The following is a 56,769-nucleotide window of genomic DNA, read 5'->3' as shown; positions in this document are numbered from 1 at the left end:
GCTCGATCTCAGTCACGATGATGTTCGTGCTCGCGCTCGGCGAGGTGGACCTGTCGGTCGCGTCGATCGTCGCGTTTTCCGGCGTGGTGGCTTCCGTGCTGATCACCGCGACACATAGCGTATTCATCGGGGTCGCGGCCGGCGTGCTCGCGGGCGGCGCGGTCGGGCTCGTCAACGGCACGCTGGTCGCGCGCTACAAGATCAACTCGCTGATCGTCACGCTCGCGATGATGGAGGTCGTTCGCGGCCTCGCCTACATCACGTCGAACGGCGACGCGGTGATGATCTCCGAGGAGCGCTTCTTCGATCTCGGCGGTGGCTCGTTCCTCGGCATTTCTTATCCGATCTGGAGCAACATCATCGGCTTCGTGCTGTTCGGCTTCCTGCTGAAAAAAACCGTGTTCGGCAAGAACGTGCTGGCCGTCGGCGGCAATAGCGAAGCGGCCGTGCTCGCGGGGCTGCCCGTCACGCGGATCAAGATCACCGTATTCGTGCTGCAAGGGCTCGTGACCGGCTTCGCAGGCGTGATGCTCGCGTCGCGCATGAGTCTCGGCGATCCGAAGACGTCCGTCGGGCTCGAACTCGGCGTGATTTCCGCTTGCGTGCTCGGCGGCGTGTCGCTGACGGGCGGTGTCGCGACGATCTCTGGCGTGCTGGTCGGCGTGCTGATCATGGGTTCGGTACAGGACGCGATGAGCCTGCTTAACGTGCCGACGTTCTATCAGTACCTGATCCGCGGCGGCATCCTGCTGCTTGCGGTGCTGTTCGACCAGTTCCGCCGCAGCAAGCGCGTGCACTGACGCGCCGCTGCACCTGGCCGGTTTCCTGCGCTTTGCGAGAAGGCGTACTGCCGATGCGGGTCGATAAAACCCGCATCGGCTTTTTTATTGCGCGTGAAGCTTGGCCTGTATGAAAAGTAATAAAAAAAACGGCTTGGCATCTGAATGCCCAAGCCGTCCTTTTTTAGCTCACGCGTTCACGGCTGCGACTTTAAAGCCGCAGTGGAGACGCGTGCGACCGTGTTCCGGCTTTTGCCGGAATACCGGTGTTGTACTTATTGCTTGATAAATCGGTCGTTCGCCCAGAGCCCCTCGGTGTCGCTATTGGCTGCATTCACGAACTCGACGTCGTGGCCGACCACGCGCACCACCCGGAAACTCGAGTCGGTCGGTGTCGATACGCATTGATATCCGGAGAAGAATTCCTGCATCTGCTGCTGTTCACCGGCTTGCGCATGGTGATCGACGGCATCGAGCTTGTCCTTCGATACGCAGCCATACGCATTGGCCTTGAACTGGATCGTTTGCTGCGGCTTGATCACGACGTCTTGCGCCTGAACGCTAGCGGCAGCCAAACCCGCGATGGCGAAAACAACGGCAATTCGAGTTTTCATTTATTCCTCCGGGGCGGCCCGAAAAAATACTCGGTTAGCTATGTATTTAACTTTAACGATGGACGCACAACTTGTACTTTAGGAGAACCGAGAAGAACGACAAGCACATCTTGTGTGCGGTCGCAACAGTGGCTAATTGTCGCACCCGCTGTCAGGGCTGATTAAAGCTTGAGCAGACGCCTGATCGAATGGCAATGAAAAGAATTACTAAAGGTCCAACTCGCTCATCGCTTTAGCTGGTAAAGCTTTGCGCCCGCATTCGCGTAAACGCGAAGCGCCAATTAAGTGATTTAGTACAATTTAATCAACTAGTTTGTGCATCGCACACAAAGTCATTCGGCGGGCGAAAGCCGCTAGGTGCAATAACGCGGCAGGTGCAGAAAACAAATGGTGCCAGTCGTCTCTCTCAGCTTTCGTGAAGGGCCTGCAACGGCTTACGGGTACAGGCGCTGCTCTACAATTGGAACAAATCTCCCGCACCTGGAGGCTATCGTGAACGAGCACGTAATACTCGGGATTTTTCTGGTCGTTCCGCTGCTCATCGTGATGTTTCTTTTTTCCGACGAACTGTGGCAAGAACATCGCGACCTGCACGACGGTCGGCCGTTGTCACCGCGTCCGCGGCGCATCGACTGGCGCCATCCGCTACGCCGTTCTCGCGATCGGCTCTGAGGCTGCGAGCGGACCCCTGAAGAAAAAAGCCTGCCACAAGGGCAGGCTAAAAAAGAGATCCACACTCAATGCCTTGAACACAAGGCAATAGCAGTCTAGTCGCGACGCGCCAATCGGTGGGTTTCAACGGCTTTTACAGTTGTTACCGCACGTGACCGTTATGCCTGGCGCGGCAATGTGTCGGCAGGCCCACACGTCGCGCTTCAATGGGCGCGCCAGTGTGCGCGAATCCGTTTGGCGAGCGCTTCAAGCGTGTCGGCGTCGGCGACCTCGCGCGCATGCAGCTTCAACGGCTGGCCTTCCCAGCGCGGAATCACATGGAAATGGACGTGCGGCACCGTCTGTCCCGCCGCCGCGCCGTTGAACTGGCCGATGAACACGCCGTCCGGACGCAGCGCCGCGCGCACCGCGATCGCGAGCTTTTGCGCCATGCGTGCGGACGCGACGAGCGCCACATCCGACAGATCGAAAATCTCCGCGACCGCTTCCTTCGGCACGACGAGCAGATGACCGTCGGCTTGCGGCATCAAGTCCATGAAAGCCAGCGCCTGGTCGTTTTCGGCCACCTTGATACACGGTAGTTCGCCGCGCAAGATTTTGGCGAACGGGTTGCTGTCGTTGTAGCTCATCGCGTTTCCTTTCGTTTGGTCTGGTTTCGATTCATGGGTCGAGCGGGACGCCGCTGTTTCGCGCAGCTTCGCATCGCGGGCTTCCTATTTTCTACCCGAATGCTTACGCCACGCGTGCGGCGCGCCGGATCGCTTGAGGCGGGTGGCCGAACGCGCGCAAAAACGCGCGCCGCATCCGCTCGGGGTCGATGAAGCCAGTGTCGGCTGCGACCGTTTCGATCGAATGACGGCCGGTTTCGAGCATCGTGCGGGCCGCTTCGACGCGCAGCGCCTCGATTGCGCGAGCCGGCGATTGGCGCGTCTCGTCGCGAAACGCGCGGCTGAACTGGCGCGGGCTCAGATGCGCGACATCGGCGAGCTGTTCGACGCTCAGCGGCTCGCGCAGATGACTCTTCGCATACGACAGCGCGTTCTGGATCCGATCGGACTTCGGTTCGAGATCGAGCATCGCCGAGTATTGCGACTGCCCGCCGGTGCGGCGGTGATAGACGACGAGCTTTTTCGCGATCGCGCGCGACGCCGCGACGCCGAGGTCGTTCTCGACCAGCGCGAGGCACAGATCGATGCACGCGGTCATGCCGGCCGACGTCCACACCGAGCCGTCGACGATGAAGATGCGGTCCTCGTCGACCCGCGCGCGCGGAAAGCGCCGCTGCAGATCGCGCGCATGCGCCCAATGAGTGGTCGCGTGGCGGCCGTCCAGGATGCCCGCTTCGGCGAGGACGAACGCGCCGGTGCAAATGCTCGCGGTGCGGCGCGAGGCGGCGAGGGCGTCGTTCAGAAACGCGAGCAGTCCCGGCGACGACGGCGCGATTTCCATCGCGCCGGTGACGATCACCGTGTCATAGGCGGGATCGCCGAACGGCCGCGTCGCGACCTCGACGCCCGCCGAACTGCGCACCATGCCGCCGTGCTCGGAGATCACCGTGACGTCGTACGCGGGTTCGTCGGTGTCCTGATTGGCGAGTTCGAAAATCGATACCGCGACCATGTCGAGGATCTGGAAGCCCGGAAACACCACTACGCCGATGCGTTTCATTTGCGATGTCCTGAAACGAGGGAAATACGACATTTGAGACAAGACGGTACGCGCCTAGACTCAGCTCGTCAACACCGCCGCACCAGCGCGAAAGCCGCGAGACGGCGAGTTCACGGATGTTCCCATTCACCAGTCAGGGCGGTCGCATCGTGCGCAGCCCGCAAGGAGAGCTTCAATGGCAACGCAGGCAGAGAAGGGCGTACAAGGCGATTCGAACGGAGGTAAGGGCACGGCGGTGGTCACTGGCGCATCGTCGGGGATCGGTGCGGTCTACGCGGATCGGCTCGCGCGACGCGGCTACGATTTGCTGCTGATCGCGCGCGACGGCGCGCGCCTCAGCAGCCTAGCCGAGCGGCTGACGAAGGAGACCGGCCGGCGCGTGAGCACCGTCAGCGCCGATCTGACCAACAAGGCCGACGTGCGCCGCATCGAGAACCAGTTGCGCGCCGAGCGCGGCATCACGATGCTGGTCAACAACGCGGGCGTCGGCGCGACCGCGACGCTGCTCGACTCCGACATCGATGAACTGGAGAAGATGATCGACCTGAACGTCACGTCGCTCACGCGCCTGACGGCGGCCGTGTTGCCGGGTTTCATCGCGCGTGGCGCGGGCACGGTGATCAATATCTCGTCGATCGTCGCGCTGTCGCCGGAATTGCTGAACGGCACCTATAGCGGCACCAAGGCGTACGTGCTGAACCTCACGCAGTCGCTGCATCACGAGGTGGGCGGCAAGGGTGTGCGGCTGCAGGCGGTGCTGCCGGGCGCGACGAGTACCGCGTTCTGGGATCGCGCGGGTCTCGCGGTCGAGAACCTGCCTGCGCAAATCGTGATGAGCGCCGAGGACATGGTCGACGCGGCGCTTGCCGGTCTCGACCAGGGTGAGCTGGTGACGATCCCGTCGTTGCCCGATGCCGCCGACTGGGAGCGTCTGAACAGCGCGCGTCTGCATCTGCAGCCGAATCTGTCGCGCAGCGCGCCGGCCGAGCGCTATACGCGCGCCGTGGCGGCGTGAAACAAAGGGGGTAGGGCAGCGCAAGACTCAGCCGCTCACAGCGACCTGATTCTTGCCGTCGTGTTTCGCGCGATACAGGCCGACGCTGGCGGCCTCGATCAGCGACGTGACCGGTTCGGCCGCCGACGGCAGCACCATCGCCGCGCCGATGCTGACCGTGACGACACCCTCTGCCGAGCCCGCATGCGTGATCGCGAGGTCTTCGACAGCGATGCGGATTTTCTCCGCGAGCAGGCGCAAGCCGCCCGCCGACGTGCCCGGCACGACCACCGCGAACTCGTCGCCGCCGAAGCGCGCGGCGAGATCCGGTGAATGGCCGAGGCACGCTTCGATCGTATGCGCGACGCTCTTCAGCACTTCGTCGCCGGCGACGTGCCCGTAGGTGTCGTTGTAGGCCTTGAGGTGATCGACGTCGATCATCAGGAGGCCGAGGCCGGTCTTGTCGCGCGTGCCGCGGCGCCATTCGTCGGCCAGATGCTGGTCCAGGTAGCGGCGGTTCGACAGGCCAGTCAGACCGTCCGAATGCGTGCGCCGCTGCAACTCCAGATTCGTCGCCAGCAGTTGCTGCTGTAACTGCCGCAGCGCGCGGTATGCCTCGTCGCGCTGCTGCAGGTTCAGATACGAGCGCGAGTGATAGCGGATGCGCGCGATCAGTTCGATGCGATCCGGCAGCTTGACGAGGTAATCGTTCGAGCCGGCCGCGAACGCCGCGCTTTTGACGAGCGGCTCTTCTTTGGTCGACAGCGCGATGATCGGGATGTCGCGCGTGGCCGGGTTCAGCCGATATTGCCGCACCAGCGTCAGACCGTCGGCGCCCGGCATCGCGAGATCTTGCAGAATCACCGTCGCGCGAGTTTCCTCGGCGCAGCGCACCGCGTCTTCCCAGGACGCGCGGTAGTGAAAGTCGACGCCCGGCTCGTCGGCGAGCGCCTCGCGCACCGCGTCGGCGATGACCGGCTGGTCATCGACCAGCAGCACCGTGATCGGGCACTCGCCCGCCGGCGCGTCGGCGAGGATGGGCGCGAACGAGTCGTCGATGGCGAGACGCGGTGGATCCTCCGCGACGAGCGCATGCGCCTGCGCCTGTGCTTCGTCTGCGGGATGCAGCGTTGCGACGTTCTGGGGCGGGTTAGAGGTGTCCATGTGGTTCAGCGCGAAGGAAGGTCAGGGAAGGCATGTCAGGTTGCAGAGAGGCGGGGCGCTCTTTGACCATCGCCATTGGTCAGATAATAGTCGGCGCCCGCGACGAGACCAGCCCGGCAATCGTCCTCGCTGAAGCCGCGCAATGCTCTGCGTGGGCTGACGCATCCGACGTTATGCGCCTGTTACAGAGTTAATGTACGGTTACCAACTGCAGCATCTATTTCCGCCAGCGCCAGCGACAATTCGTCCATGCCTGAACGGCGGGAGCTCAATATGAAAAAGATCGCAGTGGCGTTGGTAATGGCGGGTAGTTTGACGGTGGCGGGCCAGGCGTCCGCGCACGGACACGGCGGCGACGTGGTGGGTGCGCTGATCGGCGGCGCGGTGCTGGGCGCGGTGGTCAGCTCGGCGTTGACGCCGGCACCATTGGTCGCGTATCCGCAGCCGGTTTATGCCGAGCCCGCGTATCAGCCCGCGCCGGCCTACGTGGCACCGCCGCCCGGATATTGCTATGACCAGTATCAGCGCGCCTATGTCGCGTGCGGCGCACCGCCGCCCGGACGGTACGGCTATGCACAGCCGCAACCCGAGCCGCAGTGGTGAACGTGGCATGGCTCTGATGCGCGGATGATCCAGCCTGGCAGCGCGCAGACAAAAAGGCCGTCGCTCGATGCGACGGCCTTTTTTCATTGAGGCACGCCTTAATGCTTGTGATGCAGCCACTCCGCGTAATGCGTGTCGAGCCAGCGCTCGAGCTTGGGCGGTTTGGACGGGTCGCGGTGACGCGACATCATCCAGATGGCAAAGCCGACCACCAGCATGACGGCAGGCCCCATCAGATAGGCGAGCATTGATTCAGGCATCGAAACCTCCGTATCTGCTTGCATCCATCTCTCAGTGTAGGCGAAGGAAGCGGGGAAAGAACGATGATGTGAAACGGTCTTGAATACCGGAAAAAGGCGCATTTTCGCGCGGTTTAGAAACCTTATTTTTTAATGACTTTCCTTTGTTCGATTGGGTTTCGGACGAGGTCGCATCGGCCTGTGTACCATCCTGATTCCGGCATGGCGGCAAGCGTCACATCTCGCCAAAACCCATGACGATGCCGTCAAGCCGTCCCGTTCGCGGTCTGCCGTGCGACTTCCATCTGGCTATCGACAAAGTCCGCCCAACTCTGAAGCATGCGACGGTCCCGCGCTGCTTCGTCGGTTGCTTCACGATTCGTGATGTCGCGTGTCGCGGCTGATTGCTGCTCCATGTCGCGCAGATGCGTCGACGCGGTGCGACGAAAGTCATGCAGCACGAAATGCTCCACGTCGAGCCCCAATGCCTTGACTGCCTGGTTCAGCGTACTTTTCGCGATCGGCCGATCGTCGCCCCTGACGCTCGGGAACACGTACGTCTCGCTGGTGCGCGCGCGCTGCAGCTCGCGCAGCAAAGCAACCGCCTGCCGCGGCAGACGTACGATGCGGTCCTCGCGCGCGTGCAGGCGGGCAGCGGGGATTGTCCATAGCGCGTTGTCGAGATCGAACTCGGCCCATCTGGATTCGATGAGGTCCGATTTGCGCGCCATCGTCAGCACCAGCAGGTGCAGCGCTAGCTTCAGCGGGCGCCGGATATTCGACGTATCGATGGTGCGCAGCATGACGCCGATCTCGGCGCCGGACAGCACGCGGGTGCGGCTGTCGAAGGTCGCGATCGAGCGCGCCGGCACGACTTCCGCTGGGTTGCTGGTCGCAAGCTGACGTGCGATCAGGTATGCGTACAGGCGCTTCACGACGTTGCGCGTGTGCAGCGCCATCTTCGGCGCGCCGCGGCTTTTGATGCGCTCGCAGATCGCGACGATGTCGTCAGCGGTGACCGCGCCGATCGGCTTGTTGCCGATCGCGGGTAGCACGTCCTTGTCGAGCGCGCGCCGGGTGGTGCGGCGATATTCGTCCGACTTGCCGGCCAGCGCCGTCGCAACATAAAGCTCGGCCGCTTCGCGCAGCACGTCGGCCTTGCTTTCGGCGCCTCGATCGCGCCGCGCGGTCGCCACCGGCGAGATGCCCTGCGCGACGAGTGCCGCGTACCTCTGGGCCTTCGCGCGCGCGACGCGCAGCGAAATCATCCGGTAATCGCCGATCGTCGCGAGCGGCTGACGCTTGCCATTCAACGTATAGCGGAAGCGCCAGACCTTGGTGCCGGTCGTCATGACTTCGATCACGAGGCCGTTGCCGTCGGCGACACAGTAGCGGGTCGCGCGCGGTTCGAGCGCGCGGATCTCGGATTCGGTGAGCGGGGTGGCGAGGCGGGGCATGCTGTGGGACGCTGTACGTCGTTTAGGTTGGGACAGCGGGGATTTTAGACTTTTACCACGGTTGTGTACCAAAAATCTGAGTGATTTTTGGTTGACAGAATGCGATTTTCGATTGCGTGGCAGCAGCGGCTATTCGACCGCAGAGCGTTATGTCGCCGCGGAATCCTGCCGACTCACGAGTTCGGCGTTACTTGCCGATGCAGAATCGGCTGAAAATCACTCCGAGCAGATCGTCCGAGCTGAACTCACCCGTGATCGAATTCAACTGATCCTGCGCGAGCCGCAATTCCTCGGCGAACAGATCGAGTGCCTGCGCGTTCTGCTCCGCATGCGCGGCGGCGGTCGCCAGATGCTCGTCGGCCGCGCGCAATGCAATCAGGTGACGCTCGCGCGCGAGATAGACGCTCTCCGCGCCCGCCTGCCAGCCGGCAATCCGCAGCAGTTCGTCGCGCAACAACGAGACGCCGTCACCCTTCTTCGCCGACAGCCGCACCTCGCTGAGTTCGAGATCGGCGTCGAGCGCTTGCGTGGCGGGCGCGAGTCCGGTCAGGTCGGTCTTGTTCAGCACACGCACGACCGGCACGCCGCGCGGAAAACGTCCGGCGATCGTTTCGTCGTCGGTCGTCATGCCGGCGCGCGCGTCGAGCAGATGCAGCACCACGTCCGCGCGCTCGATCTCGCCCCATGTGCGCTCGATGCCGATCTTCTCGACCTCGTCCTCGGTGTCGCGCAGGCCCGCCGTGTCGATCACGTGGAGCGGGATGCCTTCGATCTGGATTGTCTGCGCGACCTTGTCGCGAGTCGTGCCGGCGATCGGTGTGACGATCGCGAGTTCGGCGCCAGCGAGCGCATTCAGCAGCGACGACTTGCCGACGTTCGGCTGCCCCGCCAGCACCACCGACAAGCCCTCGCGCAGCAGCGCTCCCTGGCGTGCCTCGCGCAGCACATGCGCGAGACGCTCGCGAATGCGCGCGAGCTTGCCGCGCGCGTCGGCGGCTTCGAGGAAGTCGATTTCCTCTTCCGGGAAGTCCAGCGTCGCTTCGACCAGCATCCGCAGCGTGATCACCTCTTCGACCAGCGCGTGGATGTCGCGCGAGAACGCGCCGTCGAGCGAGCGGCCGGCCGAACGCGCGGCGGCCTCGGTGCTCGCCTCGATCAGATCGGCGACGGCTTCGGCCTGCGCGAGGTCGAGCTTGTCGTTCAGAAACGCGCGACGCGTGAATTCGCCGGGCTCGGCGAGCCGCAGGCCGAACGCGCGGCCGGCGTCGATGCAGCGCTGCAGGACCAATTGCAGCACGACCGGCCCGCCATGGCCCTGCAGTTCGAGCACGTGCTCGCCGGTATACGAATGCGGCGCCGGAAAGTACAGCGCGATGCCGCGGTCGAGCGGATTGCCGCTCGCGTCGAGAAACGGCACGTAGCTCGCGTGACGCGCCGCGAGCATCTGGCCGGTGAGGGCCTGCATCAAAGGCTGGGCCGCCGCCGCGCCGGCACGGCCGAAAGAAATCCGCACGACGCCGATGCCTCCCCGGCCGGGCGCGGTAGCAATGGCGACGATGGGATCGGAGTCGGTCGTGAGCATGTGAAGTCTGCGAAACGGGAGGGGAAGGGCAGGGCCGCGTTGGTCGAGTCGGCGCGAGGCATTGTAACGCGCCCGCTTCGGACGAAAGGGCTCGCGGGAAGGACACGAAGCGGATGACGCGTCTGTTTTCGCTATCGCTTGAACATCTCAGATTTATCCCAAGTAAGCTAGGATTATTATCGCGCTACTTAAGAATAATTGAGACTCGGCAGCACCGGCTGTTCAGGCAAAGCCAAGCCAGGCAATAAAGAGATGAAAAAAATCGAATTCGCGCAACGCTTTATCGGGCGCACGCTGCAAGCTAAAACTATCTCGAATAAGAGAAAACAAAGCTTGGTCGGTTGTCAACTGGTTGAACTCTGAATTGCACAATCTGGCCCATGCCGACCGACAAAGAAAAAGCCGCCTTCGCCAAGAGGCTGAAAGATCTGCTCGAGCCGCTGAAAATCCGCGGCGGGACCAAACTCGCCGAGCAGTTCAATCTTCGCTATCACGGCGAGCGTCCCGTAACACCCCAGACCGCGCACAAATGGCTGACGGGTACGACGATTCCGAAGCCGGACAAGTTGCGCACGCTCGCCGAATGGTTGAACGTCAAGGAGCACTGGCTCCATTACGGACCGCCGCCCGGCGCCAGCGCACGGCCGATGGCCCGTGGCGAAAAATATCCGCCGACACCCGAAACGATCGAGCTCGCGTCGAAGATTGCATCGTTGACCCCGAAGGATCGGAATCTGGTCGAGGAAATGATCGTGCGCTTTTACGGCGAAGATTCCGACGAAGAGTGAACGTCGAAACCGTCGCATTTCCTTCGACCGCACCATGAAAAAAGCCGCCCGGTTCGCGCCGGGCGGCTTTTTTCGTTTTCAGCTTTGCGACACGGCGGCCATGGAGGCCGCCGTGCGACGCAATATCAGGCCGGCTTCGCCTTCGAAGTGCCCATCATCCGCGTGATGTAGTACTGCTGCGCGATCGACAGCACGTTGTTCACGACGTAGTACAGCACGAGACCCGCGGGGAAGAAGAAGAACATCACCGAGAACGCGATTGGCATGAACATCATCATCTTGGCTTGAATCGGGTCTGGCGGCGTCGGGTTCAGCTTGGTCTGCAGGAACATCGATACGGCCATCAGCACCGGCAGGATGAAATACGGGTCCTGCTGCGACAGATCCTGAATCCACCAAATCCACGGCGCGCCGCGCATTTCCACCGACGACAGCAGCACCCAGTACAGCGAGATAAACACCGGAATCTGGATCACGACCGGTAGACAGCCGCCGAACGGATTGACCTTCTCGGTCTTGTACAGCTCCATGAGCGCCGCGTTCATCTTCTGCGGATCGCCCTTGAAGCGCTCGCGCAGTGCCTGCATGCGCGGCGTGATCGCCTTCATGCGCGCCATCGACTTGTAGCTCGCGGCCGACAGCGGGAAGAACACCGCCTTGATCAGCAGCGTGAGCAGCACGATCGACCAGCCCCAGTTGCCGACGTAGCTGTGGATCTTCGACAGCAGCCAGAACAGCGGCTTCGCGATGATCGTGACCCAGCCGTAGTCCTTCACCAGATCGAGGCCCGGCGCGATGCCCGCGAGCATCTGCTCTTCTTCCGGACCGGCGAACAGACGCGCGGACACGCTGACGGTCTGGCCCGGCTGGATGGTCGGCATTGCCTGCTTCATACCGACGCGATACAGCGACGGATCAATCTTCTCGGCGTAGAAGTCACGCTTCACGCCTTCCTGCGGAATCCAGGCCGACGCGAAGTAGTGCTGGACCATCGCGACCCAGCCGTCGTTGGCCGACGCCACGAAGTTCTGCTTGTTCTTGTCGAGATCGCTGAACGTCATCTTCTGGAAGTGATGCTCGTCCGTGTAGACGGCCGGTCCGATGAACGTGTGCGAGAAGCGCGGCGTTTCGACCGGCTGGTCGTCGCGCACGAGTTCCATATAGACCTGCGGCGTCACCGGCGAGGTGCCGACGTTCTGGACCTTCGTCTCGACGCCGATCACGTAGCTGCCGCGCGTGAACGTATACGTCTTGATGACCCGGAGGCCGCCCTTTTCCGGCGACTCGAAACTCATCTGGAACGAGTTCTGACCTTCTGCCAGCTGGGTCGGCTGATTCGGCATCAGCGTGAAGACGTCGTTGTGATTCGGGAAGTCACCGCCGAGCAGGCCGGTGCGTGCGAGATACGTGTGGCTGTTGGTCTTGTCGAACAGCGTGATCACGAGATCCGGCTGCTTGCCGTCGCCCTGCTTGATGAGCGACAGGCGCGACAGTGTGCCGCCGCGGGTGTCGATTTCGCCGGTGTAGACGTCTGTGCCGAATTTCACGAGATGCGATTGCTCGGCCGCCGGCGCGTTGCCGGGCGCGGCCGCGTTAGTGGCCGGCAGGTCGGCCGGCTGGGTGCCCGGCGTCGTGGTGCCCGGCGCGGCAGTGCCGGCGGTCTGGGTCGGCGTCGTGCTCGGGAAGAACATCGACGGGCGTCCGTGGTCGCGTTGCCAGTTGTCGAACAGCATGACAGCTGACATAAAAAAGATGACCCATAGGACGGTGCGTTTGATATCCATGCGTTGTCTCAGTGTCGATGGAACGGCGCGTCAGCGCTTTTCAGAAGTGGGTGGCGGGACGAGATCGATGCCGCCCGCGGAAAACGGGTGACAGCGGCAAACACGCCTCACGGCGAGATAAGTCCCGCGCGCGGCGCCATGATACTGGATTGCCTCGCGCGCGTAATCAGAGCAGGAAGGGTAAAAACGGCATCGGTTGCCGAGCATGGGGCTCACGGCAAGCTTGTAAAAACGCAATAAAGCGAGAAGTACCGTTTGCATGGCAGATGCGGCCGTACGGTGCCGCGCAACGTGAAGTACCGGGCGACGCCCGCGCCCTGTAGCTGCCGGCGCAACGCCCGTTGCGGCGACCGCTGTGCGGGCGGTCACTGCGTCATTCCGTCCTGGGCGCCTCCGCGGGCGGCGCCTGACGACGGGTAATTTCGCGCGCTGCCTTGTCGAGCAACGCCTCGATTTCGCTGCGGCACAGCGCCTTCAACGGCAACGATGACGCGCTCGGCAAAGCTTTTTTGTCGAAACGCGTGTGTAGACGCAGCAGCACATCCCAACCGCCGAATTCCGCGCGACGCAGCCGGAAGGCTTCACGCGCGATCCGACGCACCAGATTCCGCGTGGCCGCGCGCGGCGCATACTTCTTGCCGATCACGAGGCCAAGACGCGCCTCGTTGCCGGTGGGCCGGCCGTACACGACGAAGTGCGCGGTACGGCGCCACGGCCGCAAACGAAAAACGGATGAAAATTCATCCGTTTTTAGCAGCCTTGCGGCTTTGGGGAAGGCGGCTTGCGCTCGCAACGGAACCGAGCCCGGTTGCCGCGCCCCGGCCGCTCCCGCTTCGCCGCGGGCTTCGGTCACAGCGCGCAATCCGCTTGCCTTAGATCGCGAGGCGCTTGCGGCCCTTCGCGCGACGTGCGTTGATGACCTTGCGGCCGCCAGCGGTCTTCATGCGAACGCGGAAGCCATGGGTGCGCTTGCGACGGGTAACGGAAGGTTGGTAAGTACGTTTCATGTTGCTCTCACTTGATCGAAAAAAACCGCGCGATCATCGCTGAAAGCGCAATGGCCGGTGGTTTACTGGAATTGGTTTTCGCGGAACCCGCTATTTAAACTGGTTTTCCGTTGGCCGTCAATAGTTTAGCCTCCTTCTGACGCAACCGGGGTTTGCGGGCCGCGGTGATCGGACCCTGTGGATAACTCACTTTCGGGTCCGTTTTGGCGTTAGAATCTCGCCTTACTTCCCAAAAATGTTGCACGTCGCTCCGGCACGCTTGTTCCGCAGACCCTTGTGGCACAAGCGCCTGGGGCCGTTACGCCTGGCTGCTGAGGGCCTTGTTGCGGGCGCGCGACAGGGGCAGCGGCGACCGCCGTGCACACCATAACGATAGCAACTTGATGAACGAATTCTGGCAACACTGTTCCGCATTGCTGGAGCGTGAGCTTACGCCCCAGCAGTACGTGACGTGGATCAAACCCTTGGCCCCGGTCGCCTTCGACGCCGATGCGAACACGTTGAGCATTGCCGCGCCGAACCGCTTCAAGCTCGACTGGGTCAAGAGCCAGTTCTCCGGCCGCATCGCGGATATGGCCCGCGATTTCTGGCACGCGCCGGTGGACGTGCAATTCGTACTGGATCCGAAGGCCGGTATGCGCGGCCCGGCGGCCGCTGCGCCGACTCCGTCGTCGGCGCGCCCGGCTTCGACCGCGCCGCAAGGCGGTAATGCCGGCGGCGTCGCAGCCGTGGATGCCGCCGTCGGCGCCGTGCAGGCCGCGCATGCCGCGCGCGCGAATCCCGCAGCCGCGGCAGCGGCGCTCGCCGCGCAAAACGCGAATCCGCGCAGCGCCGCCGAAGACGCCGCCGACCTCGATCTGCCGAGCCTCGACGCGAACGAAGCCGCCGCTGGGCGCCGCACGTGGCGGCCGGGCCAAGGCGCGGGCGCGGCGGCAACCAGCGAAAGCGACTCGATGTACGAGCGCTCGAAGCTGAACCCCGTCCTGACCTTCGACAACTTCGTGACCGGTAAGGCGAACCAGCTCGCCCGCGCTGCGGCGATTCAGGTCGCCGACAATCCCGGCATCTCGTATAACCCGCTGTTTCTGTACGGTGGCGTGGGCCTCGGCAAGACCCACCTGATCCATGCGATCGGCAACCAGTTGCTGATGGACAAGCCCGGCGCGCGGATTCGCTACATCCACGCGGAACAGTACGTGTCCGATGTCGTGAAGGCGTACCAGCGCAAGGCGTTCGACGATTTCAAGCGCTACTACCACTCGCTCGACCTGCTGCTGATCGACGATATTCAGTTCTTTTCGGGCAAGTCGCGCACACAAGAGGAATTCTTCTACGCATTCGAGGCGCTGGTCGCAAACAAGGCGCAGGTGATCATCACGAGCGATACGTATCCGAAGGAAATCTCGGGTATCGACGACCGCCTGATTTCACGCTTCGACTCGGGCCTGACGGTGGCGATCGAGCCGCCCGAACTCGAAATGCGCGTCGCGATTCTGATGCGCAAGGCGCAATCGGAGTTCGTGAGCCTGAATGAGGACGTGGCGTTCTTCGTCGCGAAGCATCTGCGCTCGAACGTGCGTGAGCTCGAGGGCGCGCTGCGCAAGATCCTCGCGTATTCGAAGTTCCATGGCCGCGAAATCACGATCGAACTGACCAAGGAAGCGCTGAAAGATCTGCTGACGGTGCAGAACCGGCAGATCTCGGTGGAAAACATCCAGAAGACGGTCGCCGACTTTTACAGCATCAAGGTCGCGGACATGTATTCGAAGAAGCGTCCGGCGAACATCGCGCGGCCGCGGCAGATCGCGATGTACCTGGCGAAGGAACTGACGCAGAAGAGCCTGCCGGAAATCGGCGAGCTGTTCGGCGGGCGCGACCACACAACGGTGCTGCACGCTGTGCGCAAGATCGCCGACGAGCGCAGCAAGGACGCGCAGTTGAACCACGAACTGCACGTGCTGGAACAGACACTGAAGGGCTAAATGGGCTGGCCGCACGCGATTGCGAAACGGACGGCGGCACCAATCGCTGTGACATAGAGAAACGGGCAGGGGACCAACAACCCGGCGGCGCAGCCGGGTCCTGACGGGGAATGGCAAGGAACGCGACGGCAAGCGGGCAGAAGCGACGCAAAAACGCGGCGAACCCGCGATGAATTTGCGGTGAAACCGGCCCGAAGTGACGGAAAAACGCGCCTGCGAACCGGTAGCGCCGGGCCGCGGCGTGAAAAACCGTCGGCAACCCGGACTACGCCCCGCAAAATCGACCTGTTTATTCCCGAACTCGCCCCCATTTTAGTGAGGCGGTCCCGTTTTCAGGCACAATACAGGTTTAACCGCCCGGCGGCGACGGGCGGATTTCACGCCGTGTCGGGCGCTTTTCAGGGCGCCGGCGGGGAGCCGTGGCTGCACGCTGAAATGCTTGTCCCGTAAGGCGTGCAGGCCGTTATATCAACGAAGGAACCCTATGCAACTGGTCAAGACCGAACGCGACAACCTCCTCAGGCCGCTGCAAACCGTGAGCGGCATCGTCGAACGCCGCCATACGTTGCCGATCCTCGCCAATTTGCTGATCACCAAGAACGGTCCTGACGTATCGTTCCTGTCGACCGACCTCGAGTTGCAGATCACCACGCGCGCCGATTTCGGCGTGGGCGGCGATTCGGTCGCGACCACGGTGGCGGCGCGCAAGCTCCTCGACATTCTGCGCGCCATGCCCGACGGCCAGGTCACGCTCACGCTGAACGACAAGCGCCTGACCGTGCAATCCGGCAAGAGCCGCTTTGCGCTGCAAACGCTCGCCGCGGATGAATTCCCGACCGTCGCTCAGGCTAAAGACTACGGCGCGAGCCTCGTGGTTCCGCAAAAGACGTTCCGCCAGCTGCTCGGCATGGTCCATTTCTCGATGGCCCAGCAGGACATCCGCTACTACCTGAACGGCATGCTGCTGGTGGTGGACGGCGACCAGCTGATGGCAGTCGCGACGGACGGCCACCGCCTCGCGTTCTCGTCGATGAAGATCGAAGGCTCGTTTGCGCGCCAGGAAGTGATCATTCCGCGCAAGACGATTCTCGAACTGCAGCGCCTGCTCGAAGACATCGACGACACGGTCAAGATCGACATCGCGCAGACCCAGGTCAAGTTCACGTTCGGCCAGGTCGAACTCGTGTCGAAGCTCGTGGAAGGCAAGTTCCCCGACTTCCAGCGAGTGATTCCGAAGTCCCACAAGAACAAATTCCAGATCGGCCGTGAAGAACTGCAGCGCTCGCTGCAACGTGCGGCGATTCTGACGTCGGATAAGTTCAAGGGCGTGCGCTGCATCGTCGAGCCGGGCCAGTTGAAGATCATGTCAACCAACGCCGATCAGGAAGAGGCGCAGGAAGAACTGGAAATCGCATACGACGGCGACAGCGTCGACATCGGGTTCAACGTCACGTATCTGCTCGACGTGCTCGCGAACCTGAAGGTCGACATGTTGCAGGTGAGCCTGGGTGATGCCAGCTCCAGCGCGTTGATCACGATTCCCGAGAACGACGAATTCAAGTACGTGGTGATGCCGATGCGCATCTGACGCGTCCAACATCAAGAAGAACACCAAGGGGCGCAGCGCCCCTTTGGCGTTTTTATGGCGTTTTGAAAAGTCCAGAGCAGCAATCTCGCAGTAACGCAGAACCGGAAAAAATCCATGACTGACATGAACAATACGCAGCCCGATAACAGCTACGGCGCCTCGTCCATCCAGATCCTCGAAGGTCTGGAAGCCGTGCGCAAGCGGCCTGGAATGTACATCGGGGATACATCGGATGGCACCGGTCTGCACCACCTCGTGTTCGAAGTGCTCGACAACTCGATCGACGAAGCGCTCGCCGGGCATTGCAACGACATTCAGGTGATCATCCACGCGGACAACTCGATCTCGATCACCGACAACGGCCGCGGCGTGCCGACCGGCCTGAAGATGGACGACAAGCACGATCCGAAGCGCAGCGCCGCTGAAATCGTGATGACCGAGCTGCACGCCGGCGGCAAGTTCGACCAGAACAGCTACAAGGTGTCGGGCGGCCTCCACGGTGTCGGCGTGTCGTGCGTGAACGCGCTGTCGGCGTGGCTGCGCCTCACGGTGCGCCGCGATGGCAAGAAGCACTTCATGGAATTCCATCGTGGCGTGCCGCAGAACCGCGTGCTCGAAGAAATCGACGGCGTGACCACGTCGCCGATGCAGGTGATCGGCGACACCGAAAACCGCGGCACCGAAGTGCATTTCATGGCCGATGACACGATTTTCGGCAATGTCGAATATCACTACGACATTCTCGCGAAGCGGATTCGTGAGCTTTCGTTCCTCAATAACGGCGTGCGGATTCGCTTGCTCGATCAGCGCTCGGGCAAAGAGGAAGATTTCGCGTTCGTCGGCGGCGTGAAGGGCTTTGTCGAGTACATCAACAAGAACAAGTCCGTACTGCACCCGAACATCTTTCACATCATGGGTGAAAAGGATGGTGTGGGCGTCGAAGTGGCGATGCAGTGGAACGACAGCTACAACGAAAACGTGCTGTGCTTCACGAACAATATTCCCCAGCGCGACGGCGGCACGCACCTTACCGGTTTGCGTGCGGCGATGACGCGCGTGCTTAACAAGTACATCGCCGATCACGAAGTCGCGAAGAAGGCGAAGGTCGAAACGTCGGGCGACGACATGCGTGAAGGGCTGTCGTGCGTGCTCTCGGTGAAGGTGCCGGAGCCGAAGTTCAGCTCGCAGACGAAGGACAAGCTGGTGTCGTCGGAAGTCCGCGCGCCGGTGGAAGAAGTAGTCGCGAAGGCGCTCGAGGAATTCCTGCTCGAGACGCCGGGCGACGCGAAGATCATCTGCGGCAAGATCGTCGATGCGGCGCGTGCGCGCGATGCGGCGCGCAAGGCGCGTGAGATGACGCGTCGTAAGGGCGTGCTCGATGGCGTTGGTTTGCCTGGGAAGCTCGCGGATTGTCAGGAGAAGGATCCGGCGAAGTCGGAGATTTATATCGTCGAGGGTGACTCGGCGGGTGGGTCGGCGAAGCAGGGGCGTGATCGGAAGTTCCAGGCTATCTTGCCGCTGCGCGGCAAGGTGCTGAACGTCGAGAAGGCGCGTTACGACAAGCTGCTGTCTTCCGAGCAGATCGTTACGCTGATTACCGCGCTTGGATGCGGCATCGGCAAGGAAGACTACAACCTCGACAAGCTGCGCTATCACCGCATCATCATCATGACCGATGCGGACGTTGACGGTGCGCACATCCGGACGCTGTTGTTGACGTTCTTCTATCGGCAGATGCCGGAGATGATCGAGCGCGGGTATATCTATATCGCGCAGCCGCCGCTGTACAAGATCAAGGCGGGGAAGGATGAGCGGTATCTGAAGGATGAGTCGGAAGTTAATGCGCATATTCTTCGGCTCGCGTTGCAGGGGTCGGAGTTGGTGGCTTCTGAAGGGGCGACTCCGATCACTGGGGATGCACTCGGTGAGTTGGCGCGGTCGTATCTGTTGGCACAGGCGGTGGTTGATCGGTTGAGCCGACTGTACGACGCTGGCGCGCTCGAGGCGGTGATGGATGGCGTCGCTGTCGATCTCTCCAGCGAGCAGGCGGCTGAGGCTTCGGCTCGCGCGCTCGAAGCGAAGCTGCGGGATGACGCGCTGAAGCCTGATGTGACCGTGACCACGATGTATGACCCGGTGCGAGAGCTGCGCTCGCTGCGCGTCGCGCGCACGCATCATGGGAATCAGAAGATTTCCGTGATCGATGAAGAGTTTCAGCTGACTGCCGATTATCAGCAGCTTGTTAATACCGCTAATACGTTTAAGGGGTTGATTGGGGCTGGCGCTGTGATCAAGCGCGGGGAGCGGAGTATGGCTGTCACCGACTTCAAGAGTGCAATGAAGTGGTTGCTGGCTGACGCTGAGCGGAATATGTCCAAGCAGCGCTATAAAGGCCTCGGTGAGATGAATCCTGAGCAGCTTTGGGAGACGACCATGGATCCGCAAGTGCGGCGGCTGCTGCGGGTGCAGATTGAGGATGCTATTGCTGCTGATGGCATCTTTACTACGCTTATGGGGGATGATGTGGAGCCGCGTCGGGCTTTCATCGAGTCTAATGCGTTGAGGGCGGGGAATATTGATGTTTGAAGTGGATGATTGGCCGGGCCGATGATTTAACCGGCGATCGGTGGTTGTCCGGGCCTGCAAGTTGGAAGACTTGCAGGCCCTTTCTTTTTTGCCGCCATCGCATGCCTAAGGGAGAGGCGCTACGATATTCGTCGCTACAAAAAATGACGTTAGGTTAACCTCCAACTTATCCACATCGCCCACTGGACAACTCTTGTAAAAGCCGCCGAACACGTTGTGGGCGAAACCTTGATAAGGCCTCAGCGTTTACGGGTCGATAAAAAATTTTCCCTGGCTCCGTTAACCTGTCCGCGCGCGCTCCCAAGGGTTATCGATTCCGCAGCGTGTTGATCCGTAAACGAACTTCCAAGTTATCCACAGCCGAACGCATCACTTGTTAACTATTACTACGTATACATATACAAACTCTATAAAAACAGAGAATCCGCGCACCGTATGCGCACACAACGGCAGCAACATCCCAGCCACGCGCCCCTCACGCCAACGGCAAACAAATCTCCGTAACCAACTCCGCCGGCGCCGTCTCCTTGGGACTATTCAAATACTCCTCAAACACCGGTGCATCTGCTGCCTCTCGTCCAGACTGCACGAGCCAGGTCCCATATATCCACTCATAAGCCGCCCGCATATCGCTATACGGCCCAACATGCCGCAACACCGCATACTCCCCACCGCGTATACGCGTGACAGAAACCGCCCCACCCATCCCAACAGCCGGTGCCGCCTCAGCCATCACCGGCCCCGGCAACAACACCCCCGCCTTCGACCGCAAGGCAGCTTCCTCGACCACCCCCGGATCATCGAAGTAAACCCCGATCATCCGCATCTGCCCCGCAAGCAGATTATGTTTCCCAAGCCAGCCAAACAACGCATCAAAAGCCTTGCCGATCTGCATATAAGGCCCGACATGATCGACCGACAGAATCTCCATCGGCTCCACATAACGAATCACGACCTCACGAATCGTCGTCATCTGATCGTCTCCTGAGAGCGCCGGCCGAAACCGGCTATGAGTGCCTTTCCTTCGATACTCCGCCGGCGGCACACCAAACACCGCGCGAAACGTCCGCGAAAACGATTGCAAACTGCTATACCCCGCACGCTCGGCGATCTGAGCAATCGGCATCGAACTATTCGCAAGAAACCCCGCTGCGTGATGCAACCGTAAGCGCCGCACGGTGGTCGCGACCGTCTCGCCATACATCGCCTGATAGATCCGGTGCCAGTGATATGGCGACAAACAGGCAATCTCCGCCAGCCGTCCGATATCGAGCGGTTCGTCGAGGTGATCGTAGATATGGTCGAGTACGCGTGCGAGTCGCGTTTCGTATCGAGCCCGATGATCTGATTCGTGCATGACTGACTGGACCGCAGAAAATTGGCGCGAGAGGATGCGAACAAGGTACCACGCTGGCGCATGCCAGCCGTTTACCAAAACCTGCGGATTTAACGTAATCCGCGACAAGCGATTAAGCGCCTGTTGACCGCGCGATGCGCGCGCACAAACGGGAGTGCCCGCCGCAGACCCCGGTAGGCAGCCAACCCCGGCAACGTGACGCTGCCCCAATTTGGCGCTATCGTGTAGTGCGCACCACCAGCAGCAAGCAGCCCGCAGCATCAAACCGCCGTTCCCATTCCTACCCGCGCTCGCGCGAAGCAATGGAGCCGCAACCATGAGCTACACCGAATCGATCGGCAGTCGCACATACCGCTTCGCCGATCTGAAAACCGTGCTCGCAAAAGCGAGCCCGCAACGCTCCGGCGACCAGCTCGCGGGCATCGCGGCAGCGAGCGAAGAAGAGCGTGTCGCCGCCAAAATGGCGCTGGCACAAGTACCGCTGCGCACCTTCCTGATCGACCCGCTGATTCCCTACGAAACCGACGAAGTCACCCGCCTGATCATCGACGATCACTCGCCACAAGCCTTCGCCGAGATCTCCCATCTGACGGTAGGCGACTTCCGCAACTGGCTGCTCAGCACCGCCACCGACACCGCCGCACTAACCCGCGTCACGCAAGGCCTCACACCAGAAATGGTCGCTGCGGTCTCGAAGCTGATGCGCAACCAGGACCTGATCGCCGCCGCCCGTAAACGCCCGGTCGTCACCCGCTTTCGCAACACGGTCGGTCTACCGGGCCACATGTCCGTACGCCTGCAACCGAACCACCCAACCGACGACGTCAAAGGCATCGCCGCCTCGATGCTCGACGGCCTGATGTACGGCTGCGGCGACGCAATGATCGGCATCAATCCCGCCAGCGACAATCTCGCCGCGATCACCAAACTGCTGCTAATGATCGACGAATTCCGCCAGCGCTACCAGGTGCCGACACAATCGTGCGTGCTCACCCACGTCACGAGCACGATCGCCGCGATCGAAAAAGGCGCGCCGGTCGATCTCGTGTTCCAGTCGATCGCGGGCACGGAGAAAGCGAACGCGAGCTTCGGCATTTCGCTCGCGCTGTTGCAGGAAGCGTACGAGGCGGGGCTGTCGCTCAAACGCGGCACCGTCGGCAGCAATCTGATGTACTTCGAAACGGGGCAGGGCAGCGCGTTGTCGGCGGATGCGCATTTCGGCGTCGATCAGCAGACCTGCGAGGCGCGCGCATACGCGGTCGCGCGCAAGTTCAAACCGTTTCTGGTGAACACGGTGGTCGGTTTCATCGGCCCCGAGTATCTGTACGACGGCAAGCAGATCACGCGCGCGGGTCTCGAGGATCACTTCTGCGGCAAACTGCTCGGCGTGCCGATGGGTTGCGACATCTGCTACACGAATCACGCGGAGGCGGATCAGGACGACATGGACAATCTGCTGACACTGCTCGGCGTCGCGGGCATCAATTTCATCATGGGCGTGCCGGGTGCGGACGACGTGATGCTCAACTATCAGAGCACGTCGTTTCACGATGCGCTGTACGTGCGCGACGTGCTCGGTTTGCGGCGCGCGCCTGAATTCGAGGAATGGCTGGAGTCGATGCAGATCATCGACGAACGCGGCGCGTTGATCGGCGCATCGGCGCGCCAACCGCTGCTCGAAGGCGCGGGCGACTGGATGGGGATCGCATGAGCGAGAACGACGCACTCGACAAGGACCCGTGGAACGCGCTGCGTCGGTTTACGCAGGCACGCATCGCGTTGGGCCGCGCGGGCAACAGCCTGCCGACCGCGCCGCTGCTCGCGTTCAATCTCGCACATGCGCAGGCACGCGACGCTGTGCATCATCCGCTCGATGCGGACGCGCTTCACGCACAATTGCAAGAACAAGGTTTCAACACGCTCGACGTGCATAGCGCCGCGCCGGATCGCGAGCATTATTTGAGGCGACCTGATCTTGGGCGGCGTCTGTCGGATGAGAGTCGCACCACGCTTGCGCGTCTGCCAACGCAACCAAACGATGTGCTGTTCGTGATCGGTGATGGCCTATCGGCGTTTGCCGCATCGAAGCAGGCTGTACCGTTGCTGCAAGCGATGCATCCAAAGCTGGCGGATTGGACCATCGGTCCCGTAGTGGTCGCGCGTCAGGCACGCGTCGCGCTCGGCGACGAGATCGGAGAATTGCTCGACGCGAAAATCGTCGTGATGCTGATCGGCGAGCGGCCGGGTTTGAGTTCGCCCGATAGCCTCGGCATCTACATCACGTACGCGCCGAAAGTGGGTTGCAGCGATGCGCAGCGCAACTGCATTTCGAACGTGCGCCCCGAAGGGCTCGACTATCCGCAGGCCGCGCACAAGCTGCACTATCTGCTCACGCAGGCGAGGACGCTGAGACTCACGGGAGTGGGTTTGAAAGACGACAGCGATGATCTGCTGGCAAACGCGCCGACGCACCCAGCCGTGAGCGACGGTTCAACGTAGGACGCAATGAGCGTAGACCTCGGACCCACTCACTTCCGCAACAATCTCAACCCATTTCCCACCACCAGCAAGCTCGCACCGACATCGGCGAACACCGCCATCCACATCGTGCCGAAGCCCATCAACGTCAGCACGAGAAACACGCTCTTGATGCCGAGCGCAAGCGTGATGTTCTGCACGAGCACTGCATACGTCGCCTTCGACAAGCGGATAAACGCCGGAATCTTGCGCAGGTCGTCATCCATCAACGCGACATCGGCGGTTTCGATCGCAGTGTCGGTACCCATCGCCCCCATCGCGAAGCCGATGTCGGCACGCGCGAGCGCGGGCGCATCGTTGATGCCGTCGCCGACCATGCCGACGGTCGCGCCATCGGCCGACCATTGCGCGACCGTATCGAGCTTGTCCTCGGGCAACTGATCGCCGCGCGCTTCATCGACGCCGACCAGATGGGCGATCACCTCGGCTGTGTGGCGGTTGTCACCGGTCAGCATCGCGGTGCTGACACCGAGCCGTCGCAATTCGGCGACGGCGGCGCGGCTCGTCTCCTTCACCGTGTCGGCGACCGCGAACAGCGCGAGCACGCGCTGCGCGTCGGCGAGCATCACGACGGTTTTGCCTTGCTCTTCGAGCGGATCGAGGCGTGCTTCGAGTTGCGGCGAGCAGCGGCCCAGTTCTTCGATCAAGTGATGGTTGCCGAGCCAGTACGCGATGCCATCGATCTCGCCGCGCACGCCGCGTCCGGCGATCGCTTCGAACGCATCGACGTGCAGGTGTTCAACGCGATCATCATTTGCGGCAGCAGCAATCGCCATCGAAACAGGATGATCGGAGCGACCCGCGAGACTCGCCGCGAGGGTGCGGTAACGGAAGGCGTCGGCCTCATCACCAACCACCTGAAACTCCGTCTGCACCGGCTTGCCATGCGTAATCGTCCCGGTCTTATCGAGCGCCAGGCGGCTCAGCTTGCGCCCCTGTTCGAGGTAGACGCCGCCCTTGATCAGAATCCCCTTGCGCGCGGCAGCCGCGAGCCCGCTGACGATCGTCACAGGCGTCGAAATCACGAGCGCGCACGGACATGCGATCACGAGCAGCACCAGCGCTTTATAGACCCACCCGTGCCACGCTCCGCCGAACAGCAGCGGCGGGACCAGAGCGACAGCGAGCGCAATCGCGAACACGATCGGCGTATAGACGCGCGCAAATTCATCGACGAAGCGCTGCGTCGGCGCTTTCGTGGCCTGCGCCTCCTCGACCGCATGGATGATCCGCGCGAGCGTCGTGTTGCCAGCCGCAGCCGTCACACGGTAGTCGAACGAGCCCGCCTGGTTGATCGTGCCGGCGAACACATCGTCGCCGACGGCTTTGTCGACCGGCAGGCTCTCACCGGTGATCGGCGCCTGATCGACGCTCGAACGGCCTGCGACGATATCGCCATCGAGCGCGATCCGCTCGCCCGGCTTCACGCGCACCAGCGCGCCGGGCGCGATCGAGTCGACGCGCACGAGCTGCCACGCGCCGTCGGGCTGCTGCACGCTCGCCTCGGCGGGCGTGAGCCGCATGAGCCCTTCGATCGCGTTGCGCGCGCGGTCGAGCGAGCGCGCCTCGATCAGCTCGGCGATCTCGAACAGCATCATCACCATCGCGGCTTCGGGCCATTGGCCGAGCAGCGCCGCGCCGGTCACGGCGATGCTCATCAGCGCGTTGATGTTCATGTTGCCGTTGCGCAGCGCGAGCCAGCCCTTGCGATACGTCGTGAGGCCGCAGGACGCGATTGCGACGATCGCGAGTCCCGCCACTACCCAGACGGGCGCACCAAGCCAACTAGCGGCTTCTGAGGTCGCCGCTATCACGCCGGAGAGGATCAACGGCCACCACGTCTTCTGTACGGCGCCAGAAGCCGCAATAGACGCCGCGCTGGCATTGCCAGCGCCGGAATCGCTCGCCAGTTCGGGCGTGAAGTCGAGCGAGCGCAGCGCGGCGAGGACCGGTTCGAGCGCATCCGACGCGTGGACGACGGTCAGCACGCGCTGCATCAGGTTGAAGTCCATGCTGCGCACGTCCGGCATGCGAGCGAGTTTCTTGCGGATCAGCGCTTCTTCGGTCGGGCAGTCCATCTGCAGGATGCGGATCGCGGTGCGCAGGTCGTCGCCGACGGCCTCGGACGCCGGCAGGCGCAGCTGCGTCGGCGTGAACGCGGTGGAGGCGCAGCAGGCGCCGTGAGAGTGACCGTGGTCATGGTCATGGCCATCGTCATGATCGTGTCCTTCATGCCGATGACCACTACCCGCGTCGGCACCATGAACGTGCTCATGCCCATGCGAATGCCCGCATTCCCCGTCCGTATCCCTGCCGTGAGCATGGTCGTGCCGTGCATCAACCTCCCCGCAAGCCCCGTGGCGACAGGCTTCGCCCACTTCTGGACGTTCGGTGGCATAACGGTTGACTTCAGGCATTGGTGGCTTCCTCGTGCGATTTGTGGTCTAGTAAACACCTTGAAGCCACTACAAGGTCAAGGCCGCGTGGAGGAAAGGTCCATGAAAATCGGCGAACTGGCGAAAATCGCTCATTGCACGACGGAAACCATCCGTTTTTACGAAAAAGAGCGCCTGCTGCCCGAGGCGGAGCGCACCGAAGCCAACTACCGCAGTTACACGGCGAAGCACGTCGAGCGCCTGCGTTTCATCCGCAATTGCCGCGCGCTCGACATGACCCACGACGAAATCCGCGCATTGCTGCGTCTGACCGACGCGCCGGCGAACGGCTGCGGCGGCATGCATACGCTGGTCGAGGAGCACATTGCGCATGTCGACACGCGTATCGAAGAACTGCATCAATTGAAGGCGCAACTGACGACACTGCGCGACCAATGCCACGGCGAGCATCCGGTCGAAGACTGCGGGATCGTGCACGGCCTGACCGACATGGATGTGGCCGTGCCGCGTCCGCGGCATACGCATCTCGGCTGACGCTATGCCGGCCGTCGTCGTGCGCTTCGAAGGCACGATGCGGCGCCGGCGCAACAACCCCATACACGGCAAGGCCGCGCGAGCGACTTTGCCGATCGATCATCGAATCCAGTTGGAGAATCAACGTGTTCACCTGTAGAAACCAGTCCTGCGGCGCGCAGTGGGAGCAATCCGACGTCGTCATCAAGAACGAAGGCCAGGGGCTCCTGTTCCGCTGTCCGCTGTGCGGCGCGCGCAACTACGTCGAGCGTTTCGACGGCGACGACGGCGAGGTGCTGTACGAGCAGCTGCCGGGCCGCCCCGATCATGGCCCGATGGCCGAGTAATCGCGATTTCTACAGACGACCCTATGAATAGTCCCACCCCCGCCGGCGCCGCATTCAGCGAACTGCCGCTCCCGCCCGCGACGCTCGCGAACCTGACGCAGCTCGGCTACCTCGAGATGACGCCGATCCAGGCCGCGAGCCTGCCGATCGCGCTCGCTGGCGATGATCTGATCGCTCAGGCGAAAACCGGTAGCGGCAAGACCGCGGCGTTTTCGCTGGCGCTGCTCGCGCGTCTCGACGCACGCAAGTTCGACACGCAGGCAATGGTGCTATGCCCGACGCGCGAACTCGCCGATCAGGTCACGCAGGAAATCCGCCGTCTCGCGCGCGCGGAAGAAAACATCAAGGTGCTGACCTTGTGCGGCGGCACGCCGATGCGTCCGCAGACGGCGAGCCTCGAACACGGCGCGCACGTCGTGGTCGGCACGCCGGGCCGTATCATGGATCACCTCGAACGCGGCACGCTCGTGCTGCAAGCGCTGAACACGCTCGTGCTCGACGAAGCCGACCGCATGCTCGACATGGGTTTCTTCGACGACATCGCGAAGGTCGCGCGGCAATGCCCGAAAGAGCGGCAAACGCTGCTGTTTTCGGCGACGTACCCGGAGGGCATCGCGAAGCTGAGCCAGCAATTCCTGCGCAACCCGAAGGAAGTGAAACTCGCCGAGCGGCACGACGACAGCAAGATCCGTCAGCGTTTCTACGAAGTGACCGAAGACGAGCGTCTGCACGCGGTCGGCCTGCTGTTGAATCACTACCGCCCGGTCAGCACGATCGCGTTCTGCAACACGAAGCAGCAGTGCCGCGATCTGCTCGACGTACTGCGCGCGCAAGGCTTTCATGCGCTCGCGCTGCACGGCGAACTCGATCAACGCGAGCGCGATCAGGTGCTGATCCAGTTCGCGAACCGCAGCTGCTCGGTGCTGGTCGCGACCGACGTCGCCGCGCGCGGCCTCGACATCGCGCAACTCGAAGCGGTGATCAACGTCGACGTGACGCCGGACCCGGAAGTGCACACGCACCGCATCGGCCGCACGGGCCGGGCCGACCAGGAAGGCTGGGCGCTGAGTCTCGCGAGCATGGACGAGATGGGGCGTGTCGGCGGGATCGAGCAGGCGCACAAGCGCGACGTCGAATGGCATAAGCTGGCCGAGTTGAAGGCGGCCAGCAACGACCCGCTGCTGCCGCCGATGGAAACGCTGCAGATTCTCGGCGGCCGCAAGGACAAGATCCGTCCCGGCGACGTGCTCGGTGCGCTGACCGGCGACGCCGGTTTCGCGGGCTCGCAGATCGGCAAGATCAACGTGACCGACATGTCGACTTATGTCGCGGTGGAGCGCAGCATCGCGCGCGAGGCGGTGCGCCGGCTCAGCGCGGGCAAGCTGAAGGGGCGCAAGGTCAAGGTCCGTTTGATGGACGAAGCGTGATACACGCGCAGCGCCAGCTTTCCTTGAAAGTCCGATAACTCGAAAACGGCCGCGTCTGCGGCCGTTTTCGTAGGCAAACCGCTCAGCATCACATTCCTTCATACCTACGCGGGTTCCCGCATTCGCCACCGCCTCCCCACAAACCATGATCCCGCAGGCTTGCCCCGGCGCGCAGCCGCCTATCGCGAGCCATGACGAAAACGCATGCCGCGCATGACAAAGTTTCGATTGTGAGCGTTCTTTGGCTGATGCCTAATCACCCCACTGGAAGGAACGCCCCGCCGCCGCCGTTTCGTGCGGCCGCCAGCGGCTGAAGAAAGGGAGAAAGTCTTATGCAGAGCGCCATGCAAGCCCGCTCGAAACTGCCGGACGTCGGCACCACCATTTTTACCGTGATCGGCCAGCTGGCCGCGCAACACGATGCATTGAACCTGTCGCAGGGCGCACCGAATTTCGCGCCGGACCCGAAGCTCGTCGACGGCGTCGCGCAGGCGATGCGCGCCGGTCACAACCAGTACGCGCCGATGGCCGGCATCGTCGCGCTGCGCGAAGCGCTCGCCGACAAGGTGGAAACGCTGTACGGCGTGCGCTACGACCCGGCCAGCGAAGTGACGGTGCTCGCGAGCGCAAGCGAAGGGCTCTACTCGACCATCAGCGCGCTCGTGCATCCGGGCGACGAAGTGATCTACTTCGAGCCGTCGTTCGACAGCTATGGCCCGATCGTGCGCCTGCAAGGCGCGAAGCCGGTTGCGATCAAGCTGTCGCTCGATCACTTCCGCGTGGACTGGGACGAAGTCGCCGCGGCGATCACGCCGAAGACGCGCATGATCATCGTCAACACGCCGCACAATCCGACCGCGACGATCTTTAGCGACGCCGATATCGAGCGGCTGAAGGCGCTCACGCGCAACACCGACATCGTGATTCTGTCCGACGAGGTCTACGAGCACGTCGTGTTCGACGGCGCGAAGCATCAGAGCATGGCGCGCCATCGTGAACTCGCGGAGCGCAGCGTGATCGTGTCGTCGTTCGGCAAGTCGTATCACGTGACCGGCTGGCGCGTCGGCTATTGCCTCGCACCCGCCGCGCTGATGGACGAAATCCGCAAGGTCCACCAGTTCATGGTGTTCTCCGCCGATACGCCTATGCAACACGCGTTCGTCGACGCGCTCGCCAATCGCGACAGCTATCTCGGCCTGTCCGACTTCTATCAGAAGAAGCGCGATCTGCTCGCGCATGCGCTGCGCGAATCGCGCTTCGAGTTGTTGCCGAGCGAAGGCAGTTTCTTTATGCTCGCCCGGTTCCGCGGCTTCTCCGATGAAAGCGACAGCGATTTCGTGCTGCGCCTGATCCGCGATGCGCGCGTCGCGACGATTCCGTTGTCGGCGTTCTACACCGACGGCACCGATTCGGGGCTGATTCGCCTGAGTTTCTCGAAGGACGACGCGACGCTGCTCGAAGGCGCCCGGCGCCTATGTGAAATCTGAGCGCGCGAGAGCACACTCCAGGTATCGAAGTGACCAAGGTATTCGAAGAAAGTAGGGAGACGTGATGAAGATTCTCAAGTGCTTGTTCGCGCTGGCTTGTGCCGGCGCATCGCTCGCAACATGGTCGGCCGCCAGCGCCGCCGATACCGCGACGCTGCGTTTCGGCCTCGAAGCGCAGTACCCGCCGTTCGAATCGAAAGGACCGAACGGCGAACTGCAAGGGCTCGATATCGACGTGGGCAACGCGGTCTGCGCGGCCGCGCATATGACGTGCAAGTGGGTCGAAACCTCGTTCGACGGCCTGATTCCGGCACTGCAGGGCCGCAAGTTCGACGCGATCAATTCGGCGATGAACGCGACCGAACAGCGCCGTCAGGCGATCGATTTCACGACCGTCGTCTATCGCGTGCCGTCGCAGCTGATCGCGCGCAGCGACAGCGGTCTGCAGCCGACGCCTGAGTCGCTGAAGGGCAAGCGCATCGGCGTACTGCAAGGCTCGATTCAGGAGACCTTCGCGAAGGTGCATTGGGAACCGGCCGGCGTGACCGTGCTGCCGTATCAGGACCAGAACCAGGTCTATACCGATCTGACCGCGGGCCGTCTCGACGGCACGCTGGTGCTCGCGCCGGCGGGACAAACGGGCTTTCTGTCGAAGCCCGAAGGCAAGGGCTATGCGTTCGTCGGTCAACCGGTGCGTGACGACAAGATTCTCGGCAGCGGCATCGCATACGGCATTCGCAAGGGCGATACCGCGCTGCGCGATCAGTTGAACGCTGCAATTGCGAAAGTGCAAGCCGATGGCACGGTAAAGACGCTCGCGGCGAAATATCTCGGCAATATCGACGTCAGCGCCAAGTAATCGCGTCGCGTTCGGCTGGCGGCGCCGTTTGCGGGCGGCGTCGCGCATTCGCTTGTTGGCCGGGCGTTTGACGGCTACGATACGGAGGCTTCGCGAAGTCGCAGACAACGGCGAAGTCGGCGGATCAACCGGAGAGCGCGCATGAGCGAGACGATCGAAGAGGCGAGCGCTGCAAACACCGCACGCTCAAAAGGCGCGGACGCGCCGCGCTTCTGGCGTAGCGACGCGCTACCGTTCATCGAAGCACGCTCGATCGACGATGGCCGCAAGGTCTGCTACGCCAGGCATTCGCACGAAACGTTCTCGATCGGCGCGGTGACGGGCGGCCGCAGCGTGTATCTGAACCGCCACGCGCGAGAATGGATCGGCGCGGGCGCCGTCGTGATGATGAACCCCGACGATGTGCACGCGTGCAACCCGGTTGCCGGCGAGCGCTGGTCGTACCGGATGCTGCACGTCGACGTTGCCTGGTTCACGAAACTTCAGCACGAGCTGGGCTTCAACGAGAGCCATGCGTTCCGCGCGTTTTCGCAGATCATGACGCTCGACGCCGCGTTGTTCGATGGCCTGAACCGGCTGTGCGCGATTCTCGCCAGCAACGATGGGGACATCGACACGCTGCGCAAGGAAAGCGCGGCCATCACTTTCTTTTCGAACGTGCAGCAAACGCTCAATCCGGCGAGCCTGCCCGAGCGTGCCGCGAGCGGCCAGCTCGCGCGTGCCGCGGAGTACATCGCCGAAAACTGCACGCGCGCGCTGAAACTCGACGACGTATGCGCAGCCGCCGGGCTGTCCGCTTCACATCTGATACGCGCGTTCAAGCTGCGCTACGGCATGACGCCGCACGCGTATCTGATCAACCGACGCATCCAGTACAGTCGTGCGCAACTGCGGCGCGGCGCGTTGATCGCCGATGTCGCGCTCGATGCAGGCTTCGCCGATCAGGCGCACTTGCAGCGCACCTTCAAGCGGCTGGTGGCGGCAACGCCGGGGCAATATCGCAGCTGAGCATGACGCGGCGTGGTGAAGCCGCATCGGCAAGCAGGCGCGACTCAGGTCACTCCACGAGCAAATACATCGCGCTGAGAGCGAGCAGCGCCGCCATCACGCGATTGAACACCCGGACTCGTTTCGCCTCACGCAGATGCCTGCGCAAAAACGTGCCGGCATAGGCCCAGCTCGCGATCGACAGATAGCAGAGCACGAAGTACAGCGCCGCGAATTGCCAGACGAGCCCGCCGTCGCCGCCTGCCGCATGTGCGCCCATGCCGGCCAGCGATGCGAGCCACGCCTTCGGATTGAGCCATTGCATCGCCGCGCCGTGCGCGAACGACGGCCTGCGCGCCGGCTTGCCCGCGCCGAGCTGGCCGTTATCGAGGGTGAGCTTGTAGGCCATATAGAGCAGAAAGCCAACGCCCGCCCATTTGACGATCTCGATCAGATTGGGAAAGCGCGCGAGCAATTCGTGCAAGCCAAGGCCGATCAACAGAAGCAGCAACGTGAAACCGACCGTCGCGCCAGTGACGTGCCGCAGACTCGCGGCGAGCCCGTGCTGCGCGCCGGCGCTCAGCGCGACGACGTTGACCGGGCCGGGAGAAATGGAACTGGCGAGCGCGAACGCGGCCATCGAAAGTAATGCGGTCATCGGATGCCTCGAAACGTGAGTGTGCGAATGAATTGCGACGCACAACGGTAACGAGACGGCGAGGGCATGTATTGAAGGAAATTGCCCAATCGAAACCAAAACATAATCCGACGACGCAGTGATTCGATAACAAACATGCGTTTGAATTTAGAGCTAATTACGCGCAAACCTTACCGAAAAATTAATTTCTGAATTATCAGGCAAATTGTACCGATCGATAGCTATGATATGTCCCTATGCAGCGCGCAAGTATTCGGCTCGATAAACAGGCCGAGACCTCGAAAAACTAGCGATACAGGGCTTAACGACTTACGCGCACGAAGTTAAATGCATCGAGCGCGCGGTGAATGCTTTGCATCAGTATCAATAGGCTGTTCCGTTTCTACTGGAAACGACCAGTCGAATGGATCAAAGGGAGTGCATGTGGGTCCCCATGTGAGCAGGCAGAAAAGTGCGGACGAATTGAACGAGCTGCGTCTCGCGTTATTCGATGGTTGGTGCGAGCGCAGGTGCGTGATTCCGCTCGCGTATCTGCTGCACGTTTGGCCGATCGTCGATGCGACGCAGCGCTCGTTCAAGCGACTACGCGACAACCTGCGGGATCTCGAATGCTGGCACCTGAACGACCTGTCCGACGAAGATAGCGGGAGGATTCGCTATCTGCTGAGTGTTCTGTCCCAACAAACCGGAAGCGTAGTGAGCACTTCGACAAACTGACTCCCGCCGTTGGAAACGCAGAGCACATGATCTATCGAAGAAAGGGCCGGTTTCGCCTGCTGATCGCACGGGCGCGCGGATGGCGGGTGCCGCGCGATGGCGTTATCTACGCCGGATGCGGCGTGGTGCTGGCAATGCTCGCGCTGTGCGGCTACACGCTGTATCAGAGCCGCGAAGATGCGATCGCGCGTGCACTGGATTCAACGCGCGATGTCGCGACGATCACCCAGCGCGACATCGCGCGCAATTTCGAGTTGTACTCGCTGTCGCTGCAGGCAGTCGCCGAGGGCCTCGGCCGTCCGGGCGTGCTCGATTCGCCGCGGTTGTGGCGCGAGATCCTGTTCGATCGCGCGGCGACCGGGCAATACGTCGGCGCGATGGTGGTGCTCGACGCAGTGGGCAACGTCGTGATCGATTCCGAAAACGACGTGCCGCGCCGGGGAAACCTCTCCGACCGCCAGTACTTCAGGATTCAACGCGAAGATCCGAATTTCGGGCTCTATGTCAGCGCGCCGTATAACTCGAGACTCAGACCCGGTTCGCGCAGCATCGCGCTGAGCCGGCGACTGTCGCGGCCGGATGGATCGTTTGCGGGAATCGTCGCGCTCGGTATCGATCAGGAGTATTTCGCCAGCCTGTTCGCGGATCTGAGGATAGGGCAGCACGGCTCGGTGTCGATCGTCAGAACGGACGGCACGATCATCGTGCGACGGCCCGACGATCGAAACGTAACCGGCACCGATATCAGCAAGACGGAGCTCTTCCAGCGGCTGCTTGCGAAAGACGAGCGCAGCTTTATCGCGTCTTCGCCGCTCGATGGCGTCGAGCGCCTCTACTCGTTCAGACGGATTCCACAATTGCCGCTGATCGTGCTGGTCGCCGATTCGACTGCCGATATCTACGCGGGCTGGTGGAAGCGCGCGCTGACGATCGGTTCGCTGATGCTAATCCTGGGGATCGGCGTGATCGTGCTGGCGGCGTGGCTCGGCGCCGAGTTGCGGCGACGACAGCAGGTGGAGCACGAACTCGAACGGCTTGCCGGCACGGACGGGCTCACCGGCTTGCCCAATCGCCGCGCACTGTGCGAAACGCTTGATCGCGAATGGCTGCGCGCGCGCCGCACCGACAGCGTGTTGTCGCTGCTATTCGTCGATATCGATCACTTCAAAGCGTACAACGATACGTATGGTCACCAGGCCGGCGACGTCGCACTGACCGCGGTCGCGCGCTGCATCCGCGGAGTGATCCAGCGGCCGGGCGATTGCGTCGGCCGATACGGGGGCGAGGAGTTCGTCGTGGTGCTGCCAGATACCGACGTGAGCGGCGCCGGGGTGGTCGGCGAGAAAATCCGCGCGGCGATCGGCGAGCTGGGCATCGCGCACGAGGGCTGCGAGTTCGGGCGAGTGACGGTCAGCATCGGCGCGACCACGTCTCGTCCGGATCGGGCGACGGATGTCGGAGCCGTCGTTCGGGCTGCCGATGAGGCGTTGTATACGGCAAAGGCCGGCGGCCGCAATATGGTCGCGCAGACGGGAGTTGGGTGACCGGTCGCTCGTGATGGTTCTGCGCCGGAAGTGAAAAAGGGTTGAGACGCTTTCGCGTGCAACCCTTTTTATATTTTCGCGTCGTGTTAACTGACGCTAGCGGTCGAGGCTTAGAACGGGCCAGCGATCACGCGCACCAGCCCACTACGCAGCGGCGGCGCGGCTTCGGCGAACTCGAGATTCACTTTGTTGGCGACGCTCAGGATACGAGTCTGATACGTTCTGCCGCACGCTGGCCAATCATTTGAATTTATTTCTTTGTTGATACTCGCCTCTCCATTCATGTGAGGAAAGGAAAGGCAATGTGAATGTCGGCTGCTGTTCGAGAAACTTGAGGGAAATTAGAGAAATTATGCGAAATGAGTAAGAGAATGGTGGATATAACCGCGCCCGGAACGCAAAAAGCCCGGTCGCAGTGACCGGGCTTTTTGCTTGAATCTGGTGGTGGGGCGTGAGTGACTCGAACACTCGACCTACGGATTAAGAGTCCGCTGCTCTACCAACTGAGCTAACGCCCCAACAGAAGCGAAATTATGCAGGATCTTTTCGAGATTGCCAAGCCCTATTCGCCGTTTTATTAAAAAATCGCATCGCCCGTACTTGAGCATTCCCTCGACAAAGCCGCCGTCCAGAAAACATCGTCGCGTCCAACGCGGCCGGTATCATGTCGCGGACACTACGCTGCGTGCAGCATCGCGGCTTTCGACCGGGATTGCCATGGATGACAAAGAGATTACCCAGTTGCTCGACCGAGTCCTCGCGCCATGGGTCCGGGCGCTCACGCTGACGCCGATCAAGGTCGACGAGGAAAGCGCCACACTGCGTTTGCCGTTCTCTGGCGAGTGGCGTCACTCGGGCGGCATGATCAGTGGCCAGGTGTTCATGGCGGCCGCGGATACGGCGATGGTCGTCGCCATCACCGCCGCGCTCGGCGGCTTCAAGCCGATGAGCACGGTGTCGCTGAACATTAACTTCATGCGCGCGGTCCGCAAGGGCGATGTGCTGATCAAGGCGCGTGTGCTGCGCATGGGCCGCAATCTCGTGTTCGGCGAAGTCGAACTGTTCGACGAAGGCGGCAACATGGCCGTTCATGCCACTACGACCTACGCGTTGCTCGACTGAACGTCCGCCGGACCGGAGCCGGCCGGCAACACAATCGGCCCGTAGCAAGAGCAAAGCAAAGCAAGGAAAAGCAGCATGTTCGATCAGGTCGTTTTCGCCGGTGGAGGCAACCGCTGCTGGTGGCAGGCGGGTTTCTGGGACGTCGTGCAGCCGCGGCTCGACATCCGTCCGCGCGTGATCACCGGCATTTCGGCCGGCGCCGCAACCGCCTGCATGATTTACACGCGCGGTGATTCCGACTGGGTCATGCGTTATTACGAGGACGCGCTGCGCCACAACACGCGCAACGCCTACTGGGGCAACCTGCTGCGCGGCGAGTCGGTGTTCCCACATTACCGGATCTACCGGCAAGCGCTGCTCGATATCTATGGCGACAAGTTTTCGAGGCTCGCACAGGCGCCGGAAATCCGCATCGGCGTGTCGCATCTGCCGCGCTGGCTCGGCGCGCGAAGCGCGGTCGCGGCGGGGCTGGTCGCGTACAACATCGAAAAATACCTGCGCAAGACGCTGCATCCGACGCTTGGTCGGACACTCGGCTTTCATCCTGAATTCGTGCGCGCGCAGGATTGCGCGAGCGTCGACGAGTTGGCAGACCTGATCCTGCAATCGTCGAGTACACCGCCGTTCACGCCGGTTCTGCGGCGCAACGGCCGGCCGGTGCTGGACGGCGGCATGGTCGATAACGTGCCGGTCGGCGCACTAGATGCCGACGCACCCGGCAACGTGCTCGTGATGGTCACGCGTCTTTATCCGCGGCCGCAGATGTTCGTCGTGCCGCACGGCGTGCAGCAACGGCTTTACGTGCAGCCGTCGCGCAAGGTGCCGATTTCGAGTTGGGATTACACGAGTCCATCGCAGATGGTGCACGCCTATAACCTTGGCCGTGCCGACGGCGAGGTCTTTCTTGAACGCATCCCCGCATTGATGGAGGCGGGAGCGCACGAAGCGCGGTAAGCAAATGCGGCAGGGCAGGGCTGGACACGCCTAACCCGCCGGCCACTTCGCCCACCCATCACCGCCGACGTCCGCCCTGCAGCGCCTCCGGATTCGCGACACTGGCGGTATCGCCGGCATCGAAAGCGAGGATGTTCTTGAACGCCGCCGAAAAATACAGCTCGTAGCTCTCGCGCTCCACGTAGCCGATGTGCGGCGTGCAGATCACGTTTTCCATGCGCAGCAGGCTATAGCCCTGCAGGATCGGCTCGCTTTCGTAGACGTCGATCGCGACCATCCCCGGACGGTTGTGCGCTAGCGCGTTGACCAGCGCGTTCTCTTCGAGCAACTCGGCGCGGCTCGTGTTCACGAGCAGCGCGGTCGGCTTCATGCGCATCAGATCGTCCTGCTTGACGATGCCACGCGTGTCGTCGTGCAGACGCAGATGCAGCGACAACACATCGCTGGTCTCGAACAGTTCCTCACGACTCGCCGCGACGCCGTAGCCATCGGCGCGAGCGGCTTCGCGCGAATGCTCGCGGCCCCAGATCAGCACGTTCATGCCGAACGCCTTGCCGTAGCCGGCGAGCAGCCGGCCGATCTTGCCGTAGCCCCAAATCCCCAGCGTCTGGCCGCGCAGCACTTGCCCCAAACCGAAGTTCGGCGGCAGCGCCGACGTCTTCAGCCCCGACTGCTGCCAGGCGCCCTGCTTAAGGTTTGCCACGTATTGCGGAATACGACGTTGGGCGGCCATGATGAGTGCCCACGTCAGTTCAGCCGGCGCGACCGGCGAACCGGTGCCTTCGAGCACGGCAATGCCGCGCTCGGTACAGGCAGCCAGATCGATGTGGCTCGCCACTTTGCCGGTCTGACTGATCATCCGCAAACGCGGCAGCTTATCGAGCAGTTGCGACGTGATGCGAGTACGTTCGCGGATCAGGACGAGGGCGTCGACTTCCGCAAGACGGCTCGCAAGTTGTCCGAGACCGCGCACGGTATTGTTGAATACTTTGACTTCCTGGTCGGCCAGCAATTGAAAGCAGTCGAGCTTGCGAACGGCGTCCTGGTAATCGTCGAGGATGGCAATCTTCATGGTATGTAATTTGCGGCGCACCCGCGTGGTGCGAACCGAATGTTATGCTGACTGTCCCAGCATGTGACTTAGGTCACACGCTGGTCTGGCTAGATGCCCTACCGTAGAAGGTGCCGCACCAAAAAAAGAACGGCAGCGCTACGTGAAGGCGAATTGAGAACGTTTTTAGCAGTTTGTTGCGTGTTGAGGCAAGCCGCTTTACACAAGGTTGCAGAAGCCTTGTAGACGCGGGCCTCCGCCTGGCAAGCTGTGTGGCCCAGGACGATTTGCGCAATCATGCGCCGGCAGTCGGAAATTGGCACGTCGGCGTGATGAATTCAATGCCTCTCGCATGCAGCGTCCCAGGGCTTGTACCGTTTTTTTTTTGCTTCAAACGGAGACAAGTCGATGAATCTTCCCTCGTTCGAAGGGCCGCCCACTATCGAGGCGCCCACATGGGTCAAACACCGAAAGCTGATCGACTGGGTCCAGCGCGTCGCAGCGCTGACCAAGCCCGCACAAGTGGTCTGGTGCGACGGCTCGCAGGAAGAATATGACCGCCTGTGCGCGCAGATGGTCGAAGCAGGAACCCTGAAGAAACTCAACCCCGCCAAGCGTCCCAATTCCTATCTCGCCTGGTCCGATCCGTCCGACGTCGCGCGCGTCGAAGATCGTACCTTCATCTGCTCGCAGCGCGCCGAGGACGCCGGCCCGACCAACAACTGGATCGCTCCGGCCGAAATGCGCGCGACGCTCGACGGCCTGTTCGACGGCGCGATGCGCGGCCGCACGATGTACGTGGTGCCGTTCTCGATGGGCCCGCTCGGCTCGCCGATCGCGCACATCGGCGTCGAGTTGAGCGACAGCCCGTATGTGGTGACCAACATGCGCATCATGACGCGCATGGGCCGCAAGGTGTACGACGTGCTCGGCGAGGACGGCCCGTTCGTGCCATGCGTGCATTCGGTCGGCGCACCGCTCGCGGCGGGCGAGCAGGACGTGTCGTGGCCTTGCAACAAGACCAAGTACATCGTGCATTTCCCCGAATCGCGCGAAATCTGGAGCTTTGGCTCGGGCTATGGCGGCAACGCGCTGCTGGGCAAGAAGTGCTTCGCGCTGCGCATTGCATCGACGATGGGCCGGGACGAGGGCTGGCTCGCCGAACACATGCTGATTCTCGGCGTCACCTCGCCGGAAGGGCGCAAGCATCACGTGGCTGCGGCGTTCCCGTCGGCGTGCGGCAAGACCAACTTTGCGATGCTGATTCCGCCGGCCGGCCTGAACGGCTGGAAAATTTCGACGATCGGCGACGATATCGCGTGGATCAAGCCGGGCAAGGACGGCCGCCTGTACGCGATCAATCCGGAAGCCGGCTACTTCGGCGTTGCGCCGGGCACGAGCGAAAAGACCAACTTCAACGCGCTCGCCACCTTGAAGGAAAACGTGATCTTCACGAACGTCGCGCTGACCGACGACGGCGACGTGTGGTGGGAAGGCATGACCGACGAGCCGCCGGCGCACCTGATCGACTGGCAGGGTAAGGACTGGACGCCGGCCGACGCAAAGGAAACCGGCCGCAAGGCCGCGCATCCGAACGCACGCTTCACGGCGCCGGCTTCGCAGTGCCCGTCGATCGACGCGGACTGGGAAAACCCGGCCGGCGTCGCCATCGACGCGTTCATCTTCGGCGGTCGTCGCTCGACCACCGTGCCGCTCGTGACCGAAGCGCGCAACTGGGTCGAGGGCGTCTACATGGCAGCGACGATGGGCTCCGAAACCACCGCCGCGGCCGCTGGTCAGCAGGGCGTGGTGCGCCGCGATCCGTTCGCGATGCTGCCGTTCTGCGGCTACAACATGAGCGACTATTTCAGCCATTGGCTGAAGACCGGCGAGCGTTTGCAGCAGCTGAGCGCGAAGCTGCCGAAAATCTTCTGCGTCAACTGGTTCCGCAAGGGTCCGGACGGCAAGTTCGTGTGGCCCGGCTTCGGCGAGAACATGCGCGTGCTGAGCTGGATGGTCGGTCGCATCGAAGGCACCGCGCAGGGCGAAGAGCATGCGTTCGGCATTTCGCCGCACTATGGGGACATCGACTGGAGCGGTCTGAACTTCACCCGCGAGCAGTTCGAGCAGGTGATTTCCGTCGACGCCGCTGCATGGCGCGACGAGCTCGTGTTGCACACGAAGCTGTTTGATACACTGCAACACGGTCTGCCGCAGGCGCTATCCGAAGCTAAGCGGGCGCTAGAGGAAAAGCTCACAGCTTGACTATGTGAGTGCTCACTGAGCCTGAAAAGCCGCCCTTGGGCGGCTTTTTCTTTGGGGTGAGGTTCGTGCCCATCCTTTCAATTTCCGCAACACCGCGGCGACCGTTGCATCTGTTCGAACAAAAAAGACAGTGCAAGCTGCAGCGCAGCACATTGTTTTCTATTCGGGAACAATCGCTGGTCGGGCCCGGTTTTATCGACATGCTCGTACCAAAATCGACAATATTTCCTGTTTTGCGGGCAACTTCTGCACGATATTGCGAGTCGTAGGAGAATTCCAAGTTCGCTTCACTGGTTTTCACCTATTGTCAGGAAGCAGTAACAAGGCAGGGAGTTGTCCTATGGATCATTTGCAGTCGATGCGAGTTTTCGTCAAGGTGGCGGATCTCGGCAGTTTTGCCCGCGCCGCGGGCGCGATGGATATTTCCAATGCGGTTGCCACCCGTCATGTTGCCGACCTCGAAGGCCGTCTTGGTACGCGGCTGCTCAATCGCACGACACGCAGCTTGTCGCTGACCGAATCCGGTCAGGTCTATCTCGAGCGCGCCCGTCAAATTCTCGACGAACTGGAAGACGTCGAACAGATGGTGGTCGCTCGCAATCACGAACCCGTCGGCACCCTGCGCATCGTCGCGCCCGTCGTGTTCGGGCTGCATAACCTCGCGCCCGTGCTGCAAACGTATGCGGAGCGCTATCCGAAAGTCATTCCCGACGTCACGCTGGTCGATCGTCAGGTCGATCTGGTCGAGGAAGGTTTCGACGTCGGCGTCGTGATCGCGCGGCAAATGCGCAGCGCGAGCATCGTCACGCGGCGTTTGACCACCGGCTGTATGACCGTCTGCGCGACGCCGGCTTATCTGGAAAAGCATGGCACGCCGACGCGTCCCGAGCATCTGCTCGAACACCCGTGCCTGAGCTTGCCGTCCGAATACTGGGGCGATGAACGCGTGTTCACGGGGCCGGAAGGCGAAGTGCGCGTGCGGCCGTCGAACGTGATCGTCGCCAACAACACTGAGATGCTGCGGCAGTTTGCGCTGCTGGGCATGGGCATCGCGATTCTGCCGAGCTATCTGATCGGTCGCGACATGACGCGTGGCCGGCTCGTGCGTTTGCTCGGCGATTACCGTTTGCCGCAGGTGGAGATCAACATCGCGTACCCGAGCCGCCGTCACCTGCCGGCCAAGGTGCGCACGTTCATCGATCATCTGGTCGAGCACTTCAGCCAGACGCCGAACAGCGTGCTCGGCGAACAGTGGATCAAGGACGGTTTGGAGCGCCCGGCGACGTCGGCCGCGTTCGAAACTGCCGAGTCCCGCGCCCCCGAAGCGTTCGATGGTGCGGAACCGCTGTCGCGGCTCCTCGATAGCGAGCTGTCGCCTGCCGTACCGAAGCCGATGACGAAGTCGTCCAACCGCAGCAGCCGTCCGACGGCGTTGTCGCCGCTCTAAATCCCTGAATGTCTAAGCCCGCAGCGATGCGGGCGGACAGTAAAAAGGCGCAGTCACCTGAAGTGACTGCGCCTTTTTCTATGGGCAGATGCGGATGCGGAGCAAAGCGCGAGCTATGCACGGATCGCCGATCGCGGCGGCGGAATGTAGCCATTCCTTCTACCCCCGCGAGCCGCCGATCCGAATCCCGCCCAATTAGCCGATTTTTCGCGCCGCGGTCTTTTTCGCCGGTGCCTTCTTGGCCGCCGCGGTCTTGGCGGCGGGCGCCTTCTTCGCCGCCACCTTCTTTTCCGCCGGCTCGGCCTTCACTGCCACCGCGGTATCGCCTTCGTCCGCTTCCGGCATCGCCTTCGCGGCCGAACGAGCACCTGAAGTCTTCGCTGCCGCGGTCTTCGCCGCCGCCGGCTCCTTCTTCTCGAATTCAAAGCCGATCTTGCCGTCGTTCTGCTTGACGAGGAACGCCTTGAAGTTTCGGCCGGTACGCGACGACTTGAAGTTCGTCAGCAGATCAGTGCGCCCTTCCTCGAGCAGCTTGGCCATCTGCTCACGGGTGATTTCCTGCTGCAGGATCACCTTGCCGGAGCGGAAGTCGCACGACTTCGGACTCGCCACCGAGTTTTCGCAGACGTAGCTCATGCCGTGCTCGAACACGCGGCCCTGACACTTCGGACACGCGCCGACCGGCTGCTGATCGGAGAAGTCGGGCGGTTCGCCGTCTTCGCCGGCAGCGTCCTGGCCGAAGTCGAACTCGAGCTTGTAATTCTTGATCTCGTCGTCGAGCGACAGTTTCAGGATCGCCGAGAACGGCCGACCCATCTTGCTGCGGAAGCCAGACAGCGGTCCGATCGTCTTGTTCTGCAGCAGTTCTTCGACTTCGGCGATCTCGAACTGACGGCCACCCGGGATCTTCGAGATCGAGAATTCGCACTTCGAGCACGCGAAGCGCCGGTAATTTTCCTTCACCTGGCCACCGCAATTCGGACAAGGTGTCTGCAACGTCGCGTAATCGCCCGGGATCGTATCCGAATCGTATTCCTTCGCGCGTTTGACGATGGTTTGCGTCATGCGCGCGATTTCCTGCATGAACGCGTCGCGCGGCAGGTTGCCACGCTCCATCTGCGACAGCTTGTATTCCCATTCGCCGGTCAGTTCGGGCGCGGTCAGCTCCTTCACGCCGAGGCCGCGCAGCAGCGTCATCAGCTGGAAGGCCTTGGCGGCCGGAATCAGATCGCGGCCTTCGCGGATCAGGTACTTTTCGGTCAGCAGACCTTCGATGATTGCCGCGCGCGTCGCCGGCGTGCCGAGCCCCTTGGCCGCCATCGCCTCGCGCAATTCGTCGTCTTCGACCAGCTTGCCCGCGCCTTCCATCGCCGACAGCAGCGTCGCTTCGTTGTAGCGTGCGGGCGGTTTGGTGACCAGTTGCTGCGCGGCGATCTTGTCGGTCTTGACCTTTTCGTCTTTCCGCACCGGCACGAGGTTCGCGTCTTCGCCGCTGGTTTCGCGGCCGTAGACCTGCAGCCAGCCCGGCTCGACGAGCACCTTGCCTTCGGTCTTGAAGTAATGGCCGACCACCTCGGTGATGCGCGTCGTCACACGGTATTCGGCGGCCGGGAAGAACACCGCGAGGAAGCGTTTGACGACGAGGTCGTAGAGCTTCTGTTCCGGCTCGGACAGATTCTTCGGCGCCTGCAGCGTGGGGATGATGGCGAAGTGGTCGCTGATCTTCGAATTGTCGAAGATGCGCTTGTTCGGCTTTACCCAGCCCTTGTCGAGCACCTGTTTCGCGAACGGCAGGTAGTTGTTGCTCTCCTTGAGCATGCCGAGCGTCTGCTTGACCGTGTCCAGATAGTCTTCCGGCAGCGCGCGCGCGTCGGTTCGCGGATAGGTCAGCACCTTGTGCTTTTCGTACAGCGCCTGAGCGAGGCCCAGCGTATTCTTCGCCGAAAAGCCGAAGCGGCCGTTGGCTTCACGCTGCAGGCTGGTCAGGTCGAAAAGGGCAGGCGACAGCTGGGTCGATGGTTTCGACTCCTCGGTCACCACGCCCATCTGGCCACGGCAGGCCGCGACGATCGTCTCTGCCGCGGGCAGCGACCAGAGGCGCGAATCGCGCTTTTCCGGATCGAACTCGTCGCGCTTGAATTTCGGGTCGAACCAGCGGCCTTCATAAAAGCCGGCCGCACAGACGAACTCCGCCTTTACTTCCCAGTAGTCGCGCGGCACGAAGCGACGAATCTTCTCTTCGCGTTCGACGACGATCGACAGCGTCGGCGTCTGCACGCGGCCGACCGTGGTCAGGAAAAAGCCGCCGCCCTTGCTGTTGAACGCGGTCATCGCGCGCGTGCCGTTGATGCCGACGAGCCAGTCCGCTTCCGAGCGGCAGCGCGCCGCGTCGGCGAGCGGCTGCATCTCTTCGTCGCTGCGCAGGCGTGCGAAACCCTCGCGGATCGAGCCGGCCGTCATCGACTGCAGCCACAGCCGTTGCACCGGCTGTTTGGCTTTCGCGTGCTGAGCGATCAGGCGGAAAATCAGCTCGCCCTCGCGCCCCGCGTCGCATGCGTTGATCAGACGGTCGATATCCTTGCGCTTCATCAGCTTGGTCAGCACCTTCAGGCGCGACTCGCTCTTCGCGATCGGATTCAGATCGAAATGCGGAGGAATGACGGGTAGGTTGGCAAAGCTCCACTTGCCGCGCTTGACTTCGTATTCGTCGGGTGCGGCGATTTCCAGCAGATGGCCCACTGCCGACGAAAGAACGTAGTCGTCGCTTTCGTAGTACTCGTCATGCTTGGTGAAGCCGCCCAAAGCGCGCGCGATGTCGTTCGCGACAGAAGGCTTTTCGGCGATGATCAGTGCTTTGGACATGACTCGATGTGAGGTTGGTAGATCCGGGTTGGTGGCCTTGAGCGCCAACATGGCGCGCGACGCTCGCTTGAGACCTCTTTCGACCCAATAACGACCGCTTTATAGCACAAGGCGCGAACCCAACGGGTCAAGTGCGATAAAAGCGCGCCATCATAATTGCGCGTCCGGCGGTTGATCAACTGCGCCAACGCCGCGTGCGGACAGCGATGCCAGCGGCGATGCTGTCCCAGAAATGGTCGGCGACGGCCCGTGCCGCAAGCCGCGCTTCGCGAGGCTTTCCGTTTGGCCGTGCGGCGCGCGAAGCCGCCTTCAGGCGACCGCCAGCGCAGGCCGCAGCTTCGGCGCACCGGTCACGCCGGGCAGTGCGGTCAGATCCGATAGCATCCGCTCGACGATCGACACCTGTGGCAAAACCGTACCGAAAAACCGTGTCGTCACCGAGTCTTCGATCAGGACGGTCGGGAAATTCTCGACGTCCAGATCGTCGAACCGATCCGCATGAGTTTCGATGTCGATCCATGCGAAACAGACTTCCGGGTGCCGCTCGGCCAGCTGGTTGAAGGCGTCCCGGTACTCGCGACACGTTCCGCACCACTCCGCGCACAGGCATGCAACGAACAGAGTGTCGGGGTCGTTGACGCGCTCGGCGATCCGGTCCTGGTCGGTGTCGAGGTTCAGCGCGGGCATGAAGTGATTTCCTTGTGTGCTTTGTCGGGTGCTTTGGCGCGAATGTAGCATGGCCGGTCGCGAAGAGTTGCCAATCTGCGTTGATGCCGGTCAGTCTCGGCTCAGTCATGATGGGCTCGCATGAAGCGGCCGCCCGGCAGCAGCGTGACCTCGCCGGCGAGTTCGAGCCGGAGCAGGGCGGCGTGCAGGGCCGCGTCCTGCATCTCGGTGCGGGCGGCCAGAATTTCAAGCGTGGTCGGTGAGTGGCCGAGCGCGGCGAGCAGACGTTGGGAGTCGGGGGCGAGCGCCGGCTGTGGGGCCGGGCCGATCGGCCGTGTATCGGCGAAGGCGGCGCTCGCAGCTCGCAAAGCGGTCCCGCCCGACGAAACGCGCAAACGCGCCTGATCCAGCGGAGCGGCCTGTTTCGCTGCGCGTCCCGCGTGGTTCGCCGTCCGTCGGACAAAGCCCAGCTCTTCCAGCACCTCGTCTGGTGTTTCCACGAGCCGCGCGCCCTGCTTGATCATCCGATGACAGCCGCGCGACAACGGCGCGTAAATCGATCCTGGCAACGCGAACACGTCGCGCCCCATCTCGTTGGCGAGCCGCGCGGTAATCAGCGAACCGGAGCGCATAGCCGCCTCGACGATCACGACTCCGCTAACCAGCCCGGCGATCAGGCGGTTGCGCTGTGGGAAATTGGCGGCGCGCGCGGGCGTGCCTAGCGGCCACTCCGACAGAATTGCGCCCTGCGCTCCGATCTGCCGCGCGAGCGCCTGATGCGCGGCCGGATATACGAGGTCCGCGCCAGTGCCGATCACCGCGACCGTCCCGCCGACACCTTCGAGCCCGCCCCGATGCGCGGCGCCGTCGACGCCGAGCGCGAGCCCCGAGACGACCGTCACGCCCGCCGCCGACAGCGCTCGCGCGAACCGCCGCGCATCCTCGATGCCCTGCGGCGTCGCGCTGCGGCTGCCCACCAGCGCGACCGCGCGCGTATGCAGCAGATCGAGCCGGCCCTTTATATATAGAAGCGGCGGCGGATCGGGCATCGTCAGCAGCGCGGGCGGGTAGGTGGGGTCGTCGAGCGTGACGATCTGGTTGCCCGGCTGCTCGCGCCATGCGAGCACCGCCTCGAGCTGGCCGTCGAACGCCGGACTCGGCGGCGCCAGCACCGCGCGCGCAGCGGTCTCACCGGCGACCTCGGCGAGCGCATCCGGCGACTGCGCAAACAGCGCTTCCGGCAGTCCGAATGCGGCTAGCAACAGGCGCAACGCCGCGGGTCTGAGGCCCGGTGCAAGCGACAACCGTAGCCAGGCGGCCAGTTCGATACGGGTTGCGGGCAAGGTGTGCATGTGGGTCGCTCCTCTGACGGGGCCTGCGGGCAGGCGGGCGCCATGCTAAAATTTTCATGATCCGAAATAAAGCCGTGCAATAGAACGGCAATGAGCCGCGAATACCGCGGCGCCGCGCGTGAGCGCGCGGGTTCGTCGTCGGGCGCGCGAGGCGCGTTGAATCGAACCGGTTCGACACCATCTATCCTCTGCGTATTACGACGGGCTCACAACCTGGCTGAATGGCCAACGCGAGCCTCCAATGGTTAGCGGCGTCTGAAATCACACTCGAAATCATGGCTTTACTGAATATCCTCAATTACCCCGACAAACGGCTGCACAAGGTGGCGAAGCCAGTCGAGGAGGTCAACGACCGTATCCGCCGCCTCGTCGCCGATATGGCCGAAACGATGTACGCGGCGCCCGGCGTCGGCCTCGCCGCCACGCAGGTGGACGTGCACGAACGCGTGATCGTGATCGACGTGTCGGAAACGCACGACGAATTGCTTGCGTTCATCAACCCGGAAATCATCTGGTCGAGCGATGAGAGGAAGTTGTCGGAAGAGGGCTGCCTGTCGGTGCCCGGGATCTACGACAACGTCGAGCGTGCCGAGAAAGTGCGCGTGCGTGCGCTCAACGAGAAGGGCGAAACGTTCGAGCTCGATTGCGAGGACCTCCTCGCCGTGTGCATCCAGCACGAGATGGATCACCTGATGGGCCGCGTGTTCGTCGAATATTTGTCGCCGCTGAAGCAAACGCGCATCAAGAGCAAGATGAAGAAGCTCGCCCACGCGATGTAACGCGCTTTCAACTTGCCCGCCGCTCGTTCATGACTCATTCGTTGCGCGTCATCTTTGCCGGTACGCCGGAATTCGCCGCGGCCGCGCTGGCCGCGATTCATCGCGCCGGGTTTGCCGTGCCGCTCGTCTTGACGCAGCCGGACCGGCCCGCGGGACGCGGCATGAAGCTGCAGGCGAGCCCCGTCAAGCGCTACGCACAGGAGCATGGCCTCGCGGTTGCGCAGCCCACGTCGCTGCGCCGCGCCGGCAAGTACCCCGAGGAAGCCGCCGCCGGCATCGAGCAACTGCGCGCGACGCCGCACGACGTGATGGTGGTCGCCGCCTACGGGCTGATCCTGCCGCAGGAAGTGCTCGACATTCCGCGCTTCGGCTGCATCAACATTCACGCGTCGCTGCTGCCGCGCTGGCGCGGCGCGGCGCCGATTCATCGCGCAATCGAAGCGGGCGACGCGCAAACCGGCATCACGCTGATGCAGATGGACGCCGGCCTCGACACCGGCGCGATGATCTCCGAAGTCCGCACCCCGATCTCCGACGACGACACCACCGCCACGCTTCACGACCGCCTCGCCGAGCACGGCGCGCAACTGATCGTCGATGCCCTGATCGAGCTCGAGCGCAGCGGCAAGCTGGCCTCGACCCCGCAACCGGCCGACGGCGTGACCTACGCCGAGAAAATCGCCAAGCACGAAGCGGCGCTCGACTGGTGCCGCCCGGCCGAGGCGCGCGCGCGCCAGGTGCGCGCGTTCGATCCATTCCCCGGCGGCGCCGGCACGCTCGCCGACGGCAGCACCGTCAAGATCTGGGCCGCCACCGCCGTGGCCTCGCCGACCTCCGGCAACGACAAGGCGCCAGGCACCATCACCGAGGTTTCTCCCGACGGCGTGCTGGTCGCTTGCGGCGAAGGCGCACTGCGTTTGACGCAATTGCAGAAGCCCGGTGGCAAGCGCCTGCCGGTGCGCGAATTCCTTGCCGGTTCGCCGCTCGCCGCAGGCCAGCGCTTCGAGCTTCCCGAGGCGCAATAGGCGCGGCGCGCACCCCGGAGCATCGTTGATTCCGCCGGCGTTCCCTGCGCCCGCCGCGAGCCCGCCGCGCGTTAGAATCCTCCATGCAGCAGACCATGGTTTTCGAGGGTTCATCACATGTTCGGCATCGTCCATTTCGAGTTTTTCATCGTCGCGGTTTTTCTCCTGAACATCACGCCGGGGCCGGATACCGCTTATATCGTCGGGCGCAGCGTCGCCCAGGGCCGCGGCGCGGGGCTGATGTCGGCGCTCGGCATTTCGGCGGGCTGCTGCATTCACTCGCTGGCCTGCGCGTTCGGGCTGACCGCGCTGCTGGCCGCGTCGGCCACCGCGTTCACCATCGTCAAATTCGTCGGCGCGATTTATCTGATCTATCTGGGTGGGCGCCTGATCTTCACGAAGACGGCCGCGGTTGCACCTGTCGGCGACGCGCGTGCGCCGTCCACGCCGAAGTCGCTGCGGCAGTTGTTCCTGCAAGGCTTCTGGACCAATGTGCTGAACCCGAAGGTCGTGCTGTTCTTCGTGTCGTTCTTCCCGCAGTTCGTGGCGACGGGCAGCGAACACAAGACCTTCGCGTTTCTGGCGCTCGGCGCGGTCTTCGTGCTGATGAGCATGGTCTGGAACAGCTTCGTCGCGTGGATCGCGGGCAGCGTCACGCAGCGTTTCTCGGGCAAGCCGACGGTCAAGCGTTGGCTCGATCGCGGCGTCGGCAGCGCGTTCGTGGGCCTCGGCATCAAACTCGCGACCGCCTCGCGATGATTGAATTTTCCCGCATCGCCCATATCTAACGTTTCGCTTACAATCTGGCGCCGCAATCGCGCGGCACGGAGATGAAGGCCACGCTCGGGGCAAGGAGTTGCAGACATGTTCAATTGGGTGAAAACCGCGATGTTGATGGCCGCGATTACGGCCCTTTTCATCGTGATCGGCGGGATGATCGGCGGGTCGCGCGGCATGATGCTCGCGCTCGTAATCGCCCTTGGGATGAATTTCTTTTCGTACTGGTTCTCCGACAAGATGGTCCTGCGCATGTACAACGCGCAGGAAGTCGACGAAAACAGCGCGCCGCAGTTCTATCGGATGGTGCGCGATCTCGCCACGCGCGCGAACCTGCCGATGCCGCGCGTCTACCTGATCAACGAAGACGCGCCGAACGCATTCGCCACCGGCCGCAATCCGGAGCACGCGGCGGTCGCGGCGACCACCGGCATTCTGCGCGTGCTGTCCGAGCGCGAAATGCGCGGCGTGATGGCGCACGAGCTTTCGCACGTGAAGCACCGCGACATTCTGATCTCGACGATTTCTGCGACCATGGCCGGCGCGATTTCCGCGTTGGCGAACTTCGCGATGTTCTTCGGCGGCCGCGACGAAAACGGGCGTCCCGCGAACCCGATCGCGAGCATCGCGGTTGCGCTGCTCGCGCCGATTGCGGGCGCGCTGATCCAGATGGCGATTTCGCGTGCGCGCGAATTCGAAGCCGACCGTGGCGGCGCGCAAATTTCGGGCGACCCGCAGGCCTTGGCGTCGGCGCTCGACAAGATCCATCGCTATGCGAGCGGCATTCCGTTCCCGACGGCCGAGGCGCATCCGGCCACCGCGCAGATGATGATCATGAATCCGCTCTCGGGCGGAGGTATCGCGAACCTGTTCTCGACACACCCTGCGACCGAAGAGCGCATCGCGCGTCTGATGGAAATGGCGCGCACCGGGCGCTTCGACTGAGCCGCCGCGTCGTTCGGCGCGTCGATCCTGAAGTACTGAAGAGCGGGCCCGCGAGGCTCGCTTTTTTTTCGCACTGTTCGTCGCCACCGCGCGACAGCGTCTGCCGCCGCCCCCGCACGGCGGCGCCCCACCGGCGCCACGCTACAATGTGCGCTGATTGCGCCGCGCGCACCGTGCGGCTGGCCCTTGCTCCCTTCATGACTTCAAAGCCTTCTTCGCGTTCTGCTTCCTCGTCGGCGCGCTCGCGCGAATCCCGTTTGTCGGTGCTGCATCTGTCACCCGAATCGCTCGGGTTCGCGCTCGACTGCGCGGCTCAGGCCGTCGGCGCCGTGCGTCTAGGCGCGGCCTTGCCCGCGGCGCTGCAAAGCGTGTTCGTGTCGATGCCCGAGGGCAACGCCGCAGCGGCGCGCGGCGCGGTGCAGGACATCGCCTATCGCACGATGCGGCGTCTCGCGACCGCCGAGTGGCTGATTGGGAAGCTCGTGAAGAAAGCGCCACCGCCGCACGTCGCGCATGTGCTTGCGTGCGCGCTCGCACTGCTCGTCGACGACGAAGCGAGCGCCGCTTACACGCCGTTTACGGTCGTCGACCAGGCGGTCAGGGCGATCGGCGCGCGCCGCGAGTTCGGGTTCGCGAAGGGGCTCGTCAACGCGGTGTTGCGTAACTTCTTGCGCGAGCGCGACACGTTGCTCGCCGCCGTGCAAGCCGACGAAGCCGCGCGCTGGAACTATCCGGCCTGGTGGATCGACGCGGTGAAGCGCGCATGGCCCGAGGCGTGGCAATCGGTGCTGGCCGTCGGCAACACGCAAGGTCCGCTGACGTTGCGCGTGAACGCGCGCCATTCGACGGTCGACGCCTATCTGCAAGAGTTGCAACGCCAGCAGATCGCCGCAAGCAAGGCCGGCGAGCACGCGGTCACGCTCGCCACGCCGATGCCGGTCGAGCGCATTCCGGGCTTCAGCGAAGGGGTCGTGTCTGTGCAGGACGCAGGCGCGCAACTCGCCGCGCAATTGCTCGGCGTGCGCGACGGCATGCGCGTGCTCGACGCATGCGCGGCCCCTGGCGGCAAGACCGGCCATCTGCTCGAACTCGCCAACATTCAACTCGTTGCGCTCGAAAGCGATGCGTCGCGCGCGCGCCGCATCGGCGAAAATCTGCGGCGTCTGAAGCTCGAAGCGGAAGTGCGCATCGGCGACGCGGGCAACCCCGCGCAGTGGCACGACGATCTTGACCAACCGTTCGACCGCATCCTCGCCGACGTGCCATGCTCTGCGTCGGGCATCGTGCGGCGTCATCCGGATATCCGCTGGCTGCGTCGCCAGTCGGATATCGCCGCGCTCGTCGCCGAACAGCGCCGCATTCTCGACGCGCTGTGGCCGCTCGTGAAACCCGGCGGCGAGTTGCTTTACGTTACCTGTTCGGTCTTCCCCGAAGAAGGCGAGTTGCAGGCTCAGTGGTTTGGAAACCAGCATCAGGATGCGGTACGATTGGACGCGCCGGGGCAGCTTTTACCCTCAGTTGCTCGCGCGCCCGCCGACTCATCGGCCGGTTCTCATGCTGGACGACCCGCTGAATTCAGCGCCGGCACGAACTCAGACCACGACGGATTTTTCTACGCGCGCTTTCAGAAACGGTGACCATAAAACGCTTCTTCCCGCTTCGGCTCGCTGCCGTGCTCTGGATCGCGCTGGCCGTCTGGCTTGCAGCGCCGGGCGCGGCGCATGCTGACTCGATCGCGGTGCAGCGGGCGTCGCTGCAGGCGGACAACGGCGGTTGGAGTCTCGATGCGCATTTCGAATTCGAGCTGAACAGCAATCTCGAAGACGCGGTCAACAAAGGCATTCCGCTTTATTTCACGACCGATTTCGAATTGAGCCGGCCGCGCTGGTACTGGTTCGACGAGCAGCCGGTCAGCGTGTCGCAAAGCTTGCGGCTGTCGTTCCAGCCGCTCACGCGCGAATATCGCGTGTCGAGCGTGCAGTCGGGCGGCTTGCAGCTCGGCTTTTCCACGCTGAAGGATGCGCTCGCCGTGATCAAGCACGTGACGTCGTGGCACGTGATCGACCGCAATGAGGTGCGTGTCGGCGAAACCTATAACGCGTCGGTGCGCATGCAACTCGACATCGGGCTGATGCCCAAGCCGTTCCAGATCGACGCGGTGAACAACCGCGACTGGAACCTCGCCTCCGATTGGAAGCGCTTCACTTTCACGGCGGCCGATCGTGCTAGATAAAGTGCGCTCATCTTCCACCAGTGTCAGCAGCATCGTCGTGCGCGTGCTGGTGTCGACGGTCGCGGTCACGGCCGTGCTGCTGCTCGTATTGCTGGCCGCCGCGAGCGCGAACACCGAATTCTTCGACCGCTATTACCAGTGGCTGTACGCGGCCAACGTCGCCGTCGCGATGATCTTTCTGCTGGTGGTGGCGACGCTCGTCGTCATCATCGTTGTGCGCTTACGCACGGGCAAATTCGGCACACGGCTGCTCGCGAAGCTCGCGTTCTTCATGGCGCTGGTCGGCGTGGTGCCGGGCGGCATCATCTACATCGTGTCGTATCAGTTCGTGTCGCGCAGCATCGAGTCGTGGTTCGACGTGAACGTCGAAACCGCGCTAGCGTCCGGCCTCAATCTCGGGCGCGGCATGCTCGACGCGTCGCTGTCCGATTTGCAGACGAAGGCGCGTCTGATGTCCGAGCAGATCGCGAGCGCGGATGCGGCCGGCACCACGCTGACGTTGCTGCGTCTGCGCGACCAGTTCGGCGTGCAGGACGCGACGATCGTGGAGCCGACCCGCAGCATGTCGGGCGCGACGCCGGACATGCACGTGGTCGCGCAGGCGTCCAGCAATTACGCGATGCTGCTGCCGAACGATCTGCCGACACCGTTGATGATCGAGCAGGCGCGAGGCCACGGCTATGCGGCGATCGAAGGCGAGGTGGACGGCGACGCGCACGCGCAGGGCGGCAAGGGCGCGCTGCGTCTGCGCGTGGTGCAGCGTATTCCCGATGCGAACGCATCGCTATTGCAGCCCGCCGAGCGCTTCCTGCAACTGACGCAGCCAGTTTCGACGACACTCGCGCGCAATGCCGACGCGGTGCAGCGCGCGTATCGCGAGTATCAGGAGAAGGCGCTCGGCCGCACCGGCCTGCGCAAGATGTACATCGGCACGCTGACGCTGTCGCTGTTTCTCGCGACCTTCATCGCGATGATGCTCGCGCTCGCGCTCGGCAATCAGCTCGCGCGGCCGCTGTTTCTGCTCGCGCAGGGCACGAAGGAAATCACCGAGGGCGACTACACGCCGAAGCGCGAGATCAAATCGCGCGACGAACTGGGCTTCCTGACTCAGTCGTTCAACGCGATGACGCGGCAGTTGGCGGAAGCGCGCGGGGCCGTCGAGAAAAATCGTATCGCGCTCGAGCATTCGAAGGCGTATCTCGAGAGCATCCTCGCGAACCTGACCGCGGGCGTGTTCGTATTCGACCGGCAATTCCGGCTGACCACCGCGAATCGCGGCGCCGAGCGGATTTTCCGTCAGCCGTTCCAGACGGTGCTCGGTTCGTCGCTCGATCAGATCGGCGTGCTCGGCGAATTCGGCGCGATGGTGCGCAAGGCATTCGCCGATCGCGAAGCGGCGAGCGAAGACGGCCATGACGACAACGGTCATTGGCAGCAGCAGTTCTCGGTGCCGGTTCCCGGCGAGACCGAGCCGCTCACGTTGCTCGTGCGCGGCGCACGGCTCGTCGCGGCGAACGAGCGCGATGCCGAAGACATCCAGACCGCGGGCTACGTGGTCGTGTTCGACGACATCTCCGACGTGATCTCCGCACAGCGGTCGATTGCATGGGGCGAAGTCGCACGGCGCCTCGCGCACGAGATCAAGAATCCGCTCACGCCGATTCAACTGTCGGCCGAGCGTTTGCAGATGAAGCTCGCCGACAAGCTCGCGCCGTCGGATGCGGACGTGCTGAAGCGCGGTGCGACGACGATCGTCAATCAGGTTGCGGCGATGAAGCAGATGGTCGACGATTTCCGCGACTACGCGCGCACGCCGCCCGCGGTCCTCGCGCATCTGCAATTGAACGATCTGGTCAGCGAAGTGCTCACGCTGTACGGTATCGAGGAAGGCAAGGGTGTGATCCAGGTCGAGCTTGCGGCCTTGCCGGCAATACGCGGCGACGCGACGCAATTGCGTCAGGTGATCCACAACCTGCTGCAGAACGCGCAGGACGCGGTCGCGGAAGTCGCGCATCCGCGTGTTTTGCTCGAGACGAGGACAGTAGAATACGGAGACCCCGACGTGCAAGGCAAGGCGCGCGTCGCGGTACGTCTGACCGTGTCGGATAACGGACCGGGCTTCCCCGCGCGTATCCTCACGCGCGCGTTCGAGCCGTACGTGACGACCAAGGCCAAAGGTACGGGTCTGGGACTTGCGATGGTCAAGAAGATCGTCGACGAACATGGCGCGCGCATCGACATTCGCAATCGCATGAAGGCTGGCGACGTGATCGAAGGCGCGCAGATTTCGATTCTCTTCCTTCAACTGGCGGACGAGCCCGCGCAGCCGGGTGCACCTGGTTCGGGTGCGCATCTGGCGCATGGTGGCGCGTCGCAGGGAACGACAAAAGCAACAGTGCAGACAAGGGCAGCGTAAATGGCAACCATCCTGGTGGTAGATGATGAAATGGGCATCCGGGAACTGCTCTCGGAGATCCTCAGCGACGAGGGACACGTCGTGGAGGCCGCTGAAAACGCGCAGGAGGCGCGCGAGTTCCGGCTGCGTCAGGCGCCGGACCTCGTGCTGCTCGACATCTGGATGCCGGACACCGACGGCGTAACGCTGCTCAAGGAATGGGCCGCGCAAGGTCAATTGACGATGCCCGTCATCATGATGTCCGGTCACGCGACGATCGACACCGCAGTCGAGGCCACAAAGATCGGCGCGCTCAACTTCCTCGAAAAGCCGATCGCGTTGCAGAAGCTGCTGAAGGCGGTCGAGCAGGGACTTGCGCGCGGCAACTCGGCGGCCGTGCCTGGCGGTGTGGCCGCGAAGCCGGCGTTGCCGGTCAGCGCATCGTCGGTCGCGTCGGCGGCCGCGTTGCCGATGCTGTCGGCCGATGGCGTCGGCGGCGGCGCGCTCGCCGCGCAAACCGCGTCGATCTCGTTCGACATTCCGCTGCGCGATGCGCGCGACGCGTTCGAGCGCGCGTACTTCGAATATCACCTTGCGCGCGAGAACGGCAGCATGACGCGCGTCGCCGAGAAAACCGGTTTGGAGCGCACGCATCTTTATCGCAAGCTGAAGCAACTCGGCGTCGATCTCGGCAAGAACAAGGGCGAGTAAGCGCCATGTGTTGCATGCAAACGCGGCCCGGCAATATTTTTTATGAAAGGGCTTGCTGAACTGCAGATCGCTTGATATAGTTTCGTTCTTCGTTGGCCCGGTAGCTCAGTTGGTAGAGCAGCGGATTGAAAATCCGCGTGTCGGTGGTTCGATTCCGCCCCAGGCCACCAGGATTCAGCCCCAGGAAATCGCAAGATTCCTGGGGCTTTTCCGTTTGGCGGACAAGTCGTCACTTTGGCACGCCATGCAGTGGGAGCCGCGACGCGTAGGACAACAGGCGTCGGTGACATTCGGTGTCGCGTGATAAAATCGCGCCAGTTCAAGGACTTGCATGCAGGCGTCGCACGCGGTCGTATACCGCGCGAATGCGGTGCCGAGCGTATCGCACCGAAGCACCCAATCCTTCGCCCGACGATCGGCGGTATAAGCGCCCAGCCACGTTCACGCGCAACGCGCGACCTATACTGCTTTGGGCCGGCACAATGCCGGCACACGTCGCGCCGCGTTGCTCGCATAGCGCATCTCGCGCAGCGCGACGTGGCGCTCTCATTCACGGAGTATCACGGTGATCCGCAAAGACGCTAAGCGTAGCGCGCTCGTGCTGTTTTCCGGCGGCCAGGATTCCGCCACGTGTCTCGCGTGGGCGCTCGATCGTTACGACACGGTCGAAACGATCGGCTTCGACTATGGTCAGCGTCATCGGGTCGAGCTCGAATGCCGCGAGGGGTTCCGTCAGGCCGTCGTGCGTACGTTTCCGGCGTGGGCCGATCGTCTCGGCGACGATCACACGATCGACCTGTCGCTGCTCGGCGCGATCAGCGACACCGCGATGACGCGCGAGATCGAGATCGAAGCCACGGCCAATGGGTTGCCGAACACGTTCGTGCCGGGCCGCAATCTGATGTTCATGACGATCGCCGCGGCCATCGCGTATCGGCGCGGTTTGCAGGTGCTGGTCGGCGGGATGTGCGAGACGGACTTCTCGGGCTACCCCGATTGCCGCGACGACACGATGAAGGCGTTGCAGGTTGCGCTGAATCTCGGCATGGACAAGCGTTTTGCGCTGGAGACACCGCTAATGTGGCTCGACAAGGCCGATACATGGCGTCTCGCGCACGAGCTCGGCGGCGACGCACTGGTCGAACTGGTGCGCGTCGAGACCCATACTTGCTACCTCGGCGAGCGCGCCGAACTGCATTCATGGGGCTTCGGCTGCGGCGAATGCCCGGCATGCCGGTTGCGCAAACGTGGCTATGAGGCTTACCTCGCCGGTGAGAAAGTCACCGAGCACGTGTGACGGTTCGCGCAAGAGCGCGCATCATTGATTCAGGAACACAGGACAGAAAGCAGCATGACGTACGCGGTCAAGGAAATCTTCTACACGTTGCAGGGCGAGGGCGCGAATGCCGGGCGGCCGGCCGTGTTCTGCCGTTTTGCAGGCTGCAATCTGTGGTCGGGCCGCGAAGAGGATCGCGCGGAAGCCGTCTGCCGTTTCTGCGACACCGACTTCGTCGGCACCGACGGAGAGAACGGCGGCAAGTACCGCACACCTGACGAACTCGTCGCGATGATCGCGTCGCAATGGCCGCAAGGCGAGGGCGAACGCTTCGTCGTGTGCACCGGCGGCGAGCCGATGCTGCAGATCGATCCGCCGCTCGTCGACGCGCTGCACGCGGCCGGCTTCGAGATCGCGATCGAGACCAACGGTTCGCTGCCGGTGCTCGACACGATCGACTGGATCTGCGTGAGCCCGAAGGCCGACGCGCCCCTCGTCGTGACGAAGGGCAACGAACTGAAGGTCGTGATCCCGCAGGACAACCAGCGCCTCGCCGACTACGCGAAGCTCGA

The 56,769-nt window shown here is 62.9% G+C and carries 52 protein-coding genes and 2 tRNA genes (2 of these 54 running past the window's edge); 33 read left to right on the top strand and 21 right to left on the bottom strand.

The genetic code is table 11. The annotated features are described in order from the left end of the window. Positions 1–800, top strand: partial view of an L-arabinose ABC transporter permease AraH gene (araH, locus tag AB4Y34_RS18850; protein ID WP_176380615.1) — the 3' portion only. It extends 205 nt beyond the left edge of the window; only the last 800 of its 1,005 coding nucleotides appear in the window; its start codon lies beyond the left edge, outside the window; the stop codon is at positions 798–800. A 254-nt stretch (positions 801–1,054) separates the two neighbouring features. On the opposite strand, the gene sap1 is transcribed toward araH, so the two are convergent. Continuing rightward, entirely contained in the window at positions 1,055–1,393 is a 339-nt protein-coding gene (sap1, locus tag AB4Y34_RS18845) for a surface attachment protein Sap1 (protein ID WP_013091020.1), read from the bottom strand. A gap of 492 nt (positions 1,394–1,885) precedes the next feature. On the opposite strand from sap1, the gene AB4Y34_RS18840 reads away from it, so the two are divergent. Continuing rightward, positions 1,886–2,065 carry a hypothetical protein gene (locus AB4Y34_RS18840; RefSeq protein WP_176109876.1) on the top strand — a complete coding sequence of 60 codons (180 nt, stop codon included), beginning with the start codon at positions 1,886–1,888 and terminating at the stop codon, positions 2,063–2,065. Positions 2,066–2,268: 203 nt separating this feature from the next. Here AB4Y34_RS18840 and AB4Y34_RS18835 read toward each other — a convergent pair whose 3' ends face one another. Together AB4Y34_RS18835 and AB4Y34_RS18830 are read right to left on the bottom strand one after the other, a co-directional pair. Then, positions 2,269–2,694 (bottom strand): HIT family protein, encoded by a 426-nt coding sequence (locus AB4Y34_RS18835; protein WP_018436978.1) that lies wholly within the window; start codon positions 2,692–2,694, stop codon positions 2,269–2,271. A gap of 103 nt (positions 2,695–2,797) precedes the next feature. Further along, on the bottom strand, positions 2,798–3,733 hold the full coding sequence (locus AB4Y34_RS18830) for a GlxA family transcriptional regulator (protein WP_368716837.1): 936 nt from the start codon (positions 3,731–3,733) through the stop codon (positions 2,798–2,800). Between the two features lie 175 nt (positions 3,734–3,908). Between AB4Y34_RS18830 and AB4Y34_RS18825 the strand changes: the two genes are divergently transcribed. Continuing rightward, positions 3,909–4,748, top strand: coding sequence for an SDR family oxidoreductase (locus tag AB4Y34_RS18825; protein WP_176380617.1), 840 nt, complete (start codon positions 3,909–3,911; stop codon positions 4,746–4,748). A gap of 27 nt (positions 4,749–4,775) precedes the next feature. Here AB4Y34_RS18825 and AB4Y34_RS18820 read toward each other — a convergent pair whose 3' ends face one another. After that, entirely contained in the window at positions 4,776–5,891 is a 1,116-nt protein-coding gene (locus AB4Y34_RS18820) for a diguanylate cyclase (protein WP_368716836.1), read from the bottom strand. A 273-nt stretch (positions 5,892–6,164) separates the two neighbouring features. Here AB4Y34_RS18820 and AB4Y34_RS18815 point away from each other — a divergent pair, with 273 nt between their 5' ends. Further along, positions 6,165–6,494: an ecotin precursor gene (locus tag AB4Y34_RS18815; protein ID WP_368716835.1), complete on the top strand. Its 330-nt coding sequence runs from the start codon at positions 6,165–6,167 to the stop codon at positions 6,492–6,494. 98 nt (positions 6,495–6,592) lie between these two features. Here AB4Y34_RS18815 and AB4Y34_RS18810 read toward each other — a convergent pair whose 3' ends face one another. From AB4Y34_RS18810 to mnmE, 3 genes are all read right to left on the bottom strand, one after another. Next, the gene (locus tag AB4Y34_RS18810; RefSeq protein WP_176109870.1) at positions 6,593–6,754 is read right to left on the bottom strand and encodes a hypothetical protein; all 162 of its coding nucleotides are present in this window, start codon (positions 6,752–6,754) and stop codon (positions 6,593–6,595) included. Between the two features lie 245 nt (positions 6,755–6,999). After that, positions 7,000–8,190, bottom strand: a complete 1,191-nt coding sequence (locus tag AB4Y34_RS18805; protein ID WP_176380620.1) for an integrase arm-type DNA-binding domain-containing protein — start codon at positions 8,188–8,190, stop codon at positions 7,000–7,002. 187 nt (positions 8,191–8,377) lie between these two features. Beyond that, on the bottom strand, positions 8,378–9,772 hold the full coding sequence (mnmE, locus tag AB4Y34_RS18800) for a tRNA uridine-5-carboxymethylaminomethyl(34) synthesis GTPase MnmE (protein ID WP_368716834.1): 1,395 nt from the start codon (positions 9,770–9,772) through the stop codon (positions 8,378–8,380). Positions 9,773–10,152: 380 nt separating this feature from the next. On the opposite strand from mnmE, the gene AB4Y34_RS18795 reads away from it, so the two are divergent. Beyond that, positions 10,153–10,560 carry an XRE family transcriptional regulator gene (locus AB4Y34_RS18795; protein WP_176109867.1) on the top strand — a complete coding sequence of 136 codons (408 nt, stop codon included), beginning with the start codon at positions 10,153–10,155 and terminating at the stop codon, positions 10,558–10,560. 125 nt (positions 10,561–10,685) lie between these two features. Here the strand turns inward: AB4Y34_RS18795 and yidC are convergent, their stop codons facing one another. From yidC to rpmH, 4 genes are all read right to left on the bottom strand, one after another. Further along, positions 10,686–12,344, bottom strand: a complete 1,659-nt coding sequence (gene yidC / locus AB4Y34_RS18790; protein ID WP_368716833.1) for a membrane protein insertase YidC — start codon at positions 12,342–12,344, stop codon at positions 10,686–10,688. 30 nt (positions 12,345–12,374) lie between these two features. Beyond that, on the bottom strand, positions 12,375–12,605 hold the full coding sequence (gene yidD / locus AB4Y34_RS18785; protein WP_013091032.1) for a membrane protein insertion efficiency factor YidD: 231 nt from the start codon (positions 12,603–12,605) through the stop codon (positions 12,375–12,377). A gap of 112 nt (positions 12,606–12,717) precedes the next feature. Next, a complete protein-coding gene (locus AB4Y34_RS18780; RefSeq protein ID WP_176380624.1) occupies positions 12,718–13,206 on the bottom strand; it encodes a ribonuclease P protein component in 489 nt (162 codons plus the stop codon). Between the two features lie 10 nt (positions 13,207–13,216). Continuing rightward, positions 13,217–13,351: a 50S ribosomal protein L34 gene (gene rpmH, locus AB4Y34_RS18775; protein WP_004198824.1), complete on the bottom strand. Its 135-nt coding sequence runs from the start codon at positions 13,349–13,351 to the stop codon at positions 13,217–13,219. Positions 13,352–13,734: 383 nt separating this feature from the next. Between rpmH and dnaA the strand changes: the two genes are divergently transcribed. The 3 genes from dnaA (at position 13,735) to gyrB (ending at position 19,507) form a co-directional block, all read left to right on the top strand. Further along, positions 13,735–15,333 carry a chromosomal replication initiator protein DnaA gene (gene dnaA / locus AB4Y34_RS18770; RefSeq protein ID WP_217710764.1) on the top strand — a complete coding sequence of 533 codons (1,599 nt, stop codon included), beginning with the start codon at positions 13,735–13,737 and terminating at the stop codon, positions 15,331–15,333. Positions 15,334–15,817: 484 nt separating this feature from the next. Continuing rightward, positions 15,818–16,921 carry a DNA polymerase III subunit beta gene (dnaN, locus tag AB4Y34_RS18765; RefSeq protein ID WP_176122385.1) on the top strand — a complete coding sequence of 368 codons (1,104 nt, stop codon included), beginning with the start codon at positions 15,818–15,820 and terminating at the stop codon, positions 16,919–16,921. 114 nt (positions 16,922–17,035) lie between these two features. Further along, positions 17,036–19,507: a DNA topoisomerase (ATP-hydrolyzing) subunit B gene (gyrB, locus tag AB4Y34_RS18760; RefSeq protein WP_176109862.1), complete on the top strand. Its 2,472-nt coding sequence runs from the start codon at positions 17,036–17,038 to the stop codon at positions 19,505–19,507. A 475-nt stretch (positions 19,508–19,982) separates the two neighbouring features. On the opposite strand, the gene AB4Y34_RS18755 is transcribed toward gyrB, so the two are convergent. Further along, entirely contained in the window at positions 19,983–20,864 is an 882-nt protein-coding gene (locus tag AB4Y34_RS18755) for a GyrI-like domain-containing protein (protein WP_184226159.1), read from the bottom strand. A 316-nt stretch (positions 20,865–21,180) separates the two neighbouring features. Here AB4Y34_RS18755 and AB4Y34_RS18750 point away from each other — a divergent pair, with 316 nt between their 5' ends. Together AB4Y34_RS18750 and eutC are read left to right on the top strand one after the other, a co-directional pair. After that, a complete protein-coding gene (locus AB4Y34_RS18750; RefSeq protein WP_368716832.1) occupies positions 21,181–22,575 on the top strand; it encodes an ethanolamine ammonia-lyase subunit EutB in 1,395 nt (464 codons plus the stop codon). Then, positions 22,572–23,363, top strand: a complete 792-nt coding sequence (gene eutC, locus AB4Y34_RS18745) for an ethanolamine ammonia-lyase subunit EutC (protein WP_368716831.1) — start codon at positions 22,572–22,574, stop codon at positions 23,361–23,363. The genes AB4Y34_RS18750 and eutC overlap by 4 nt, the downstream gene beginning before the upstream one ends. Before the next feature lie 29 nt (positions 23,364–23,392). Here the strand turns inward: eutC and AB4Y34_RS18740 are convergent, their stop codons facing one another. Then, positions 23,393–25,480 carry a heavy metal translocating P-type ATPase gene (locus tag AB4Y34_RS18740; RefSeq protein ID WP_368716830.1) on the bottom strand — a complete coding sequence of 696 codons (2,088 nt, stop codon included), beginning with the start codon at positions 25,478–25,480 and terminating at the stop codon, positions 23,393–23,395. A 420-nt stretch (positions 25,481–25,900) separates the two neighbouring features. On the opposite strand from AB4Y34_RS18740, the gene cadR reads away from it, so the two are divergent. The 6 genes from cadR (at position 25,901) to AB4Y34_RS18710 (ending at position 31,439) form a co-directional block, all read left to right on the top strand. Further along, positions 25,901–26,332, top strand: coding sequence for a Cd(II)/Pb(II)-responsive transcriptional regulator (gene cadR, locus AB4Y34_RS18735; RefSeq protein ID WP_176109857.1), 432 nt, complete (start codon positions 25,901–25,903; stop codon positions 26,330–26,332). 125 nt (positions 26,333–26,457) lie between these two features. Continuing rightward, entirely contained in the window at positions 26,458–26,658 is a 201-nt protein-coding gene (locus AB4Y34_RS18730; RefSeq protein WP_176109856.1) for a hypothetical protein, read from the top strand. 23 nt (positions 26,659–26,681) lie between these two features. Further along, complete coding sequence (dbpA, locus tag AB4Y34_RS18725) at positions 26,682–28,085, top strand: ATP-dependent RNA helicase DbpA (RefSeq protein ID WP_368611136.1); 1,404 nt, start codon at positions 26,682–26,684, stop codon at positions 28,083–28,085. Between the two features lie 332 nt (positions 28,086–28,417). After that, positions 28,418–29,572: a pyridoxal phosphate-dependent aminotransferase gene (locus AB4Y34_RS18720; protein ID WP_368716829.1), complete on the top strand. Its 1,155-nt coding sequence runs from the start codon at positions 28,418–28,420 to the stop codon at positions 29,570–29,572. A gap of 64 nt (positions 29,573–29,636) precedes the next feature. Continuing rightward, a complete protein-coding gene (locus tag AB4Y34_RS18715) occupies positions 29,637–30,431 on the top strand; it encodes an ABC transporter substrate-binding protein (protein ID WP_368716828.1) in 795 nt (264 codons plus the stop codon). A 141-nt stretch (positions 30,432–30,572) separates the two neighbouring features. Then, a complete protein-coding gene (locus AB4Y34_RS18710; protein ID WP_368716827.1) occupies positions 30,573–31,439 on the top strand; it encodes an AraC family transcriptional regulator in 867 nt (288 codons plus the stop codon). Positions 31,440–31,488: 49 nt separating this feature from the next. Here the strand turns inward: AB4Y34_RS18710 and AB4Y34_RS18705 are convergent, their stop codons facing one another. Then, on the bottom strand, positions 31,489–32,076 hold the full coding sequence (locus AB4Y34_RS18705) for a LysE family translocator (protein ID WP_368716826.1): 588 nt from the start codon (positions 32,074–32,076) through the stop codon (positions 31,489–31,491). A 423-nt stretch (positions 32,077–32,499) separates the two neighbouring features. Between AB4Y34_RS18705 and AB4Y34_RS18700 the strand changes: the two genes are divergently transcribed. Continuing rightward, the gene (locus AB4Y34_RS18700; protein ID WP_368716825.1) at positions 32,500–32,793 is read left to right on the top strand and encodes a hypothetical protein; all 294 of its coding nucleotides are present in this window, start codon (positions 32,500–32,502) and stop codon (positions 32,791–32,793) included. 26 nt (positions 32,794–32,819) lie between these two features. Then, positions 32,820–34,337, top strand: coding sequence for a diguanylate cyclase (locus tag AB4Y34_RS18695; RefSeq protein WP_368716824.1), 1,518 nt, complete (start codon positions 32,820–32,822; stop codon positions 34,335–34,337). A gap of 110 nt (positions 34,338–34,447) precedes the next feature. Here the strand turns inward: AB4Y34_RS18695 and traT are convergent, their stop codons facing one another. Together traT and AB4Y34_RS18685 are read right to left on the bottom strand one after the other, a co-directional pair. Then, the gene (traT, locus tag AB4Y34_RS18690; RefSeq protein WP_176380635.1) at positions 34,448–34,621 is read right to left on the bottom strand and encodes a complement resistance protein TraT; all 174 of its coding nucleotides are present in this window, start codon (positions 34,619–34,621) and stop codon (positions 34,448–34,450) included. A gap of 158 nt (positions 34,622–34,779) precedes the next feature. Then, positions 34,780–34,855, bottom strand: a tRNA-Lys gene (locus AB4Y34_RS18685). A 199-nt stretch (positions 34,856–35,054) separates the two neighbouring features. Between AB4Y34_RS18685 and AB4Y34_RS18680 the strand changes: the two genes are divergently transcribed. Both AB4Y34_RS18680 and AB4Y34_RS18675 read left to right on the top strand, forming a co-directional pair. Then, entirely contained in the window at positions 35,055–35,459 is a 405-nt protein-coding gene (locus tag AB4Y34_RS18680; RefSeq protein ID WP_176380636.1) for a PaaI family thioesterase, read from the top strand. Between the two features lie 75 nt (positions 35,460–35,534). After that, positions 35,535–36,413: a patatin-like phospholipase family protein gene (locus AB4Y34_RS18675; protein ID WP_176380637.1), complete on the top strand. Its 879-nt coding sequence runs from the start codon at positions 35,535–35,537 to the stop codon at positions 36,411–36,413. 58 nt (positions 36,414–36,471) lie between these two features. On the opposite strand, the gene AB4Y34_RS18670 is transcribed toward AB4Y34_RS18675, so the two are convergent. Continuing rightward, positions 36,472–37,485 (bottom strand): D-2-hydroxyacid dehydrogenase family protein, encoded by a 1,014-nt coding sequence (locus AB4Y34_RS18670; RefSeq protein ID WP_176380638.1) that lies wholly within the window; start codon positions 37,483–37,485, stop codon positions 36,472–36,474. Between the two features lie 387 nt (positions 37,486–37,872). On the opposite strand from AB4Y34_RS18670, the gene AB4Y34_RS18665 reads away from it, so the two are divergent. After that, complete coding sequence (locus tag AB4Y34_RS18665) at positions 37,873–39,729, top strand: phosphoenolpyruvate carboxykinase (GTP) (RefSeq protein ID WP_368716823.1); 1,857 nt, start codon at positions 37,873–37,875, stop codon at positions 39,727–39,729. On the opposite strand, the gene AB4Y34_RS18660 is transcribed toward AB4Y34_RS18665, so the two are convergent. Beyond that, positions 39,719–40,030, bottom strand: coding sequence for a hypothetical protein (locus AB4Y34_RS18660; RefSeq protein ID WP_368716822.1), 312 nt, complete (start codon positions 40,028–40,030; stop codon positions 39,719–39,721). The two genes, AB4Y34_RS18665 and AB4Y34_RS18660, sit on opposite strands and share 11 nt — an antisense overlap. A gap of 39 nt (positions 40,031–40,069) precedes the next feature. Here AB4Y34_RS18660 and AB4Y34_RS18655 point away from each other — a divergent pair, with 39 nt between their 5' ends. Then, entirely contained in the window at positions 40,070–41,176 is a 1,107-nt protein-coding gene (locus tag AB4Y34_RS18655; RefSeq protein WP_176380641.1) for a LysR family transcriptional regulator, read from the top strand. 195 nt (positions 41,177–41,371) lie between these two features. On the opposite strand, the gene AB4Y34_RS18650 is transcribed toward AB4Y34_RS18655, so the two are convergent. The 3 genes from AB4Y34_RS18650 to dprA all read right to left on the bottom strand — a co-directional run bounded on the left by AB4Y34_RS18650 (position 41,372) and on the right by dprA (position 46,056). Further along, positions 41,372–44,038: a DNA topoisomerase III gene (locus AB4Y34_RS18650; protein WP_368716821.1), complete on the bottom strand. Its 2,667-nt coding sequence runs from the start codon at positions 44,036–44,038 to the stop codon at positions 41,372–41,374. A 309-nt stretch (positions 44,039–44,347) separates the two neighbouring features. Then, entirely contained in the window at positions 44,348–44,725 is a 378-nt protein-coding gene (locus AB4Y34_RS18645) for a thioredoxin family protein (RefSeq protein WP_176380643.1), read from the bottom strand. Positions 44,726–44,826: 101 nt separating this feature from the next. After that, positions 44,827–46,056: a DNA-processing protein DprA gene (gene dprA / locus AB4Y34_RS18640; protein WP_368716820.1), complete on the bottom strand. Its 1,230-nt coding sequence runs from the start codon at positions 46,054–46,056 to the stop codon at positions 44,827–44,829. Between the two features lie 275 nt (positions 46,057–46,331). Between dprA and def the strand changes: the two genes are divergently transcribed. The 11 genes from def to queE all read left to right on the top strand — a co-directional run. Continuing rightward, a complete protein-coding gene (def, locus tag AB4Y34_RS18635) occupies positions 46,332–46,835 on the top strand; it encodes a peptide deformylase (RefSeq protein ID WP_176380645.1) in 504 nt (167 codons plus the stop codon). 29 nt (positions 46,836–46,864) lie between these two features. After that, the gene (gene fmt / locus AB4Y34_RS18630) at positions 46,865–47,860 is read left to right on the top strand and encodes a methionyl-tRNA formyltransferase (protein WP_368716819.1); all 996 of its coding nucleotides are present in this window, start codon (positions 46,865–46,867) and stop codon (positions 47,858–47,860) included. 117 nt (positions 47,861–47,977) lie between these two features. After that, on the top strand, positions 47,978–48,619 hold the full coding sequence (locus AB4Y34_RS18625; protein ID WP_368716818.1) for a LysE family translocator: 642 nt from the start codon (positions 47,978–47,980) through the stop codon (positions 48,617–48,619). A 105-nt stretch (positions 48,620–48,724) separates the two neighbouring features. After that, on the top strand, positions 48,725–49,582 hold the full coding sequence (htpX, locus tag AB4Y34_RS18620; RefSeq protein ID WP_013088049.1) for a zinc metalloprotease HtpX: 858 nt from the start codon (positions 48,725–48,727) through the stop codon (positions 49,580–49,582). Positions 49,583–49,779: 197 nt separating this feature from the next. Then, positions 49,780–51,219 (top strand): 16S rRNA (cytosine(967)-C(5))-methyltransferase RsmB, encoded by a 1,440-nt coding sequence (gene rsmB / locus AB4Y34_RS18615; protein ID WP_176380648.1) that lies wholly within the window; start codon positions 49,780–49,782, stop codon positions 51,217–51,219. Continuing rightward, positions 51,216–51,815: a DUF4390 domain-containing protein gene (locus AB4Y34_RS18610; RefSeq protein ID WP_368716817.1), complete on the top strand. Its 600-nt coding sequence runs from the start codon at positions 51,216–51,218 to the stop codon at positions 51,813–51,815. The genes rsmB and AB4Y34_RS18610 overlap by 4 nt, the downstream gene beginning before the upstream one ends. Continuing rightward, complete coding sequence (locus AB4Y34_RS18605; protein WP_368716816.1) at positions 51,805–54,231, top strand: ATP-binding protein; 2,427 nt, start codon at positions 51,805–51,807, stop codon at positions 54,229–54,231. The genes AB4Y34_RS18610 and AB4Y34_RS18605 overlap by 11 nt, the downstream gene beginning before the upstream one ends. Next, on the top strand, positions 54,232–54,921 hold the full coding sequence (gene esaR, locus AB4Y34_RS18600) for a response regulator transcription factor EsaR (protein WP_176109833.1): 690 nt from the start codon (positions 54,232–54,234) through the stop codon (positions 54,919–54,921). Positions 54,922–55,015: 94 nt separating this feature from the next. After that, positions 55,016–55,091: transfer RNA gene (locus AB4Y34_RS18595), tRNA-Phe, on the top strand. Between the two features lie 395 nt (positions 55,092–55,486). After that, on the top strand, positions 55,487–56,218 hold the full coding sequence (gene queC / locus AB4Y34_RS18590; protein ID WP_368716815.1) for a 7-cyano-7-deazaguanine synthase QueC: 732 nt from the start codon (positions 55,487–55,489) through the stop codon (positions 56,216–56,218). Between the two features lie 54 nt (positions 56,219–56,272). Next, positions 56,273–56,769, top strand: partial view of a 7-carboxy-7-deazaguanine synthase gene (gene queE / locus AB4Y34_RS18585; protein WP_184226151.1) — the 5' portion only. 136 nt of this gene lie beyond the right edge of the window; only the first 497 of its 633 coding nucleotides appear in the window; it begins with the start codon at positions 56,273–56,275; its stop codon lies off the right edge, out of view.

This window comes from Paraburkholderia sp. BR10954 (genome assembly GCF_040965775.1).
Taxonomy (GTDB): domain Bacteria; phylum Pseudomonadota; class Gammaproteobacteria; order Burkholderiales; family Burkholderiaceae; genus Paraburkholderia; species Paraburkholderia youngii.
Note: the sequence above shows the minus strand (reverse complement) of the source record. Positions and strands in the feature narration are given on the sequence as shown.

Excerpts from the sequence above, each read along its gene's own strand:
- AB4Y34_RS18625 (WP_368716818.1), top strand. The coding sequence starts at position 47,978 with ATGTTCGGCATCGTCCATTTCGAGTTTTTCATCGTCGCGGTTTTTCTC.
- sap1 (WP_013091020.1), bottom strand. The coding sequence starts at position 1,393 with ATGAAAACTCGAATTGCCGTTGTTTTCGCCATCGCGGGTTTGGCTGCC.
- AB4Y34_RS18810 (WP_176109870.1), bottom strand. The coding sequence starts at position 6,754 with ATGCCTGAATCAATGCTCGCCTATCTGATGGGGCCTGCCGTCATGCTG.
- AB4Y34_RS18835 (WP_018436978.1), bottom strand. The coding sequence starts at position 2,694 with ATGAGCTACAACGACAGCAACCCGTTCGCCAAAATCTTGCGCGGCGAA.
- AB4Y34_RS18715 (WP_368716828.1), top strand. The coding sequence starts at position 29,637 with ATGAAGATTCTCAAGTGCTTGTTCGCGCTGGCTTGTGCCGGCGCATCG.
- AB4Y34_RS18675 (WP_176380637.1), top strand. The coding sequence starts at position 35,535 with ATGTTCGATCAGGTCGTTTTCGCCGGTGGAGGCAACCGCTGCTGGTGG.
- dnaA (WP_217710764.1), top strand. The coding sequence starts at position 13,735 with ATGAACGAATTCTGGCAACACTGTTCCGCATTGCTGGAGCGTGAGCTT.
- AB4Y34_RS18670 (WP_176380638.1), bottom strand. The coding sequence starts at position 37,485 with ATGAAGATTGCCATCCTCGACGATTACCAGGACGCCGTTCGCAAGCTC.
- AB4Y34_RS18750 (WP_368716832.1), top strand. The coding sequence starts at position 21,181 with ATGAGCTACACCGAATCGATCGGCAGTCGCACATACCGCTTCGCCGAT.
- AB4Y34_RS18695 (WP_368716824.1), top strand. The coding sequence starts at position 32,820 with ATGATCTATCGAAGAAAGGGCCGGTTTCGCCTGCTGATCGCACGGGCG.
- AB4Y34_RS18710 (WP_368716827.1), top strand. The coding sequence starts at position 30,573 with ATGAGCGAGACGATCGAAGAGGCGAGCGCTGCAAACACCGCACGCTCA.
- AB4Y34_RS18755 (WP_184226159.1), bottom strand. The coding sequence starts at position 20,864 with ATGCACGAATCAGATCATCGGGCTCGATACGAAACGCGACTCGCACGC.
- AB4Y34_RS18665 (WP_368716823.1), top strand. The coding sequence starts at position 37,873 with ATGAATCTTCCCTCGTTCGAAGGGCCGCCCACTATCGAGGCGCCCACA.
- dprA (WP_368716820.1), bottom strand. The coding sequence starts at position 46,056 with ATGCACACCTTGCCCGCAACCCGTATCGAACTGGCCGCCTGGCTACGG.
- AB4Y34_RS18705 (WP_368716826.1), bottom strand. The coding sequence starts at position 32,076 with ATGACCGCATTACTTTCGATGGCCGCGTTCGCGCTCGCCAGTTCCATT.
- fmt (WP_368716819.1), top strand. The coding sequence starts at position 46,865 with ATGACTCATTCGTTGCGCGTCATCTTTGCCGGTACGCCGGAATTCGCC.
- AB4Y34_RS18680 (WP_176380636.1), top strand. The coding sequence starts at position 35,055 with ATGGATGACAAAGAGATTACCCAGTTGCTCGACCGAGTCCTCGCGCCA.
- dnaN (WP_176122385.1), top strand. The coding sequence starts at position 15,818 with ATGCAACTGGTCAAGACCGAACGCGACAACCTCCTCAGGCCGCTGCAA.
- AB4Y34_RS18740 (WP_368716830.1), bottom strand. The coding sequence starts at position 25,480 with ATGGACTGCCCGACCGAAGAAGCGCTGATCCGCAAGAAACTCGCTCGC.
- AB4Y34_RS18815 (WP_368716835.1), top strand. The coding sequence starts at position 6,165 with ATGAAAAAGATCGCAGTGGCGTTGGTAATGGCGGGTAGTTTGACGGTG.
- AB4Y34_RS18825 (WP_176380617.1), top strand. The coding sequence starts at position 3,909 with ATGGCAACGCAGGCAGAGAAGGGCGTACAAGGCGATTCGAACGGAGGT.
- AB4Y34_RS18645 (WP_176380643.1), bottom strand. The coding sequence starts at position 44,725 with ATGCCCGCGCTGAACCTCGACACCGACCAGGACCGGATCGCCGAGCGC.
- traT (WP_176380635.1), bottom strand. The coding sequence starts at position 34,621 with ATGAATGGAGAGGCGAGTATCAACAAAGAAATAAATTCAAATGATTGG.
- yidC (WP_368716833.1), bottom strand. The coding sequence starts at position 12,344 with ATGGATATCAAACGCACCGTCCTATGGGTCATCTTTTTTATGTCAGCT.
- AB4Y34_RS18650 (WP_368716821.1), bottom strand. The coding sequence starts at position 44,038 with ATGTCCAAAGCACTGATCATCGCCGAAAAGCCTTCTGTCGCGAACGAC.
- cadR (WP_176109857.1), top strand. The coding sequence starts at position 25,901 with ATGAAAATCGGCGAACTGGCGAAAATCGCTCATTGCACGACGGAAACC.
- rsmB (WP_176380648.1), top strand. The coding sequence starts at position 49,780 with ATGACTTCAAAGCCTTCTTCGCGTTCTGCTTCCTCGTCGGCGCGCTCG.
- htpX (WP_013088049.1), top strand. The coding sequence starts at position 48,725 with ATGTTCAATTGGGTGAAAACCGCGATGTTGATGGCCGCGATTACGGCC.
- eutC (WP_368716831.1), top strand. The coding sequence starts at position 22,572 with ATGAGCGAGAACGACGCACTCGACAAGGACCCGTGGAACGCGCTGCGT.
- mnmE (WP_368716834.1), bottom strand. The coding sequence starts at position 9,772 with ATGCTCACGACCGACTCCGATCCCATCGTCGCCATTGCTACCGCGCCC.
- yidD (WP_013091032.1), bottom strand. The coding sequence starts at position 12,605 with ATGCAAACGGTACTTCTCGCTTTATTGCGTTTTTACAAGCTTGCCGTG.
- AB4Y34_RS18655 (WP_176380641.1), top strand. The coding sequence starts at position 40,070 with ATGGATCATTTGCAGTCGATGCGAGTTTTCGTCAAGGTGGCGGATCTC.
- gyrB (WP_176109862.1), top strand. The coding sequence starts at position 17,036 with ATGACTGACATGAACAATACGCAGCCCGATAACAGCTACGGCGCCTCG.
- AB4Y34_RS18820 (WP_368716836.1), bottom strand. The coding sequence starts at position 5,891 with ATGGACACCTCTAACCCGCCCCAGAACGTCGCAACGCTGCATCCCGCA.
- esaR (WP_176109833.1), top strand. The coding sequence starts at position 54,232 with ATGGCAACCATCCTGGTGGTAGATGATGAAATGGGCATCCGGGAACTG.
- AB4Y34_RS18795 (WP_176109867.1), top strand. The coding sequence starts at position 10,153 with ATGCCGACCGACAAAGAAAAAGCCGCCTTCGCCAAGAGGCTGAAAGAT.
- AB4Y34_RS18830 (WP_368716837.1), bottom strand. The coding sequence starts at position 3,733 with ATGAAACGCATCGGCGTAGTGGTGTTTCCGGGCTTCCAGATCCTCGAC.
- def (WP_176380645.1), top strand. The coding sequence starts at position 46,332 with ATGGCTTTACTGAATATCCTCAATTACCCCGACAAACGGCTGCACAAG.
- AB4Y34_RS18805 (WP_176380620.1), bottom strand. The coding sequence starts at position 8,190 with ATGCCCCGCCTCGCCACCCCGCTCACCGAATCCGAGATCCGCGCGCTC.
- AB4Y34_RS18720 (WP_368716829.1), top strand. The coding sequence starts at position 28,418 with ATGCAGAGCGCCATGCAAGCCCGCTCGAAACTGCCGGACGTCGGCACC.
- dbpA (WP_368611136.1), top strand. The coding sequence starts at position 26,682 with ATGAATAGTCCCACCCCCGCCGGCGCCGCATTCAGCGAACTGCCGCTC.
- rpmH (WP_004198824.1), bottom strand. The coding sequence starts at position 13,351 with ATGAAACGTACTTACCAACCTTCCGTTACCCGTCGCAAGCGCACCCAT.